This is a genomic window from Mesobacillus persicus (assembly GCF_900109925.1).
Taxonomy (GTDB): Bacteria; Bacillota; Bacilli; order Bacillales; family Cytobacillaceae; genus Mesobacillus_B; species Mesobacillus_B persicus.
The window spans coordinates 57,672-115,342 of sequence record NZ_FOBW01000013.1 but is presented as its reverse complement, the minus strand read 5'-3'; the positions used below and the strand labels follow the sequence as shown (position 1 = coordinate 115,342).

Here is a 57,671-nt window from a genome sequence, read left to right as displayed (position 1 = left end):
CAAGCCCTCTCATTAACTTTGCAAGAAGATAAGTCTCTTCATTATCTAATGCTGCCCCACCTAGGCTAGCAATTGTCTCTGTTTTATTAACAGTAATCCCATTTTCTTTATGGACAAATGTTTTATCACGGGTTTCCTTAACTCGCTTAGCGATTGTATCGTACATCCAATCCCAAGACTTTTCTTCCCACTTTTCACTACCCGGGGCACGGTATAGTGGCTTAGTTAAGCGCTTTTCAGACGTGTATAATTGCCTTAATGTAGTACCTTTACTACAAAGCTTTCCTTCATTTATCGGGTTATCTGGATCCCCTTCCGTATAAACTACGGTTTCATCGTTTGTGTGTACCAAGATGCCGCACCCTACACCGCAGTAGCAACAAATGGTTGGTGTTACAGTTGTTTTAGCAATTTTGAATTCTTTTGTAGAGGCATGAACTTCCTTTTCGTTGAAGCCTAGTTCTACAACGGCTAGTGTCGCTGCAGTTGCCCCAGTCAATTTTAAAAATTGCCGGCGATTGAGGTTAATTTCAACCATCTCTCTCTCTCCTTCCCAAATTTAAAAAATAAACAGCCCTTATCCCTTTTTACTAATTGAAAATAGTGAGTACCTCACCCCTTTCAATTGATTTGCTTGTAACAGTCGTTCCTGTGACGTCATCATAGACTCTTCCTGATGAGGTATAGACTGTTGCCATTTTCCCTCTTAAATAACCCACAACTTCAATATTTAAAAATCTAGCTAATTGAACAGCTTGTTTAGTAGCTGCCGTTCGGGATCCTATCACAGCAAACCCAAACTTAGCTGCTTTAGAGAGCATTTCATATGAAACCCTACCGGTCGTTAGTAACACGAGCCGTTCGGGTTGCAAGCGCTTTCTAAGGGCGTAGCCGATAATTTTATCAACAGCATTATGCCTCCCTATGTCTTCACGAACGGTGATTATTCCATCCTCATGAATGATACAGGCACCATGCATCCCACCCGTTTCCAAATAAAGAGGTGTATTTTGTGCAAACTCACTTCTCTTTTTAAGCAGATAGCTTAGCGAATATTTCTCACGCGAGCTTACCTTCTTGAAATTCTTTACATCTGTCATCGAAAAGAATGTCACACCGCGACCACAACCAGCCGTGTAGTGCTTCTTTTTAGAAAACATTTGTTCAGGGTCAAAACTATTATTTAAAGAAACTTGTATAGTTCCCGTACCTTCATTGAACTCGACAGCCTCAACATCATTAGCACTGTCAATTAGCCCCTCTGAATAAAGATAACCATATGCCCAATCGACTAAGTCCTGATTTGTTAATTGAAAAACGGCAATTTCAAAACCATTGACAACTAGATTGATTGGATATTCATCTGGACAACCTTTCTTAAGCATTCTCTTCACCCCTTATCAGTTGCCGCCCTACCAAAACCAGCAAACTGTTTTGACTACATTCCCCTATGATTTTAGAAACTTTATAGATTATTTGCTGTTAAAATCATCACAGTTAACAATATTTTCATTCCTCAACAAAACAACAAGCAATAATGGTCAGCATCAATCTATAATTCCAATTTACAGGAAAGTCAGCCTATATCGTTGTCCGAATTGTTACAATCCCTTTTCGAAACTATGTCTATTATGTGTAGGTAAATAATGTAATTAAATAGCAAACGCTTGAAAACCGGGGGTAAAATGCAAAATACATAAATTATCCTAAAGGAATTTCTATGAGTTATCAGTTACATTTATCACCATCATTCGATAGATTTCTACACAATTTAAAATTGTGTTTCATTTTGGACTCCACTCACCTTATAAATGAGCTTCTAACCTCTAGCCCCGATTTCTTTATATCCTAATGTGCGAATGGTATAATCGTAAAAAGACCAAAAGGGCTTATATATATGGAAGAACTCCAAGGAGGAACAAAGAATGACATTGAAAAAAGTTTTAACCATAGCAGGTTCAGACTCCAGTGGTGGCGCTGGTATTCAGGCTGACTTAAAGACCTTCCAGGAGCTTGGTGTCTATGGAATGACCGCTCTAACTACGGTTGTTACAATGGAGCCTAATGGTTGGCATCATGGCGTATTCCCTCAATCCGTTGAGTTAGTCGAAAAGCAACTAGAAACAATCCTTTCTGTCGGGATCGACTCGATGAAAACTGGGATGCTTGGTTCAGTTGACATCATCGAACTGACAGCACTTAAAATAGATGAACATGGTCTCAATCGTGTCGTCATTGACCCAGTCATGGTTTGTAAAGGCGAAGACGAGGTGCTTCAACCAGAAAACACGGATGCAATGAGAGAACTTCTGTTACCACGTGCTACGGTTGTCACACCGAATTTATTCGAAGCATGGCAACTCGCTCAAACGGGTCCAATTAAAACGATTGATGATATGAAGGAAGCAGCAGCTAAAATCCATGATCTTGGCGCCAAAAATGTCATTATCAAGGGCGGCAGCAAGTTCAATCATGAAAAAGCAATTGACCTTGCTTATGATGGGAAAGAATTCAGGATATTTGAATCGGAGAAATTCGGAACAACCTACACACACGGTGCAGGCTGCACATTTGCGGCTGCCATTGCGGCCGAACTTGGCAAAGGAAAGAATGTTGACGAAGCTCTTGCAATTGCAAAGGATTTTGTCACAGAAGCAATTCATCATGGCTTTAAACTAAATGAGTATGTTGGTCCAGTCATGCATGGTGCCTACACACGCTATGGGGCCGGCCGCAAAGCGTAAATCCTAAAGAATTTGACTGGAAGGAGGAGAAAACGATGGATCCAGTTAACGTGAATTATGTACAAGAAGCCCTTGATGCTTTTACAGATAAAGAAGTCTATATTCATCTCGAAACAACAAATGGAGCCTACGCCTCCCATCATAATGAACGGTTTTTCTCAGCAGGTGCATATTTTCGTAATGCCAAGATTACATATGAGCGCGCGAAAATGACTGGTGCCGGGCCCTACCGGGTTGGATTGAAAATCCCGTACGGCTGGGTATATGCTGAAGGGATTACTCACTATGAAATTGATTCTAAGGGAAGAATTTTGTTAGCCGGCCATGATTTTGACGGCAAACTAGCCGTTGCCCTTCAAATAAGCGAAACTCCATTTGAGTAAGGCCCAGAAAGGAGCGTTGAAAGCAATTGGAAAAAGAACGACAAGTTTTAGTTGTGTTTCCCCATCCAGATGATGAAGCCTTCGGCGTTTCAGGCACAATTGCCTCACACGTCAATATGGGGACTCCTGTTACCTATGCCTGCCTAACCTTAGGAGAAATGGGACGGAATATGGGAAATCCACCTTTTGCAAATAGAGAGACCCTTCCAAACATTCGCAAGAAGGAATTAAAAGAGGCAGCCCGTGTTCTCGGAATTTCTGATTTAAGAATGTTAGGTTATCGTGATAAGACAGTAGAGTTTGAGGATCCAAATAAGCTCATCGCAGAAATAACGGCGATGATTGATGAACTCAACCCTTCCTTAGTTATTACTTTCTACCCGGGCTATTCCGTACATCCTGACCATGACGCTACCGGTGCTGCCGTAGTCAGTGCTATTGGAAAACTTCCAGCAGCAAAGCGGCCGAAACTTCATTGCGTTGCCTTCTCGAATAATTGTGTCGATGAACTTGGTGAAGCCGATGTTGTCCATGATGTCAGCGCGGTTGCTGACAAGAAATTCGATGCAATTAAAGCTCATCAGTCCCAAACTCAACTGATGATGGCTGGCATGGCAGAAGGCCTTAAGCAACAAGATCCTGAAGTAATGGCAAGGTTAAATTACGAGCGATTTTGGACGTATAAATATTAAAAAAACCTGACCCTTAGCGACTAAAGGGTCAGGTTTTTTTGTTTTCCCAAAATTTTCTTCTTCACAAACCTTTCACAAAACCCCCAAAAAAGTGTGAGCCTCGTCACACTTTTTCCACCTCCTGAAAGCGTACGATGAAATTGTAAAATAACAAAAAGGGGGAAAACGGTAATGCCAAATTCTGTAGCAAGCTTCATTATCTGTACCATCCTTGGCTTTGGAATTGGTTTTGCCGGTTTTGAGTTGGCTAATAAAAATGATGAAGCTTCCACTGAAACACCAACTGAAACCGCTACCAATACGAACACGCCTACCGACGACCATGAACCGGAAGAAACGGAACAACCAGCTCCCGAAACAGTGTCCGCAAGTAGTGAGATTTTAAATGCAAAAGGCTGTCTTTCCTGCCATGCTGTTTCTTCACTAGATTTAGACGGAGGGGCAACAGGACCAGATTTATCACAAGCCTTTACCGGTGTTGAAGATAAGCACGGTAAACCACTTGATGAATTTTTAAAGGAACCAACATCTGCTGTTATGTCGAGTGTCATCAGTGGAAGCCCACTTTCTGACGACGAAGTCCAGCAAATTGTCGATGCACTTCAAGAAGCTTCTGAAAAATAACATTTAATTCAGGGGCACACATCATCCGATAGATATCTTTCTCTTACAATTTAAAATTAAGGTGGTGCAAGGTAAATGAAAAAATGGATACCTCCCGTAGCCGGGATCGCAACTGGTTTACTCGCGGCGACCGTCTTTTTTGCAGACTTCTCGCCTGAGAAACAAACACAGGTAACCGCGGACAATAGTAACAGTGCAACCAAAACAAATGCAGAAAAGGTGTATGTGCCATTTGGGGAAAAAGATGAGTACTACTTAATGGCCTCAGGTGGACATTCAGGCCAAATGTTTATTTACGGAGTTCCTTCGATGCGTCATATTCGAACGGTTCCTGTCTTCTCACCTGACTCTGCAACCGGATATGGTTTTGACAACCATACAAAAGAGTTAATGGGTGATTTTACTTGGGGTGACCTCCATCACCCGGCCCTATCAGAAACAAATGGTGATTATGATGGCAAATATTTATTTGCTACCGATGTCGCAAACAGCCGTGCGGCGGTTATGAATCTTGAGACGTTTACAACTAGAGACATCATTAACGTCCCTAATACAAGTGGCCCACACTGTGCAGCCTTTGTCACTGAGAATACGGAGTACATGTTCCTCCCTACTCGTTTTGCCGTACCAATTGGTAGTGAGTATGCATCCCTTGACGATTATAGTGAACAGTACCGCGGGGTCATGTCCGCCGTTACTTTTAATGAAGAAAAAGAAGAATTAAACGTTGCCTACCAGGTCGCCCTGCCACCGTGGTCTTACGACTTATCCGATGCAGGTAAAGGAATGTCGAGCGACTGGGCCGTTATCACTACTTACAATACGGAAGAAGCAACAACCAATTTAGAAATCAATGCATCACAGGCAGACCGTGACTACATCGTTCTAATCAACTGGAAAGAGCTTGAGCAAAAGGTTGCTGAAGGTGATTATGATGAAGTAACTGGTCAAAAAATGATCTTCCCTGAAAAGCATAAAGGCGGAATCTATCTCGTCCCTGTTGCCAAGTCTCCACACGGTGTAGACGTTACTCCAGATGGCGAGCACTTTATCGCTTCAGGTAAATTGGCACCTGCGATGACTGTATTCTCATTCGAAAAAGCATTTGCAGCAATTGAAAATCAAGATTTTGCTGGCGAGCGCAACGGAATTCCAATCATCAACTACGAATCAATCATGGAAAGAGAAGTTAACCCAGAAAATGCTTTAGGACCACTACACACTCAATTTGATGACAAAGGCATGGCTTACACTACCATGTTCATCTCTTCAGAAATCGTAAAATGGGACCCTACTACTGGTGAAACATTAGACCGTGTCCCTGTTCAATACTCTCCAGGTCATGCTGTTGCAGCTGAGGGAGATACCGTTGCACCTGATGGAAAGTACATCATCGCTTTGAACAAAATTGCAAAAGATAGCTATCTATCTGTTGGGCCATCTCACCCAGAGTCAATGCAATTAATCGATTTACGTGGGGACAAGATGGAAGTGATTCAATCAGCGCCGGTGAACCCTGAGCCGCACTACGCCCAGTTGATTAAAGCGGATAAAATTAAGACCATCTCTGTTTATGACAAAGATGAAAGCAACAAATATGCCGTTTATAAGCAAGAAGATGCAAGAATTGAGCGAAAAGGCAATGAGGTCCATGTGTACGGGATTGCGATGCGTTCTAAGTTCATCTTTGACGCGAAAGCAGAGCGTCCAGACGTCATTGAAGTCAACAAAGGTGACAAAGTCTATATCCACTTAACAAACACAGACTTTGACCAGGATATCACTCACGGCTTCGCGATTAACCAGTATGACTTAAACATGGAAGTCCAGCCAGGCCAAACGAATACAATTGAATTTACAGCCGATAAAGCTGGAACCTTCCCACTTTATTGCACAAACTTCTGCTCGGCGTTGCACCAAGAAATGTCAGGTTATTTCTTAGTTAAGCCATAAGTCGAATTTTAAAAAATGGGATTGGGTATCAACAACTAGTTTGATGCCCTCTTCCTTTTAAAAAAGCTTTGTTAAAGGACGTTGTTGATTTTGTGCTAACCGTTGATTGGAGCTCCAGGCGCTTGACTCCTCGAAAATGAACTGCACATTTTCTCGTGCGTGGGCATATTCGAGGATGTGTTTCAGAGTCCTGCGGGAGCAGCGGGACAGGTGAGACCCCGCAGGAGCGAAAGCGACGAGGAGGCTCACCGCACGCCCCGCGGAAAGCAAGCGCCTGGAGCGGAAATCAACATATTTTTAAACATAGCCCTAAAACAGAAAGGCGTGTAGCAATTATGAATGGAAAACGACTTTCTCTTGTTTCATCGGTTTTAATTGTCGCTTCGGCTCTTCTGATTTTTGCCTCCTTGTTCTTTCCTTGGTGGCGAATGGAGTTTTTTGCTCCCCAATACCCAGAAGGCCTAAATATCATCGTCTACCCTGACAAACTCGAAGGTGATATCGATAATATCAATGCACTGAATCATTATATTGGGATGAAAAACTTTAGCGAAGAAAACTTCCCAGAACTGCAGTATCTAAAATATTTAATTATTGGTTTAGCCGTAATTGTTTTATCAGTAGCGCTAATCAGGAGAAAAGCGTATTTATATACGGTTATCGCCCTCTTTGCAGCTGGTGGGACCCTGGGCGTATGGGACTTAAGACGCTGGCTTAAAGATTTCGGAACAAACCTAGATCCCATGGCACCAATCGAGATGGAACCCTTTATCCCCCCGATCATCGGTGAGAATATCGTTGCAAATTTCACCACTTATAGCATTTTGGGAACAGGCTCCTATCTTGTCATGGCCGCATTTTTATTACTCTTAATTCCACTATGGAAGGACCGAAAAAGATGAAAAAAATCCTGAGCCTGCTCGTTCTGTTCGCCTTAATCCTCGGCCCCTGCAGGCCAGGAGCAACTGAAAATCTCCAATCGATTATCGATGAGGCAGAAGAAGGCGCAACCATCGAGTTAGAAAATAAGACGTACGAAGGAAACATTGTCATTGACAAGCCCCTAAAGCTAATTGGAGCAGATAAAACAGTTATCAGAGGAGATGCGACTGGGAATGTCATCTCGGTCCGGGCAGAAGGTGTGACTCTTTCGAACTTTGAAGTTGAAAATGGAAGTATGAATCGCAACAGCTCTGAGGAGTATGCAGCCATTAAGGTTTATACAAATGGAAACACATTGGAGCATTTATTGATTCAAAACTCGTTTCACGGAATCTATTTAAGCCAGGCGCATGAAAACACGATTGACCATGTTCAGGTCATTGGTAGTGGCGATGGTGAAATTGCCGGACAAGGAAATGGACTACACATTTATTATTCGAATAAAAACACTTTAAGTAATAACGAAATTGAAGGCACCCGTGATGGCATGTTCTTCGATTATGCAGATGGAAATGTTGTCTTAAATAACCAAATTTCAAAAACTAGGTATGGTCTCCATTTCATGTATTCGAATGAAAATGAGTTTAAAAACAACATATTCACGTTTAATACAGGCGGAGCTGCAATCATGCATTCCAATGGATTAAAGCTTGAAGAGAATGAATTTATTTTTAATTATGGTCACCGTTCATTTGGGATTTTGCTGTTATCGGCAAATGATAATTCTATTGAAAATAATACTTTCCGCATGAATCAGCGAGGTATCTATATAGATCAATCCACGAGAAACCTTATTCGTGGAAATCATATTTTCCAAAATCAAATCGGTGTAGAACTTTGGGCTAGCTCGAACGACCAGGTTTTCACTGAGAATCTAATAGATGAAAACACATTGCCTGCAGTTACGCTCGGGGGAACAGGAAATCATTTTTGGAGTAAAGACGGAAAAGGAAACAACTGGGGCAATGACTTCGCCTTACTTGATCTCGACCAAAACGGAATAGGCGACACTCCTGCAACCTACCAATCCTCCCTTTACGAGTTGATTGAGGACCAAGAATTAACCTATTTATTTTTAAAAAGTCCCGCCATTACTGTTTATGAAAAAATGAACGAACTCTTGAACAATAGCAAAATCATGTTTGAGGATGAGCATCCTTTAACAAGCAACACAGGAAAACAAAGCCTTCTATGGCCAGCGCTTCTCCTGGCAGGAGGACTATTATTCTTTTATAAAATTAAATCCCTCAGGAAATAAATTGATCCTAGAATTGAAAACAAGGGGAAATGGACTATGAACTACATTTGGAAGGAATGGAAGGAGAGTTTAAGAAGCAAGGGGCTCTGGCTTTCATTAGGAATCATCATCATTGTATCCTTACTGATGCTCTCCAGGTCTTCAGGACTTGGTGTTGATCAAGGCTTTTATATTCTCGTTGTCAATTTATTTGAGAGTCTAATTTACTTTATTCCAATCCTCTGCCTTTTCCTCGGTGCCTTTTCAATCTTCCAGGAGAAGGAGCAGAAAACACTTGTTATGCTATTAACCCGGCAGGAGAGCACGTTAAGCTTTTTATTTAAAAAAAGCCTTGCCATTCAATCTGTACTAATCGCACCAGTCTTCATCTGGTTTTTCATTTACTTGATTCCGCTGAAGTTTTTCTTTGCGATTCCATTTAGCCACTACTTTCTTTTCCTGGCGGCCCTTATAGGATTCATGCTTGTATTCACCCAACTTGGCGTGTTCATCGGCAGCATTAGTCGTTCAAGAATGCAGATTACTGGCATCGCGATTGTGATTTGGTTTTACTTCTTTTTCTTACATGACTTTGCCTTATTGTCGGTGCTTTCAAATGTAACCCATGACAATGTCCAGCTATTTTCGATTGCCTATTTCTTAAATCCGATTCAGGCGATCAGGATGTTTTTAGAATCAAGTCTCGGACTTTACTCCTTTGGAAACATGTCGAGATTGCTAGAGTCCTTTATGTGGCTCTCACCAACAATGTTTTTTACCTTGAATCTCATATTCTGGTTAGGGCTCTCTTTTGCCGGGGCCGTCATGTTGCATCGTAAGGAGGGCTTTGAATGATTGAAGTAACAACATTAACCCAATCCTTTGGTAAAAAAACCGTGCTCGATAATATCTCTTTGAAACTTGAAAAAAATGAAGTCTGTGCATTGGTTGGAAGAAACGGAGCCGGGAAATCAACTTTCATCAGTTGCCTCCTTGGTCTTTTACCAAGCAAAACTGGAAGTATTAAAATAAACGGCAAGGAACGTAGTAAAAAAACAACTTGGAAAAATGAGATTGCTTATCTACCTGAAAAGTTCATGCTCTATCCGTCATTAACTGGCTATGAAAACATGTTGTTTTTCGCTAAAGCTAGTAAAGGGATTGTAGACGAGCAGAGGGTAAAGGAAATCTTAACTTCCGTCAGGCTCTGGGAGGATAAAGACTCACATGTAAAAGGGTATTCCAAAGGAATGCTGCAACGGCTTGGTCTAGCGGTTACATTGTATCAGGACTCCGACATCATCATTCTCGACGAACCGACGAGTGGCATTGACCCGATTGGCCGTAGGGAAATTTTAGAGATCCTGCGAGATTTAAAAGGCAAGACCATCCTGTTATCCTCCCATCACCTTGATGAAATTAGGCAGCTTTGTACGCATGTCGCCTATTTGGAGGACGGGAAAATAACAAAATATCCTGTTGATGAATTTGTTGAGCTTCAACATTTGGGAGGAATTTAATTATGAAAAAATGGTCAATCGGGACACTTCTTTTACTAGTAGCACTTCTTTCCGCTTGCAGCGGGACACCAAATTGGAATCTTGACGTAACAAAAGAACCTACTTTTATTAAAGGGAAAGAGTCGACAATAGAAATAGAAATAAAAGATGGCACTGAACCAGTGTCTGATTTATCGGTAACAGCCGAGTTAGCTATGGTCGAAATGGACCACGGTACAGTCGAAGTCACATTGGAAGAAGTAGCAGATGGCATATATACAGGGCCAGCGGTGATGACTATGGCCGGCAAGTGGGAAGTTGTCTTCTCCCTTGAAAAAGATGGCGAAGAGCTAGAAAAAGTTGTTGAAATCACTGTCGATGAAGCCGGCGGCGTCGCCTCCATTAATGGGGAATGGGTCACGCAGGAAGACGTTGAGTTTTACCGTTTTATCAATACCCTCCACATCGAAATGGCTCGTGAAACAGATCAACAAAAATATACGGGCGCTGATTTAGAAGAAGCGATGAACTACTGGGATACACAGGAGCAGCTGAATGATAACCAAAACATGCTTGTCGCTCAAATTATTCGCCTGCGGGCAATGGCGATGTTGGGTGAAGAGAAGGGGCATCAAGTTAGTGAATCAGAGGTGAATGTGGAAGTTGAAAAAGTCCGCAGTCAGTACAATGAATCTGAAGTTGCGCAGCAACTAATCTCTGAATATGGCGAAGAGAAATTCTGGAGTTTTCAACAATCACAATATGAAAAAATTGTCTTAACACAGAAAGTACAGGCTGACGTGGTTGAATTAGTGAAAAAGGATAATCCAAAAGCCAGTGACCAGGAAGTTCAATTCACAGCCGAAAAGAAGTATGAAGAGCTACTTGTTTCACAGGTGGATTCACTGGAGATTGAGCTGCTATAACTATTAAAAGATGGCCATCGCTTTATACGTGAGCGAGGGCCATCTTTTTGCTTTTGTAGGCACGTAGCCCTTTTATAAGGTGACCACACACAATCAACATTCTGCTCCCTATGCAACCTTAAAAGAACGGACCCTGATGAGCGAATCAGCATGGATTGATAAATAAGCGGAGAAATTCCGCTTAATTTGTAAATAGCATTGAAAATAGCTTATATAACCGGAGAAATTCCGGCTATTCATTCGAAAAACGTGAAAATGGAGGGTTTTTTATTGTATAAGCGGAAAATCTCCCCTTATTTCCCCCAAAACGAGCTCCATTCCGCAATTAACCGGAAAATCTCCGCTTAGTATTATAAATTGAATATCAAATTGGAGGTAGAATTGTGGGGATACAACAGCCATTGTACCCCTACAATTTAGGGTGCATGTCCTTATACTTTTTTCTACAAATATCGCTTTACGTGTCTATGTTTGTGACCCGTTACAAAAACAGCTAATCTTCCTGCCTTCAATCCAAAGCCGATAATGAAAGCCTATAAAGCTGATCATCATTCTCCTGCGGCGTACCCCGCCCGTCCGTATTATTGCTTATAAAATAAAGCTGGTCACCTTCCACCCGGACATCCCGGATGCGGCCTAACCCACTAACAACTTCCTTGGTCTCTTTCGTTTCCAGGTTAAACTCGCGAACAGCATTCCCTCTTAATGTCGCCACATAGAGTTTGCCATCGTAAACAGCCACTCCTGATGGTGCCCATGTTTCGTCACCAGACTGAAAAAGCGGCGTCACCAACCCTTCTTGTGAGTCTTCACCAATGATCTTCGGCCAGCCGTAATTGCGGCCGGCTTCGATTATATTGATCTCATCATGGGCATTTGGTCCATGCTCACTTGCATACATCGTCCCGTCCTCAGCCCAAGTCAAGCCTTGAGGATTCCGATGTCCATAGCTATACACATAAGAACCGTCAAACGGGTTGTCCTCTGGTACAGACCCATCCAAGTTTAATCTTAAAATCTTTCCACCAAGTGATTCAAGATCTTGGGCGAGTTCTGGTTCGGACGCGTCTCCTGCTGTTGCATACAGTTTGCCGTCAAGTCCAATCGCCAATCGACCACCATGGTGAAAATTCCCGCTTGGAATGTGATCAAGCAAGACTTTCGTTTCTCGCCATTCATCATCAGCAAGCTTTAGCTCAATAATCCTGTTATATTGTCCACTATCTTCATAAGTGTAATAGCCAAAAGCCCGGCCAGTTTCCTCGAAATCAAGCGCCAACACAAGCCCAAGTAACCCAGCCTCAGAAGCTAGCGAAAGCGGCTTTTCAAGCACAACCTTTTGTCTCGTCTGCTCGCCATTATCCACCTTGGTAATGCTACCTCTCCGCTCGCTCATATAAAAGATGTCCCCAAGCTTATTGATGGACCATGGTACTTCAAGTTTATTTGCAAGAACCTCTACCTCAATTGGGCGGGCAGCAGCTTCCTGTTCATCGACCGTATCCTCACCCGTCTGCCCGCCGTTATTGGAACACCCGAATAAAAGCACGCCGACAATGGGAATAATCGTCCAAAGTTTCTTCATCGTAACCTTCCTCTCTGCTCTAAAAGTGAGGCAAAATGGAAGGGGGTTTACTTTTAGTCCCTATAATACCTCCAAGATTGCCTGAGCCACGCCACTCTCGTCATTTGTCGCAGTCACAACGTCACACTCCATTTGGATTTCAAATGAAGCATTCCCCATCGCAACCGCTCTTCCAGCACGATTCAGCATGGATAAGTCATTTTCATTGTCGCCAATCGCCATTGTTTCAGACATTTCAATGCCTCGTTCCCTAACAAATCGTTCAAGAGCAACACCTTTCTGGGCGTCTTCACTAGTAACCTCAATATTAAGAAAACCAGACGAACTAATGGCTAGGCCAGCAATCCCTTCAAGCGCTCGGCGTCCTGCCGTTTGCTTTTCTGCATCCATGGAGAAAGCTAGAAACTTATAGATTTGGTGCTCGTCATCATCGAAAAGTGATTCATAATTGTCTACAACATGAACAAGCCCTTGCTTGAAGCGCTCCTTGGCTCCTTCGACTATCATCTCCATCGGAGCCTCAGGGTTTGCACTTGAAAAGATATCAATGATCGCTGTAATTCCCTTATCCTCATTATCTGTGAACGTACCCTTGTTGGTGTAAACCTCAAAATAGATTCCTTGCTCTCTTAAAAGAGTAGCAGCTTCTTTCGCTAATGCCTTTGCTATCGGATTGGCGACAACAACCTCTCCGTCCACATTACGCACCTCTGCGCCGTTTACAGAAATCACTGGGCATTTTAACCCAGCTTCCTCCAATACAAACATAGCCTCTTGATAAGAACGCCCTGTCGCTACGACAAACTCGACTCCTTGTGCCTGTGCTTTTAAAATAGCTGCTTTATTCTCTTCGGTAATCTTCTGATAAGCGTTTAATAATGTTCCATCCATATCCGACGCGATGCATTTAATCATAGTTTTTTCACCTTCACTATCATATTTAATACTTAATATTTGCCATTCTATCATGGATTGGAAGTTTCATCCTAGAATTAGCTATTTTTTTGGTAAATGCTTTCCACCCTCACGCACGCTTAAGGGGGCTAGTTTATTCGTTTCGATAAAATTCCTAACAGATTCAGGATTTGTTTTTGAGTATTCCCGCAGTGCCCAACCAATTGCTTTTTGGATAAAAAATTCCTTGCTATCAGCATTTATTTTTATGTAGCGATAAAGCAAATTCTCATCTGTTTCTGCCTTATATTTTAGCTGAAAAATAATTGAGGTTCTGCGGAGCCACATATTTTCTGATACGGCCCACCTATCAAGTCGCTCAGTGATCAGCTCAGGGTGGTCGGCAACAATCTTACCAACCGGTTTCGATGCTAACGTATCGACTGAATCCCACCATGTCTTTGTTGTGATTAGTTGTTCCATTAAATCTATGTGCTGCTTCTTGAGGTTCTTCAAGTTATGTACGATATAATCGGCAGCAACCATTTGAAATTCTCTTTCAGGTTCCGCCCATAATGAGAGCACAAACTCTTCGCTAAAAGGCTTCTTTAATAGCTCCGTCTCATGAAAATAACCCTTAACTATTTCCCGTCTTAATGGTGTTTTTATCCCAAAGAACGTGAAATGATTTTTCAAATATTTGCTCATTTGCTCTGCATTTTCTTTATTTGCCTTTTCAGCAAATCTTTCTCGTATTTCACCAACAAGTTCTTTCATCGCTAACCTCCCTGTTGCTATTTTAGCATTGCTCCCCGCTTTATAATTCACCCCATTAAGATTAAACTAGAATTAGATGATTTTAGACAGGAGTACGTTTTATGAAAAAAGAAAAAGGTTTTGATTGGAAATCCCTCATTGGAATGATAAAAGACGCAAAAGTACCTAAATGGCTACTGATTATTGGCATTACCTTAAGTGTAATTGAAACAGCCGCTGGACTCATTGTTCCGTGGTTTACGAAGTCACTGGTTGATCAACTTTCGGTTGCCTCCCTCGAGCCTTCGGTGATTGCATTTTTGGCTGTTACATTTATTTTACAAACAGCGGCTGGTGCCTTTTCTTATTACTTCTTGGCCTATATGGGCGAAGCGGTGGTTGCATCGATCCGCCGCAAGCTATGGAACCAAGTATTGAATCTACCTATTCCCTATTTCGACCAGCATGAATCGGGCGAAACGATGAGTCGAATCACCCAAGATACGAATATTGTTAAAAATTTAATTACCCAACATTTGATTGCGTTTATTACTGGAATCATTTCAATCATTGGTTCGGTGATTATTCTCCTCGTCATTGATTGGAAAATGACGTTGATTATGATCACTTCCGTCCCGCTCGCCCTTTTAATCATCATGCCATTAGGTCGGAAAATGTATAAAATTTCAAAGGCAGCCCAGGATGAAATGGCTGGGTTTTCTGGCAATCTTGGTCGCGTGCTATCTGATATTCGTTTAGTCAAGGCGTACCATGCTGAGAAGGCGGAAGAAGAAAAAGGCGACAAAGGAATCACCCATCTTTTTCAATTTGGATTAAAAGAGGCACGCATCCAAGCGGTGATTTCCCCGTTTATGACCTTTATTATGATGCTAGTGTTGGTCATTCTAATTGGGTATGGTGGGGTCCGCGTTGCTTCAGGTACCTTGACCGCAGGGTCGCTAGTTGCGATTATAATTTACATGTTTCAAATTGTCGTTCCATTTAGCCGGATGGCTTCGTTTTTCACGGCCTTTCAAAAGGCCGCCGGTGCGACCGAGCGCATTCAGGAAATTCTTTTAATCAACCGAGAGGAGAATGGCCGAAACCTGGCTGTGCAGAACCCTTCTCAAGACTTGTTTTTTGATGGCTTATCATTTGAATACCAAAATCAAACCAATGTCCTAAGAAACCTCCATTTTCTGATCCCAACTGGTAAAACAACGGCGTTTGTCGGCCCTAGTGGAAGCGGAAAAACGACGATGTTCGCTTTACTAGAACGATTTTATCAACCTACTGGCGGGGCAATCAAACTTGGTGCCACGGACATTCGTGATTTTAACCTTCAATCCTGGCGAAGCCAAATCGGTTACGTATCACAGGAAAGCCCAATCATGTCTGGGACGATTCGTGATAATATTGCTTACGGACTGGAAAGGCATGTTACCGCTGAAGAGATTCAAAATGCTGCTGAACTAGCCAATGCGGCCGAGTTCATTGAGCGTTTATCAGAAGGATATAAAACAGAGGTTGGTGAACGTGGCATTAAGCTTTCCGGAGGGCAACGCCAGCGAATTGCCATCGCCCGTGCCTTAATTCGCAACCCAAAGATACTTTTACTAGATGAGGCCACCTCTAACCTAGACAGTGCCTCAGAGGTTCTCGTCCAAAAAGCACTAAATCGATTAATGGAGGGGCGAACAACGCTCGTGATTGCCCACCGACTCTCAACCGTCGTCGATGCGGACCAGATTGTTGTGCTAGAAAAAGGGGAAGTCACAGGGATTGGCCGCCACCGCGAATTGTTCACGACCCACAGCTTGTATCGGAAACTTGCTGAACAGCAATTGCGAAGTGACCAAATGGAGTGAATTAATAAAAAACACAGTCAAAAAAGCCCCATTTCACAGGAAATGAGGCTCTTTTGCTCCAACCAGCGGGGTATTTTTATCTTAGAAGACCAACTGGGGGACTTTTTTTCTGCTTTGAGGCATTATATACCCCTTTGGGAACGATATATTCCCGCTCAGAGACGTTTTATTCCCTCTCAGAGACGTTTTATTCCGGTTTGGGGAATATATATTCCCTGTCCAGGAATAAATACCCCAACCAGTATGGAAAAATACTTGTTTTACAGTTTCTAAAACACCCTAATCTTGAGGTCTAACATTATGGTTATGTCTAAACATATTCTCCGGGTCATATTTAGCCTTAATTTTAGCAAGCTTTCCATAATTCTTGCCTAATGTATTCATTGCCGCAACCTCATTCGCCCCAATACCGTTTAAATAGGACGTACCTTTATTAGATAAAGGCAACAAACCATCATAAACAGAATCAACCCATTGCTGACAAACTTCTGGACCAGCGCCCATATACATAAAATCTAGTAAAAGCACAAAGGATGAGTCCCGGTTCGAAAAGGCTGTTGCTTCTGGCGAAATACGATTCATTTGCCCACTTAGAGCCCATAGTTGAGCTAGATAGGTCGGCATCGGTGCATTGTCTAGCTTCGCCAACAACACATCAACGGCCTCTTCAGTAACTTCGGTAAAATACAAAGAAGTGCCATGCACAGCGACATGATCAGGAACCATTGCATCGAGATTTTTCTGTAAAGCGACATACGGTAGGACCCCCGTTTTGTCCACAATTGGCGTCGCCAGTTCTTGCAAAGGCTTTACCACGTTAACTCCCATTTGGGGATCACCTGCATACATTCCTCCAACCATGACGACTTTCCGATTGTGAAGGAATTCTGGTAAAAATGGAGCAGGCGGAAGCGCTGTAACGGTAACATTAAACGAGACCTCATCAGGAGCCTGGTTAACATACTCTTGTGCCTTTAAAATGATTTGCTTTGCATCTTGATAATCATACATGACATCAACAGCCAAAACCTCTGGGCCAATAGGATAAAGCTTGAATTCAAAATTCGTGACGATCCCGAAGTTTCCGCCGCCCCCACGAATGGCCCAGTAAAGGTCTGGATGCTGTTCTTCATTTACATATAAAAGTTGCCCATCAGCCGTCACAAGGTTTGCCCCAACAAGGTTGTCGCAGGTTAACCCATATTTCCCTCGTAAATAGCCTAGACCTCCGCTTAATGCTAAACCAGCTACTCCCGTTTTCGATACGGTACCTGTTGGCGTTGCGAGCCCAAACTTCTGTGTTTCTTCATCAATATCCCCTAATGTTGCCCCACCTTCAACAACAGCGACTAGCTGCTCTTCATTAACCGTTACCTTGCGCATGCCAGAAAGATCAATCACCATTCCCTCATCACAAGTACCAAATCCGCCTACATGATGGCCGCCGCCTCGTGGAGTAACCGACAAACCCTTTTCTTTCGCATACCGTACGGCCTTAACTACATCCTCTTCAGACTCACATACGACTATGACTCCTGGATGCTTATCAATCGTTGCATTCCAGACTTTTCGTTTCTTATCATATAACTCATTTCCCGGTAAAATGATGGATTCCATCTTTAAGCTTTGATCCAAACCAAATTCCCCCTTGGTAAATTTCTCCCATACCTATTATAAGACAATTTACCTATAAAACAAGATTATTTTTTTAATATTTTGACAAGTTAAAAACCAGTTGTTTTACTAGCATAATTCCTCCAATCAGCTGGTTAATTTAAAATCCAAAGGAAATAATATACGGAATTATCAGTTTGGGAAAACATGTTGGCAAAATCATTATTGTGAATTAAAATAAACAAGGTTTTATAAATATGTATTAAAGGATGAGTTAGATTTGGAACAAGCCCTACAAAATAAACGATCGAAAAAGAACTTTTTAATCTTTTTCCTGCCATCTCTTCTCGGGATCTTTTTATTTATGGTTCCGATTTCTTATAATGACCAAATTACCATTCCTATCGCTGTCTTAGCTGGTTGGGTACAAGATTTACTTGGCAGCTATTTGCCACAAATAATGACCGTGATTATCGTCGTAACCTTGTTGGGGACGGTCCTAGCAAAAACGATTCGCCCTGATATTATGAACCGAAACCAATTTTTAAAGACACTGTTCGATGTACCACTTATCTGGTTTATCGCGCGCATTCTGGGTGCCATTTTTGCGATATTGGTTTTATTTCAATGGGGACCAGAAGCCATTTGGTCTGAATATACAGGTGGCTTGCTTTTAAATGACCTACTCCCTGTTTTATTTGCCGTTTTTTTATTTGCCGGCTTATTTTTACCGCTTTTATTGAACTTCGGACTTCTAGAACTATTCGGTACCTTGCTTACGAAAGTGATGCGCCCGGTATTCAAGCTCCCGGGGCGTTCATCGATTGACTGCATCGCATCTTGGCTTGGCGATGGAACAATCGGAGTATTGTTAACGAGCAAACAATATGAAGAAGGCTTTTATACAAAACGCGAAGCAGCAGTGATTGGTACCTCCTTTTCCGTTGTCTCAATCACTTTCAGCTTAGTGGTAATTTCACAGGTGGGACTTGGCCATATGTTTGTCCCGTTTTATCTAACGGTTACGGTAGCTGGGTTCCTTGCCGCTATCGTCATTCCAAGGATTCCACCACTGTCGCGCAAGCCAGATACGTATTATATTGAAAAGTCTGATCAGTATACAGAAGATAAACTTCCACCAGGGTATTCTTCTTTTTCTTGGGGAATGACCCAAGCGCTCGAAAAAGCAGGAAAGAGTCGTGGCCTTCGTGATTTCTTCACTTCTGGTGTTAAAAACATTCTCGATATGTGGATGGGCGTTGCCCCAATCGTTATGGCGCTTGGTACGCTCGCACTCATTGTCGCTGAATATACCCCGCTGTTTCAGTGGCTTGGAATGCCGTTCATCCCGCTTCTCGAGCTCATGCAGGTTCCTGAAGCAAGAGCTGCTTCTGAAACACTTGTGGTCGGCTTTGCGGATATGTTCCTTCCCTCTGTCATCGGGGCCGGAATTGAAAGCGAAATGACGAGATTTATCGTTGCCTCTGTATCTGTCACACAGTTGATTTATATGTCCGAAGTGGGTGGCTTGCTATTAGGTTCGAAAATTCCAGTTTCCTTTTTGGAGTTGTTCATTATTTTCCTGCAACGGACACTGGTTACATTGCCAATTGTGGTTTTAGCTGCGCATATGATTTTTTAAAAACAAGGCTGTGTCAACCAAATATGTTGATTTGCGCTCCAGGCGCTTGCTTTCCGCGGGCGTGCCGGGGAGCCTCCTCGGCGCTTTCAGCGCCTGTGGGGTCTCCCCTGCCCCGTACTCCCGCAGGAGTCGAGTGCCTTCCTCTACAATCAACTATTTAGTAAAACCAACAATGTCCTTTTACAAACCCAAAACAAACAGAGCACTCAAAACGAGTGCTCTGTTTGTTTGCTTATTTTTCTGCAAGTTTATGAATTTCTTCATTCAACTCCGCAGTGATCTCATCAATTTTTTTATAATCCATTGCATCTATATAAATTTGCTCCAGGTCATCATGGAGGCTTTTGGCTGTGGCTAACGACGCGATGGCGTGATTCATATAGTCCTTATATCTTGCCGAAACGTCTTTAATTTCCGTTGCATATCTGTCATCTGTATCAGGTGCAATAATCGTCCCATACAAGTCAACCACTCGATCATTGACTCTCTCTGGAAAGTATTCATGTGGGGCTGTGCTATCAAAAATAGCGAACCCTAACTCCCTGACAATGATCATATCAAGACTATGTGGATCAAAACCACAATGATATACTTCCGTGTCGAAGCCTCTTCTTTCTGCTTCAGCTGCAATTTTTTTAAGCATAGTAGATTTCCCTGAACCTGGGCGCCCCTTAATTAAATACCGAACTGCTAAGCCTTGGGTTAAATTAGGAACAAAATCAACAGCGCCTTTAGGCGTAGCTGCGCCAAGATAGCGATGGCGAACATCTGCCTCTTTATTCACCCTTTTATCGCCAAAGAGATCTCCAAGCAACTTCTCTGTTAACTCATTGGCTTTATCAAAGTCCATATTCTCAATATAAATTTTTTCCCACTCATCATGAACATGGAGTGCTTCACCGAAAAGAGCGTATGCTCCTGAGAAAGCAGCCTTCATTTCAGTTGATATTTTTTCAATTTCAGCTTTTTTTGCTTGCAGCTTTGCCGAATCCCATGCTACACCTAGATTGATATACTCCTCCACCGCTCCTGGTAAGGAAGGCTCAATGACATGCGGTGCGGTACCATCCACAATCCCAAACCCTAAGGATCGAATGATTAAGCCATCAATCGAATCATTATCCGACGAACAGTGTAAATATTCGATATCATAGCCTTTCTCATTCCATTCCTTGCCAAGCTTTTTCATCAAGGAAGACTTTCCCGTTCCAGGCCCACCTTTTAAAATAAACAATCGAGATAGTCCTTCTAAATTTGATTCATATAAGCTATAAAAACCGCGGGCTGTATTCCCTCCGGCATAATAATTAAGTACTTTTCCCATGCAAATGCTCCTTTCGGCTGCGTTTATTTTTGCTTCTGCTGTAGCCTATGCAGATAAGGAGCTATGGGTGAATGCCTATTACCAAAAGGATTTCATGCTTTTAAAAGATCAACAAACTGTGCATTGACAGCCTGTTGTAAGTCTTGTGGCGCCAACTCTACTTGTAAACCTATTTTCCCGGCACTGACGACGATTGCCTCGAGACCTTCCGCTTTTTGATCAATAAAGGTGGGATAAATCTTTTTCATTCCTAGAGGTGAACAACCGCCGCGGATATAGCCTGTATAATTCTGAATATCCTTAACAGGGAGCATTTCGACCTTCTTTTCCCCTGCCGCTTTAGCGGCTTTCTTCAAATCCAACTCAGCCTCTACTTCAATAATAAAAACATACAATTCCCTTGGTCCCTGTGCCACTAGTGTTTTGTAGACTTCCTTCGGCTCTTTATTGATTTTGGCTGCTACGGAAACGCCGTCTATTTTGCCATCTTTATTGTCATAAGTATGTATGGTATAAGCTATCTCTTTTTGATCCAAAAGCCGCATTGCATTCGTTTTGATTCCAGCCATATTTGGTTCCTCCAATTGATATTTCCTTCATTTTACCGACAAGACTTCCCCTTGAGCAACAAATGACTAGTTATAAAAGTCAGGATTATTTTTAATTTTAAGGGAAAAATACGGCTATTCATGTACTTTTAGGAGGATTTACATATGACAAGTAATTCAATGCCGCAATTTCCAGAAGCTTATTGGACACAGAGTGCCGACCTTCCAACTTTTCCAAAGCTACAGGAAGACATCCAAACGGAAGTGGCAATCATCGGCGGTGGTATGACTGGTATCACTGCCGCGTACCTACTTGCGAAAGAAGGAAAAAAGGTTGCCTTGATTGAGGCTGGCCGCATCCTAAATGGTACCACTGGTCATACGACCGCAAAGGTGACCGCACAGCACGGGATGATCTACGATGAGCTACTTAATCATTTTGGGAGAGAACAGACACAGCTTTATTATCAAGCAAATGATGAGGCGCTCCAATTTATAAGAAACCTAGTGAATGAGCAGCAAATTGATTGTGACTTTTCAGATCAAGATGCTTATATTTATACCAATTCTCAACAAGAAATGCAGAAGCTCATTAAAGAATATGATGCCTATGAAAAGTTGGACATTAAAGGACGTGAATATCTCACTTCGATTCCACTTCCTGTCGAACATAAGGCAGCCATCGTGATGAAAAACCAAGCCCAATTCCATCCGTTAAAATACTTAAAACATCTTGTCGAGGAATTTACGAAAATGGGTGGCCAACTCTATGAGAATACGACCGCTGTTGATATTGAAGAAGGAACTGAGCCAAAAGTGACAACGAGGGATGGTCATAAGGTCAGCTGTCAGCACATGATTGTTAGCTCTCACTACCCTTTTTATGACGTAAAAGGATTTTACTTTTCAAGATTATCAATTTCAAGGTCGTACATCCTGGCAGTGAAAACAGAGAAGGATTTTCCTGGTGGCATGTATATCACCGCCGAGCAACCTACCCGTTCTTTACGTTATACCGAAATGAACGGTGACAAGCTTGTTCTTTTCGGAGGAGATCGTCATAAAACCGGTCACGATAAAAACACACATCAGCATTATGAAGCACTTGAAGCATTTGCCGCTGAAACCTTTGGGATAAAAGAAATCCCTTATCGCTGGTCAGCCCAAGACCCTGCAACCTTGGACAAGGTTCCGTACGTTGGCAACTATTCCGCCACGCTATCAAACATCTATGTGGCCACCGGTTACCGTAAATGGGGAATGACTAATAGCACGAATGCGGCACGGTTAATGACAGACTTGATTCTAGAAAAAGAGAACCCTTATAAGGAATTGTTTGATCCAAGTCGATTTAAAGCAGATCCGGACGTGAAGAAATTTTTATCTGTGAATGCATCGGTAGCAAAAGAGCTTATTAAAGGGAAGCTAGACCAACCAACAACGAAGCCTGAAGACTTAGCCAACAACGAAGGAGCTGCCGTCATGGTCAACGGCGAGCGTGCAGGAGCTTACCGTGATGAAGACGGTAAACTTCACCTTGTCGATACAACCTGCACGCATATGGGCTGTGAGCTCGAGTGGAATGATGGCGAACGTTCTTGGGATTGCCCTTGTCATGCCTCACGCTTTTCTTATACAGGGGAAGTTATGGAGGGGCCAGCTGAAACTCCGTTAAAAAGACTTTCAGAGAATGGATAAAAGAGAAAGCCCGCTGACTTTATTAGTTACAGCGGGCTTCTTTTTCTATTCTTCTAGCAACGTCTTATGAATCCAAATCGCAGCCTGTGAGCCGTCCCCCATCGCAATCGTCACTTGTTCCGAATGGGCAACAACATCCCCAGCGGCCCATACATGCTCAACATTCGTCTTTTTCGTTCTTGGGTCAACTAAAATATGTTTGTTTTCATGAAGTTCAACCCCTAGCTGTTTAGCAAGTTGTGACTTCACTTCATTGCCACCAAAGGCCACAAAGCCTCGCTCTCCCTTGACTTGTTCGCCGGTTTTAAGCTCGACTCCATTGAAATCGGGTCCATTGGCGATTACCCTTTCGATTGGCGTATTTATATACTTGATGTTTTTATCATGTAATTTCGTTAGAAGTTTCTCGTCCACTTCTGTCTGCTCATGATTGATGTAGATAATGTGTGGGGTCCAATAATGAAGCGTTAATGCCATATTTGCGCCTGGGTTCCCTGACCCCATCACGATTGTCTGACGGTTTGTGACCTCATATCCGTCACAGTCTGGGCAAACATAGACGCTAATTCCAAGGCATGGGCTAAGCTCCTTGAATGGTGGAATTCGATCAACAATTCCTGTTGAAAGGAGCAATCGCTTCGCTTGATAGGTCTTATTAGATTCAGTAGTTATAGTAAAAAGTCCCTCAGCCGTCGTTTCTGCTGCCACCGCACGGTCAACCGCAAACCCTACTCCCAGACTTTTCGCATGCTTCTGTCCAATACTCCGCAGCTCCGGTCCGCTGACTCCATCCGGATATCCTAAAACATTATGATAGCTCTGACAAAGAGTCGACCGCCCATCATTCGCATCAATCACCAAAACCTGATGTTTGTACCGACCTAATTGGATCGCCCCCTGCAAACCAGCAATTCCACCGCCAATAATGACGCAATCATATAGCAAAACCGTCACCTTCCTATTAAAATTGCTTAGTTTTTCGTTTCAAGTGATGTATTTCGGTTATCTTACGCTTTTGGGAGGGATTTATACAGGGATTTTGCTGTTGTTTTGGGGTCGCAGTGAGACGCGTGGAGGGTTATGCATCGATTTTCGTGAGAAATGGATTGATTATTTGGAGTTATGCATTGATTATTGAAAGTTATGCATTCATTATCCGAAGTTATTGAAAAAATGGTGAACAACTTGTGACAAAGAACTATTTATCATAAAAAAACTGCGCCCCACGGAATGGGACGCAGCATGTTGATTATTTTTTCTTACCGTTATTAGTTTTTAATTCTACCTCATAAGTGAAGTCGACCGGTTTTAATTGGTCAGCTGGTGCAGCATAAGATGTAATCATATAATTCTTCCCGTCTTTGAAGAGCTGACGCAATTGCAATGCATCTTCATCAGTGACATTAAACGGATCAACTGTGATTACTTTGTAATTTGTTTTTGCACCTTTCTTTTTACCTACTTCTTTTTCGTTAATGAAGGTAACTGTATACTCAACATATTCGCCTAGCAACTCACTCATTGATATAAAATCCTCAGTTGAACTACCATCATTGGTATAACCAATTTCAGGAATCTCGATATTATCAATGAACCAACCACTATCATTATAGCCCCAATCCGTTAAATAGCGGAAAGAAACTAAAACCTTTTGGCCAGCATATTCACTTAAATCAAAGGTTTCTGTCTGCCAATCTTCATAGTGACCTGTGAAACCTGGTACATTATCTTTAATTTTTGGATAGCCTTCTTCTACAACTTCAGAAGTAGTGTTTTCATTTTCTAAACTAGTCCAAGTTTGCCCATTATCTGTTGACACTTGAACAACACCGAAATCCCAATGTTCTTCAATATCAATGAAGTTATCGAATGTAAGCGTCGCTTCACTCAATCCTGATAAATCTGCTTCAAAAATAAGGGCATGGTCCGCTTCATGACCTTCTCCACCCCACAGAACTTTATTTCCTTCATCTAATGGATCGGAAACTGAAGTCCACGGAAGAGCTAAGAAATCGACTCCATCAAATTCAATTCCAGTAATCTTTTCTTCAAAATCTAACTCTTTAAAGTCACCGCCCCATGCTGGAACGCCTTCCTTTTCAAAGGTTACTGCTTTTTCATAGTCAACCGTTTTTCCACGTTTAGTACCCTCGCCGTCAACAATTAACTCCCGCAAGTCAATGCTATCAAAATTGTATACCCCATTGCCAGGCTTGTCGCTGTCTAAAGCTAGTGCCGTAATAAAGTTCTGATAGAGCTGAGTAAAATCTAAGCTTTCGCCATGAGCTTCAAGTATGTCATTCACACTATCGATACCGGTCGTTGTACTTGTAGCTAGATCACGTATGAACTCTTGTCCAAATTTATCATTCATGTAAAGCGTAAATAAATATACTTGTCCATAGTCAGCAATCGTTTCAGGACCAGTAGTAGCTCCTTGGTGCTCATCCCAATTAGTTATAGAGTTTTCCGGGTGATCAAGGTAAAAGTTAATAGAACCTTCTCCATGACCATAACCTCCTAGGTATTCAGAGAAAGTGGACATTCCTTCATTCAACCATGTTTCTTCTGCACCGTCATTATCAGCATGAATTAAATGCTGAAGCTCATGGATGGTTGTTGCAAAGAAAGTATCCTCTAATCTATCTTCCCAATTATTTGTATCAATTGTAATGATGTTACGGTCCATATAATTTTCTAATGTTTGCCAGAAGAAACCTGCAACAAAGAATGGATAACTTGGATCATAATAACCCTCGTCTTTAACATTATCTACGAGCATGATTACTTTATCGCTACCTTCGTAATAACCTTCTGGTAATCCTACCATTCCTGGAAGGGGTGAATTAGAACCGTCTAGTACATCTGGTGTTCCAAAAAATTCAGTCGCTACTGGATACATATTACTATCAAACTCAGCACGAAGCTTGTCCACTTGTTCTTGTGTAACAACCTGTGCAGGACGTGTATCACCTTCTGGGAAACTAAGGTCATTAGCTACCCAAATTTCAACGTTTTCACCAACACTGCGTAATGTAAACTCTTTAAAGGCCAAATCACGATCTAAGAATAATTTCGTCCCACCATCATATGTAAAAGTACTATCAGCTGATGAAGATTCAGCACTTTCACTTTCATCAAAATTAATTCCTCTAGCCTGCTTTTTCAGCTCAGCCTCAGCCTTCTTCAAAAATTCCTCATCCTGAGCAAGTCTGTTTAACTGCCCATCAATATCAACCCGATCGCCATAACGCTCAACATCCCATTTGGCTGTTGTGGCGGCCTCTGCTTTTTGTCCTGGTACCATTGTCGGAGCGAGTAATGATAATGCCAATGCTCCAGTAGAAAGTATCGATAATAGCTTGTTTTTCTTCATCGGTGTTCTCCTTTCGGGTTACGAATTAATTAGTGGATAAATCGTAACATATACAATATTCAGAAAACAGTGTAAATATGACTATACCAATATCATAAAATTCAGCAAAATTAGCCTCATTCCCTCATAGATAGCAGGATAATATACCTATCCATTATCAATAATTTACCAATAGTCTGTTATATCACACTAATAAAATAGGCCGAAGAAACTAGGCGCTCGACAAAAAAATCATTAGGAAATCGAAATATTTTTTCAATGCGCATGTAATCTTAACCAAGAATATGCTTTTAATACCAACACAGCCTTTGTGATAAACTATTGCTATCAAATATTTGGGAGTTGGATAAAAAGTGAAAGATCAAATCATTAAACGATTTACTTCCTATGTAAAAGTCGATACGCAATCAAATGAAAGTAGCGAAACGTGTCCATCAACACCAGGTCAAATAACACTCGCTAATCAACTAGTCGAAGAATTAATAGCAATCGGCATGGAAGACGTGACAATCGATGAAAATGGGTATGTCATGGCGACTCTGCCGGCAAACACAACCAAAGATGTTCCAACGATTGGCTTCTTAGCCCATGTCGATACCGCGACTGATTTTACAGGAAAGAACGTCAATCCTCAGATTATCGAAAACTACGATGGAAATGACATTACTTTAAACGAAAGCCAGCAGATCTTTCTATCAACCAAGGAGTTTCCTGAGCTCTCTCAATACAAAGGTCACACCCTAATCACGACAGACGGAACCACGCTTCTTGGTGCTGACAATAAAGCTGGGATTGCGGAAATCATGACGGCAATGGACCACCTGATCAAGCATCCTGAAATCAAGCATGGACGAATTCGGGTGGCTTTTACCCCTGATGAGGAAATTGGTAGAGGACCCCACCGTTTTGATGTCAAAGCTTTTGACGCTACATACGCTTATACAATGGATGGCGGCCCACTGGGCGAGCTTGAATATGAGAGCTTTAATGCGGCTGCCGCTAAAATTACAATCAAAGGAAAGAATGTTCATCCTGGTACCGCAAAAGGCAAAATGGTCAACTCCGCCAAGATTGCGATGGAATTAAACAGCCGCCTACCTGTAGAGGAAGCACCAGAACACACGGAAGGCTATGAAGGTTTCTATCATCTTATCTCTTTCCACGGAGACGTTGAAGAAACGAAGCTCGCTTATATCATTCGTGACCATGACCGTGAAAAGTTTGAAGATAGGAAAGCAACGATAACATCCATCGTGGATGACCTCCAAAAGAAATATGGACAAGACCGAATCACCCTTGAAATGAACGACCAGTATTATAATATGAAGGATAAAATTGAACCTGTGAAGCATATTGTCGACCTTGCTCATCAAGCCATGGTCAACCTTGGCATCCAACCTATCGTTAAACCAATTCGCGGTGGCACCGACGGCTCACAGCTCAGCTATATGGGATTGCCAACCCCGAACGTTTTTACCGGTGGAGAGAACTACCACGGACGTTATGAATATATTTCCGTTGATAATATGGAAAAAGCCGTGAACGTCATCATAGAAATCGCCAAATTATTCGAAGAAAAAGCATAAGAAAAAGGCTGACTCAAATGGAACAGAACCATTCGAGTCAGCCTTTTTATTTTTAGAAATATAAAAGATAAATAACTAGCGCCAGTACAATTCGATAAATCGCAAACGGTATAAGTTTTATTCTATTGATTAGTTTCAAAAAGAACCGAATCGAAATCATTGCAAAAACAAATGCGGTAATAAACCCAGTGATAAAGAACGGCAAGGCATCAATCGTAAAATACTGCCAATTCTTAACCAATGAGATGAAGCTTGCCCCGGCCATAATTGGTACAGCCATGATAAAGGTAAAATCAGCGGCTGCCCGGTGGCTCATCCCTAGCAAAACTCCTCCGGAAATCGTTGCACCTGACCGTGAAAACCCTGGCCACAGGGAAAAACACTGAATGAGGCCAACCGTAAACGCTTGTTTATAGCTAATTTGATCCACACTTTCAACCGATGGACCCTTTTTACGAGAAAGGTCTGCGATTATCATAAAAATAGCCCCAACTACTAAGCCGACCAAAACGGTATTAAGAGAAAATAAGTGCTCATCGATATAATCCTCAAATAACAAACCTAGAATCCCAGCTGGTAGGAGCCCGACAATTACTTGAGATAGCTTTAAGCGGCCTTTAGAGTTTTCTTCTCCTCGCGCCCCTAGGCCTAGCATTTCAATAAATCTATTTCTAAAAATAATGACAACGGCCAAAATTGAGCCGAGCTGGATAACAACCTTAAACGTGTTGGCAGCATATTTCCCAAGGAATTCTTTTGATTGGAGCCACATATCATCGACGATAATCATGTGCCCAGTTGAAGAAACTGGGGCGAACTCTGTCAGCCCCTCAACAATACCAAGAATAATCGCTTTTATTAAATCAAAGATCTCAATTGTCATCGTTCTACCTCTTTATGATCAAAATTATTCTTGGCTGCAAAAGTTATTAAACCGTATCTAGTGTAATCGTCACTTTAAATAAATCTCCATCGACCTCAATATCTAATTTCCCTTCATGAAGGTCAACAATCGATTTAGCAATAGCTAATCCCAATCCAGAGCCCTCTGTATGCCTCGACTCATCCCCCCGCTTAAACCGCTCGAACAGCTCATCTACGCTTTCGGCCAATTCATACTTCGTAATATTTTTAAACGTAATCATCGCTTTATCATCCACTTTTTGCAAGGCGATAAAAACTCTCGTATTTTCCAAAGAATACTTTAGAATATTGTTAATCAAATTATCAAAGACACGCCATAACTTTTGACCATCTACAATTGAGTATACTGGTGTTTCCGGGTTTGTCACGCGAAATTTTAGCGTAGTCTGATCTATATCTTCATTATGCTCCGCTAACGCCTGTTGAAGAAGCTGAACTAGATCCACTCGTTCCTTTATGAGCTCGACGCTACCACTGGCCATTTTGGAGGCTTCAAATAAGTCATCGATTAATACCTTCAACCGTTTCGACTTACGATCAATCACTTCAATATAGGCCGCACGGTCAGCCTCACTTAAATCTGGCGTTTTTAAAAGCTCGCTGTAGGTAATGATCGACGTTAACGGTGTACGCAAGTCGTGGCTGACATTTGTAATCAGTTCTGTCTTCATTCGCTCACTTTTAGCCTGTTCATTTTGGGAATTTTTCACTCCATGCTTGAGGACATTGATGTTTCCCGCAAGTCTTCCAAGCACCGACTTCCCCTTTATAGGTAGGTCTGCTCCCATTCTCCCTGCCGCTAACTCATCAGTATTCTCAACAATTTTATTAAAATAACCCGTAAATTTCAGCAAAACAACTAGCGATAATATTCCTACTATCACAAGGATGAAAAGGACCAATACAAAGGCTGGTTGAATCATAACGACAACCGTACAGGCCCCTAATAAAAAGACGCCACTTAATAGAATGAGCATTTGCACACCAATGCTACGGTTTAAAAAGAACGCTCTCAACAGTTCAAACAGTCTACTAATTAAGCTATTCTTCCATTCTTGTTGGAGTTGAGCTACCCTTTTCCAATCCGGTTCTGCACCCTTCTCCCAATCTCTTAGTAGCCATTTCCCTTGGAAGAGTAAGGCAAGCATCAGGAACGTAGCCAATACTATGACAACAAACGTTTCCCCTATTTCAAAGTATAGGATCGTGTCACTGATTAAAAAGAAACTAATCACCACAAAAATTGCTGTTAATCCTGCTAAAACCGCTCTGACGTCAATTGGAATTCGTCCATAATAATGGGTCAATTTCCTTTCTAGTTGTACTGGCATGCTTGCCCATCTTCTTAAAAAGAAACTCAGTATAAGTGCAGCTAGGCTAGCAATAGCAAAGATAATCATCCCAGCTTGCCTTTTTTCATAGTCACTGGACCAGCCTTTTACCACGCTGTTTGCTGCCTTTGACTTTGGTACCGCAATCACGCCTTCAAAGGTCTGTCCTCCATAGACCTCTAAAATGACATCATTATAGTAACCATACACATGGTGCTCTTCCCCAGTTAGATAACCAGTGTCTTTACTAGGGTAATATTGAATAAAATTAGAGTTTTGCTTAGTAATGAGTGCTTCAACAGGCTTATCCTCTATACCGGCTAAATTGGTAACCACTTTTCCTGTCTCTGTATTTTTCAAATAATAACTAAAAGAACCTTTGTATTGATTGTACAGACTACGATAGTCTTTAATATTGTGAAAATATTCATCTACTTGTTCTTCCTTCTCTTTCACAATCTTTTTACGTACGTGGTCGTCATTCTTGAAGTTTTCTGTAATGTCGGCAATTTTTGCATCGCGTTCTGCTCTGTAGATATCGGCTAATTCTTCATTTGCACCTTCTGCGTCTTCAATCTTAAAACGATACTGTTCTTCTATATTGGCTATTTGACTAGCTAAATCACCATATCGTATCCGGTGCTCCTCAACCTCTTCCGCACTTACCGTTATCGCCTTTTTTACTTCTTCCTTTGTCAATCTCTTTAATTCAAAAAGGGATAATAGATCGACAAACTGATAATATTCCTGACGAAACTCATCGGTATGATAGTAATTTTTAAAATACTTTCCACCGGATTTAACGGTTGTAAAAACCCCACTGATTCCAATTGTAAATAGACAGACCACTGCAACTAGTTTTAAAAGTTTATTTCTCGATTTTGTATCCAATTCCCCATACCACCTTTAAATACCTTGGATTTTTCGGGTTGATTTCAATCTTTTCGCGAATTTTACGAATGTGGACGGCAACCGTGTTTTCAGCATTAATGCCAGGTTCTTTCCAGACTCGTTCATAGATTTCGTCAATAGAAAACACACGGCCGGCGTTTTTCATTAATAGTTCAACGATGCGATACTCAATTGGCGTTAGCTTCACGATGTCCCCATTAACGGTGACTTCCTTGGCAATAGGGTCAATGGTTAGTCCGTTTAAATCAATGAGCTTGTTGGCCCCTTCAAACGTCCCTAGCGTTACATACCGCCTTAGTTGTGACTTTACTCGAGCGATTAATTCAAGTGGATTAAAGGGCTTGGTCACATAATCATCCGCACCAACTTGGAGGCCGAGGATTTTATCGGTATCTTCACTTTTGGCGCTGAGCATGATGATGGGGATATTCTTTTCCTCACGAATTTTAAAAGCCGTCGATATGCCATCTTGCCGAGGCATCATTATGTCAAGCACGATTAAATGAATCGTTTGTTCATTTAAAACTTCGATTGCCTCGATACCATCTTGCGCCTTAATCACTGTGATCCCCTCATTCTTAAGATAAATCTCAATGGCATCTCGAATTTCCTTATCATCATCAACAACCAAAACCTTATATGTAGACATGTTCCACTCTCCTGTCCTCAACCTTGTCTTTATTTTAAACAGTAAATCTTAATGAAAGGCGACCATTTTTCTTAAGAGTTTCTTAAGATTGGGGAGGCTAAAGGCTGTTTTCATAAACATTGTTGCTATTGAACAAGGAAAGGTTGATTTCCGCTTCAGGCGCTTGCTTTCCGCGGGGCGGGCGCCTTCCGCTCCAATCAACCGGTTTCATCCAAAGTTCTCATTCACAAAGACTATGTAAAACAACAATCTTTTAGAAAACAGCTTTCTTAAGAGTCAGTTGACTTTTAGTTCGTACATGTTGAGCTTTGCACCTATTTTCCAACCGACTTTGGGCAACAAGACCACCCATTGGTGACCTTTCTCCCTCTTCTTCAACCGACTTAGGGCATCAACACGACTCATTGGTGACCTTTCTCCCTCTTCTTCAACCGACTTAGGGCAACAAGACACCTCATTGGTGACCTTTCTCCCTCTTCTTCAACCCACTTAGGGCACCAAGACACCTCGTTGGTGACCTTTCTCCCCCTTCTTCAACCGACTTAGGGCACCAACCGCGGCTATATGTAAAAAGCAAATCTCAAAAGGTATTCTCAATCACTAACCATTTATTTCATATTAAAATTCACCTCGTGGAGTGATTTTTTGTACAAGTCTTTAATAGGATAGGTTATACATTCTAATGTAAAGGATTTGGAGCGTAATGGGGTTATTAATTATTTTAGTCATGGTGTTATTTTTGCCGTTTACTGTGCAAAAGGTTGAGCGCAATTTAGAGGTTTTTTTATTTGTTATGGGGATTGCTGCTGCAACAGTAAGTGGAATTATGAGCGAAGATTTAATGAAGAAGGCTCTGATTGATCCCATTAGGATTACCATTGCCGTTTTAGTAGCTGGTCTGCTCACAAAATGGTTACATGTCCAGCTTGAAAAATCGATTCAAGCATTAAGTAGAACATTGTCACCGCGCATATTTGCTGGGTTAACAGTCATGGTCTTAGGGCTTGTTTCAAGTTTGATCACGGCCATTATTGCGGCAATTATTCTGGTGATTATTGTGAATGTCCTGCCACTTAATCGTCAATCACGCGTACGTCTTACAATCATTGCTTGTTTTTCCATCGGTCTCGGGGCAGCGTTAACACCCATTGGCGAACCATTATCCACCATCACCGTTGGAAAATTAAATCAAGATTTCTTTTACTTATTTAAACTAATCGGTCCAGAGGTTGTCCTTGCAATTGTAGTATTTGGATTTTTAACAATGATTCTTGTGAATCCACGTAAAAATGCAAAAGGGTTGGACCTAGATCAACAGCCGGAGGGCTACGCCCAAATCCTATTACGGTCCCTTAAAATCTACTTATTTGTCATGGGCCTAACCTTTCTCGGCAACGGCTTCGAACCATTAATCACAACCTATATCCTTGATTTACATCCAACTATTCTCTATTGGGTGAATATGCTTTCAGCCGTTTTAGACAATGCAACGCTCGCTGCAGCTGAAATTAGCCCAGCAATGGATTCTGACACGATTCAAGCAATTTTACTCGGGCTGCTTATTAGCGGTGGAATGCTCATTCCTGGAAACATCCCAAATATCATTGCAGCCGGTAAATTGAATATTACAAGTAAGGAATGGGCCCAGTTTGCTGTACCACTTGGATTAAATACAATGGCCATCTATTTTCTCATATTATTTATTTTATATTAACCCTGTATTCTTTGGGATTCTTGTTAAAATCCTGAAGCTGATATTACTAATCAAAAAAGGTCATTTTGAAACTGGTTTAACTTCGAAAACAGTTCTTGGATAAATTCATAAAATACCACTTCTGTTGGAAGAAGCTTTCGCTCACTTGGTATAATAATGCCCACTGTACGGCTAATTTCAGGCTTAACCAATCGCTTCTTTACCGTTAGCCGTGGAAGGCTATCTACTAATGTGATTTCAGGGATAAGCGCGATTCCAAGGCCTGCAGAAACCAAACCCTTAATCGCGTCGATGTCCTTGCCCACAAAGCTTACTGTCGGTTGAAAACCCTGTTGCTCACAAGCATCAACAATCATGTCATGCAAAATGAACCCCTTTGGAAACAAAATAAATGAATCATTTCGAAGCTGGTCTAATTCAATATAGGGGAGTTCTGCTAAAGGATGATTTACTGGCAGCAAGGCTACAATTTTTTCTGTAAATAAGGTCTTCCCAGTGATTTTTTTTCCGTGTTTTGGAACTGGACCTATTAAGGCCAAGTCAAAATCTCCCTTTATCACACCTTCAGTTAACTCATGATAGGAACCTTGATTTAGCTGAAATTTTACATTCGGATATCGTTCCCTAAAGGCAGATATGGTTGTTGGTAGTGTATATGCAGCCAAACTACTTGGAAACCCTATCCGGATGGTCCCGCGTTCAGGGTCAAGATAGTCACTAATTTCTCCTTTGGCATTTTCAATGACTTTTTTTACCTGTTCCATATGCTCTAAAAAGTTCCTCCCGATTGGAGTTAACCGCACATTTCTTCCTTCCCTAATGAATAGCTCAACCCCTAGTTCTGATTCAAGGTTAAAGATTTGTCTACTCACTGCTGACTGTGCAACATGTAAATTTAAAGCCGCCTCCGTCACATGCTCCCGCTTTGCTACTTCAATAAAATACTCAATTTGTCTTAGCTCCAATTTACTCACCTCTCTATTAATCATCTCACATCGGCATCATTTTCATCTACTATTTATATTGATTAGATCAATAAATAGTTTTATAATTCTGCATATTAAAAACTAATTTTTTCCTTATCAGGTCACATATATACTTTTCATAAAACAAGGGAGGAACCTAAAAATGACAATGATGGTAAACAATACCCCAACATCCGAATTACAGGCAGCAAAGAAATATGTAGAAGAAGTATATGAAGCAGTAAAAAAGCGGAATCCCCATGAGCAGGAGTTTCTCCAAGCAGCAAAAGAGGTTTTTGATTCACTTATCCCAATCTTCGCCAAATACCCACAATATATCGAACACAATATTTTAGAAAGAATTTCCGAGCCAGAGCGTATGATTACATTCCGAGTTCCTTGGGTTGATGATCAAGGAAATGTACAAGTAAACCGTGGTTTTCGTGTGCAATTTAGTAGTTCCATCGGACCTTATAAAGGCGGCCTACGCTTCCACCCTTCTGTTAATGCCAGTATTATTAAGTTTTTAGGATTCGAACAAGTCTTTAAAAACTCTTTAACAGGCTTACCAATCGGCGGTGGTAAAGGTGGCTCTGACTTTGATCCGAAGGGCAAATCAGACGGAGAAGTGATGCGTTTTACGCAAAGCTTTATGAGTGAGCTTTATCGCCACATCGGCCAAGATACTGATGTTCCAGCTGGAGATATCGGTGTCGGTGCACGTGAAATTGGTTATTTGTTTGGTCAGTATAAAAAAATCCGCGGCGGCTATGAGGCTGGAATCCTAACAGGGAAAGCCCCTATTTATGGCGGTAGTCCAGCACGCCCTGAAGCAACAGGTTATGGAACCGTTTATTTCGTTGAAGAGATGCTTGCTGACAAAGGATTAGGCTTCAAGGACCATACAGTCGTCGTTTCAGGTTCCGGAAACGTCTCTATCTATGCGATCGAAAAAGCCTATCAGCTAGGTGCAAAGGTTATCGCTTGTAGTGACTCAAATGGCTATATATATGATCCTAGTGGCATCAAACTTGATACCGTTAAGCGCTTAAAAGAAATTGAAAGAAGACGCATTAGCGATTATGTACTAGAGCACCCAGAGGCAGAGTATTATGAAGGTTGCACAGGAATCTGGTCCATCCCTTGTGATATTGCCTTACCATGTGCGACGCAAAATGAAATTGACGAAGTTGCAGCTAAGACATTAGTTGAAAATGGCGTGAAGGCAATTGGTGAGGGCGCTAATATGCCATCTACCCTAGAAGCTATCGATGTATTCTTAGAAAACAAGGTACTGTTTGGACCAGCTAAAGCTGCAAATGCTGGTGGTGTAGCAGTATCGGCACTTGAGATGTCACAGAATAGCATGAGAATGTCTTGGACTTTTGAAGAGGTCGATGAAAAGCTACAGACCATCATGAAAAATATCTACCAAAACAGCAAGGTTGCAGCTGAAGAGTTTGGCCAACCAGATAATCTTGTGATGGGCGCCAATATCGCTGGCTTTATCAAGGTTGCTGACGCTATGATTGCTCAGGGAGTTATTTAAATTCAAATTCAAAAGGGTGGATATCCAATTCGGATTCCACCCTTTTTATATGCATTATGATTGCTTTCGAATAAAACAAACCTTCAAATAATCCCCTTCTGGAAAGGCTTTAATGGTTCTAAAGTCTTCTGGCAAAGAAAACTCCTCCATGAGGCTATATTGTTCATTGCTTTCCTTAAAGGCTGTTTTGATAAATCCTTTAAATTTATTCATGTCAAAATTGCTAGCGTTGGTTGAAGCGACAATGACACCGTTTTTCTCCGTAATCGCAATCGCTTCTTTTAACAAGTCCTTATAATCCTTCTCCGCACTAAAGACAAATTTCTTCGATCGTGCAAAGCTTGGTGGATCAAGAATAACCATATCAAACTTTAGGTTTTTCTTTACTGCGTATTTGAAGTACTTGAAAACATCCATGACAAGAATATCTTGCTCCTCGGCATCAATGCCGTTGATGCTAAACTGTTCTTGTGTCTTCGGAAGGCTACGGTTAGCTAGATCCACACTGGTCGTTTTTGAAGCCCCTCCTAAGGCCGCTGCGACAGAAAAGGCGCCTGTATAAGAGAAGGTATTAAGAACCGTCTTCCCGTTGGCATATCGGTCGCGTATCGTCCTTCTAACGTCCCTCTGGTCCAGGAAGACACCCACCATCGCACTTTCATTAAGGTAAACAGCATAATTGACCCCATTTTCCTTAACAATTACCGGGAATTCGCCTCGCTCACCCGTAACAAAGTCATCTTCTTCAATGTACTGGCCCTTCGTATCAAAACGCTTTTTCTGATAAATTGCTTTAAACTCTACTAATTCTTTTAAAGCACCAATAATTAACTCCTTAAAAGTATAAATCCCTTCGCTGTACCAATTAAATAAGTAATAGCCAGCAAAGTATTCAATGGTTACACCGCCAATGCCATCGCCTTCTCCGTTAAAAACACGAAAAGCAGTTGTATCTAGCTGATCGTAAAAATGCTGTCTCCGTTTAATCGCTTCCTGGAGCTTTTGCTTAAAGAAGTCCTGATTAAACTGCTCTTGTTCATTTCTAGTCAATACCCAACCATAGCCTTTATTTTGTTTTCCATAATAGCCTTTAGCAAGAAACTGCATCCGTTCATCAACAAGCTTGACGATTGAACCTTCTTCATTCACATCTTTCAAATTGACGATTGCTTCCTTAAAAATAAGCGGATAGCCACTTTTGTACTTATTTGCATACTTTGACTTCACTGTTAAACGATATTCCATTTGTTCCGTCCAATCTTATAGATTTTACTTGCCATTATACCGTTTTATAAGGATATCTCCAACTTCCACATTTGTTCAATAAAGACCACCTATTTTAAAATTAACGGGCTCGGATTTCGAATACAAAAACTAAATTACGAGTCCCATTAGCAACGGAATTAGACTGCTACCTTTTATTGATGATATATATTATGGGGATTAATTGTATAAATAAGGGGAGCTTTTCCCGTTATCCTGCAGAATAGGGCTAGGTTCGGGGGAAATAAGGGGAGTTTTTCCCGCTAAGGCAAAGGAAAGTGGTCCATTTTGATGTTTTTCAAGTAAATAGGGGGAATTCTTCCCTCTATTTACTCTATTTTTCGTGCTATTTCATAAATAAGAGGAATTTCTCCCCTTATTTTTGTAGTTTATTTGCTGACAATTCTTGAAGGTTTGTAAACCGCTAACCGGTGTTTTCTTGGGATGAAAAAAGCTTGGAGAATGTCTCCAAGCTTTTCCCTTTCCTAATTTTCTAGCCAGATTGCTTTTCAATTTTGGTGCGATTTACTATACGAAAAATCAAAAATCCTACTTATTCATATTCGCCAAAAACCCGCCGAGGAGGTCATCTGCGTCTTCTTCATTTTCATTCTCATCGGGTTCATCCTTTGATGACGCTTGCTCTTGTAGCGCTGTTTCCCAATCAAAGTCCATAAGGTCGTCTTCAAAGGTATCAGATTCAGCTACAACCTGTTCAAGCTCTTCTTCTGGTTTAAAAGGAGCTGAATTCTCCTGAAATTCCTCTTGAAGGTATAAGGCCTCATTGATGTCGAGGGATTTGCTATTCAAGGTAGCAAGGATTGCGGCTGCCCTTACTGGGTCGGCGAGCAACTGATAAACAATCGTTCCCAACATCGCTTCAGAATGAGAATGTTTCAGCCAGTTTCGTTGTTCCTTCGTTAATTGCTTCGGAAGTGGAATCGTAACGGACTCTTTTTCTTTAGCAAAGCTATTTCCGACGCCTTCAATAGCAAACTCGGCGATTTTACTAGAAAAGTTACGTTTCTCCGTTTCCTTAAGCCGCTGAAACTGCTTTAAGATATGGTCAGGGGTATCGGAAGGGAGGCGGAAGGTAATCGCCTGCCCCCTCTGGATGCCAGTTATTCCCTTGTTATCCATGAAATCACCTTAATCTTACTTATTTGCAGATTGTTTTACAGGTTCTTTGGCTACTTTGCTTGCTGCTTTCTCTGTTTTACGTACAAAGTCAGAGATCAATTTATAATAAGCATTAGCCATCATCCAGATGCTTTCCTTCTCATCTTCAAAGAACTCGATGTTGTAGCCATCTAGATTATTGTTAAGCGTCTTAAGGTACTCTTTCAAAACCATAGAACCACCACCAACAAAGTAGCAGATCTCAGTTTGGGAGTTTTTCTGCCAAACATTACGCAAATGACGATATTGCTTCTTCGCCAAATCTACTAAAATACGATCTGTAATATCATGTACACTTGTCCGGCTACCCCTAACCATAATATGGTTGCGGTCATTTTTTCTTGTGATGATGTCGACAACATCACGACGGCTGTCGAGTTCAATTCCATGCTTAGATCTAATTTCTTCTCTGATTGCCTCTAAAGCCTCAGCTACACCAAGGTTAAAACCCTGTGCTTTATCATCATCTACATTACGGTTTTTAATCACAGCGATATCTGTAGATAATCCACCAATATCTTGGATTAAAATATTTTTATCAATTAAATCACGGTTAATGATGTTTAAATCATTGTCCATTACTAGATTGATATACGCAGCAAAGCCCTCCGGGTAAACTTTCACTTGATCAAACTTAATATTTACTTTTAATCCTTGATATTTAGGTGTAACTAAGAACTCTACTTGGTGGACAGATCCTAGAAGCTGTGAGCGATATCCCACGTCTTTTCCTTCTTTTACTTCACGTAATGGAAGACCTGTTCCTAATGTATAGTTCGCATCAACCACATTATTATTTCTTTTGAAAATAGAAGCATTTTCTTCTCTAACAGCATCTAATGCTAACGAAGCAAAGAGCATAACAAGTGTTTGGTCTTCTTCAGACTTGCTGCTTCCTGGATCTAGTTCACTAGCATTATCACTTTTCGTAGCCAAGTCACCCACACGATAAATCGCATTATTATCCATTAGGGCAGGGGAGTGTACTCTAATATGAATTCCATCGATTGGATTCTTTTCATTTAAATCTTCAATTCCAATGACAGGACGATCTGCGGTATCCCTTGCAATCACATTCGGTATGTAAAGCTCATAGTCTAATTTTCCAAAGACTGCTTTCACAGCATCATTTCCAACGTCAACAGCACAAATTCTACTAATACTCATTCTATCAATCCTCTCAATAAAAATAATTCTATTATTTACAGATTATAGTAAGATACCCAATTGGTCAATCCTACTTTAGTTGTATTCATTTTTGTATACAAAACAAACAAAAACGTACACAAGTATACAAACGTGTACACATCCCTATAAATCAACATGTGTACACGTTTGTATACTTGTAAACACTATTGTAAACATAAAGATTACATTTTGTGTACATGTATACATATATGTACACATTGGTTTTATACCCACTTACTTCCATTTTATCTCTCTAAAGTCCCCTCCCCTACCTACGAAAGGTAGACACACCTCTGCTCCATATAGTTGGAGCAAACCAGAATAAAAGAGAACTAGACAAGCTAATTGGTTACCTTATCAAGCTATATTGATCCTTTAAGGAACAGTCGTATAACTTAAAGCCCCCTGCCCTCTTTAAATTAGATGGGTATTTTTATCGAAATTTTTGATATGATGTCTATATTAGTCGTTTTATAGGGGGGACCAACATGAGAAAGAAAAACGAGTCTAAGAGAACCACACATGAAGTTCACTCAGGTCTTCATGAAACAGCTGCAACAATAGCTTTAGAGAATACTAGAAGGCGCCCTACCCTTTTCCCATTCTTAAAGTTTAAATTGACCCTTCGTATCCTAAGCATTGTCACGATTCTTTTGCTTATAAGCAGCTTAGGTTTATTTACTTACACAAAATTATTTGCAGGCACCAGCTATAAATCTGAAACTTTCAGTATGGTAGAAAGCGTACAGGATCTAGCCACGCTCGCAACTGCCGAGGCGTATGTCACAACAGTTCTTAAAGAGGAAGATAATAAATTATTTAACAAGGATATCTCTGTTAATTTACCAGGGACAAAACGCACCTTGCTGTTGATAGTTCCCGCTACAGTATTAGCTGGAGTTGATTTACAACTAGTTTCAGTTGAGAACATGACTGTGAATGAAGAGACCAAGGAAATCTCACTGACGATTCCCCGTGCCCAGTTAGTACAGGAGCCATCCATTCAGATGGACAAGATTCAAACCTATTCGGAAGAAGGCTTGTTTAGAAGTGAAGTCCAGTGGGATGAGGGCTTTGACCTTGCAGCTAAAGCCAAACAACAAATAGAGCTAGAGGCAATTGAGTTAGGAGTATTAACTAAGGCGGAGGAAAGTGCGGTTCAAGTACTCCAATCCTTTTTCGAGCAGCTAGGTTATAGCTCTCAGATAGAGTTTGAGTAGAAATTAAAAAGGCTGTTTTCGTAAAGATTGTTGTAGAAAAGAGCCCTAAAAAAAGACAAGTAGAACCCGATTCACCTGGGGACCACTTGTCTTTTTCCTTTCACTCTATATATTCAATTAACGAACGCTCATCTTTAACTAATATTTTCTTATTCCCTACTAACGAGATTAGGCCTAAATCTTCGAATTTACCTAGCTTGCGGCTAATCGTTTCTCTCGTAACACCTACATAACTAGCAATTTCCTCGCGAGTAATCGGTAGTGAAATCAGGATCCCTTCTTTCACCTCAGTACCGAATTTATCACAATACTCCACAATCATTTGTGCAATCCGAACCTCTGGATCCTTTGTTGCGAGGCTTTGTGCTAAGTTTTCTGTATGTGCTAATCTTCTAGTTACTTCCTTTAATAACTTTATCGCAATATCCGGATGTGCGGACATAATAACGTCGATATCATCCTTTGTTAAAACACAAATCTCTGTATCATCAATCGCATATGCTGTAAAATTATTTACCTCTTCAGTATTAAAGAGGTTCATTTCGCCAAAGAAGTCCCCACAAGTCATGATATCAAGGATCTGCTCTTTCCCATTCACAGTAAATTTAGAGCGTTTTACTTGGCCCTTATTTATGATGAAGAGTTTATCCGATTTTTCCCCTTCATGAATGAGTGCTTGACCTTTTTTAAACTGCTTCTGGCTAACCATTCTTGTTATTTTTAAGATTTCTTTATCAGATAAAGAGATAAATATAGGTACTTTCCGGGGACATGGTCCACTATCACTATATTGGTCACACCGTGTACAGCTATGCTCTTTCATTTTTATCACCTAATAAAAGATATATTTTTTAAAAATGTCACCATTAACCAAAATATAGCATGCTACAAGGGTCGTTGGAGTGACCTATATCACCTTAATAGGTAACACAATCAGGGGTTTGTAGAATATTGTTCGATTCTCGGAGTTTATGCATTAATTTTTAGCAGGTTTGCATCGATTATTGAAAGTTATCGATCGATTCTCAGGAGTTATGGAAAAAATCGTGACCATCCTGTGACAACCCCAACATTACCTCCCCCCCCTGCCTCTTTCGTCCACCAAAAAAGGTATACTAGATAATAACTATCCATCACTTCCTCAAAATGCGTTCTATCTACAGCATACATCTAGCAAATAAGAACATCTGATAAAAAAAAACCAAAACAACCGAATGAGTTTTTCAAGATATTGCTCGGTATTCCTCATCTTAGTTGTGTATAATGAAACTCATAAAGTTAATCATTTAATAGACATGTTTTAGAAAAACTGGAGTGAACTTACATATGAAAACAAATAAGGCATTACCTATCCTATTTGCGGTTATGTTCCTTGTGATGGTTGGGTTTGGCATCATTATCCCGGTCTTGCCCTTTTATGCTGAGGAAATTGGTGCATCACCGACACAATTGGGATTATTAATGGCTGTTTATTCGTTCATGCAACTTCTTTTTGCACCTGTTTGGGGTAGGATTTCGGATAAAATTGGTCGAAAACCTGTCATTATGATTGGAATTTTAGGTCTTTCCTTATCTTTCTTAATGATGGCTTGGTCTACAGAATTATGGATGCTCTTTGCGGCTAGAATCGTTGGTGGAATTCTTTCCTCCGCAAATATGCCGACAGTCATGGCCTATGTAGCAGACATTACCTCCCCTGAGGACCGGGGGAAAGGAATGGGAATCATTGGGGCAGCCACAGGACTTGGCTTTATCTTTGGACCAGCTATTGGAGGGGTTTTCTCAGAGCAGAGTTTAAATCTTCCTTTTTATCTTGCTGCAGCCTCTTCTTTGCTAACGTTTTTCTTTGTGATGGTGGTTTTAAAAGAATCCTTAACGCCAGAACAAAGGAAAGTTCAGGAAACAGGAAAAAAGCCATCCTTAATCGAAGCATTAAAGGGGCCAAACTCCATTCTATTTATCCTGCAACTGTTTGTGTCCCTGTCGCTTGCAGGATTAGAAGCTACATACGCCTATTTTGCAGCGGCAACTGCGGGACTAGAAGCCGTGCAGCTTGGCTATATTTTCATGATTATGGGATTAGCTCAGGCCTTTGTTCAAGGGGGCTTGGTAGGAAAACTAACGAAGAGGTTTGGAGAAGGCTTTGTTATACAGCTTGGGATTGTGATTTCAGCCATTGGGTTTAGTCTGATTCTATTTACAGAGAACTTCTTTACAGCTGCTCTATTTTTAACGATTTTTGGGATTGGAAATGGCTTCATTCGCCCTGGTGTATCTTCGTTATTAACGAAAACATCGTCCGCGGGACATGGGAGTGTAACAGGGCTTTTATCTTCTTTCGATTCCCTTGGAAGAATTATTGGTCCACCACTTGGGGGATTGCTCTTCTCAATCACAATCGGATTACCTTATCTATCTGGAATGTTTTTATCTATTATTGCGTTAATGTTCTATCAGATTTACAGGGTGCGGATGAGAAAACTACAGTTTTAGAATTAATGAAAGGGTAGCAGTTTCTGCTACCCTTTTTCATGCTATGAAAGAAATAATCGCAATTCCAATAATCGCTACTATCGATAAATGTAACCCATTCGTACTTAGTCCTAAGCGAAATCCGGATATCCCAGAAAACCGGCTAATCATCAGATTTAACCCGGAAAAGGGACTTAATGCGGTTGAAACGACCCAGGTCAATAATAAGAGCATCGCCAAGCCAATATCGGTCATCCCCAACTCTGCTGCATTCAACTGCATCGCTAACGCTCCAATGGCAGCAATCTGGTGAATTCCAATATAAGTAATTGCCAGGACAATCAGCATCACGGCAATGGCAAATAAGAAAAACGACTGGTTGGCCAGAACGGCTAAATAGGAACTCACTTTATTGGCAAAACTCGTTCCCTGCAAGGCAAATGCCAGCATTCCTGCACTCATAAATAGCATAATCTCATTGTTCATCATCGGTACGGTTCGATCCCGGAAGTCTACCAATAGAGGCCGCATTGCTTCACGATTGGCTGGTTTAATGGCAAAAAAGATTGGAATAATAGAAGAAAGCAAACAAACAATGACAATCATTGACCAATTTGTCAGTTGCTCTATGAAAAGACAAGTACTCATAAGCAGAACAACAAAGAAACCTAATTTCATCAAGTTCGCCCGGTGCTTACGTTCCAAATTAACGACGGCATTGGCTTCGATCTTGAGAGGGTGACGCTTTTCCCAAAAGGCAAATAAAACATTTCCAACGATTAAGGATAACAAGGATAAACCTAGACCATATAAAATATATTCACTGAACGGAACATTTAAGTAATGAAGCACCAATGAGACAGAAGCAAAGTAAGGCGACCACGTCAGTGCCGTCGTAAAACCGACTAAGTAACCCTTTGCAGAGATTGCTGAAGGCAGCTTTAAATCCTCAATAAACTCATTAAGGATTCGTACAGAAGCTAAGCTTAAAATCGGTGTTAAAAAAAATAATGTCCCGGTAATCCCTGCATATAATTTCTTAGGTTGGTTTAATAATTTACGTAGTAAAATCGAAACAGACTCAAAGTATCCGCTGATTTTAAGCGGGATTGATAGTAATGGGGCCAGTGTAATCAAACAGATGAGCGGAAGGATTAAGAATATTCCTTGATTGATTCCTTCAATTCCGGTGCCTTTATTCCATTCTATCACCATTCCCGTTGTCATCATGATGGCACCTAACAGACGTGGGAAGCGATCCGCCCTCCCAGCACTACCAGCAAATGCAAGCAATGCCATGATGACCACCAAATATTGAAGCCAATGTAGTTGAGCAAAGTATTGAGTAATAAATACAGCACACATGCCTAAAACAAGGTAACTCCTCATGACCATTCTCCCCCATGTATCCAACGAACCTTTATCTTTTTATCGTAATTCCAAACGATATACTTTACAATCCATTTCTTTCCTTATTAGTAAAAATACCAATTTTACCTATACCCACACTTTATAAGGAAAAATCAGCAGAATGACTTAGCTTTGAAACTTTTTATGTTATAAATAAAGGAACTATCTTGTACTTTTTAACTATAGGAGGGCGATTATGAGCATCGAACAAAAGCCTGGAAAAGCCATGATGAAATTTCTCATAACGATGATTCGGACCTATCTTAATCGTCGTTCTAAAATTATCATTGAACACAACGACACGGTAGATTTAAAACCTCCATATATCATTCTTGCTAATCACGTCACCAACTGGGATCCGCTTTACATCAATCTCTTTGTCAAAGAACCGATCTCCTTTGTTGCCGGTGACTCTCTGTTTCGTAACCCCTTGTTAAAAAGGTTATTAGACTACACAGGGGCAATCCCAAAGACAAAGTTTAAAAGTGATACACGAACGATTCGTAGTGTGTTAAAGGCGAAAAAACATCATCGGGTCATCGGGCTTTTCCCTGAAGGGAATCGAAATTGGGACGGAAATACAGAACCCCTCACTTACGGGACAGCAAAGCTTATTAAAATGCTTGATATTCCCGTTGTAATTGCAACGATTTCCGGCGGACACCTTAGCCACCCTAGATGGGCTGTAAACCCTCGCAAAGGCTTAATCTCTATTTCTCTGCAAAAGAAATGGGCTAAAGGCGAATTATCCAAGGAATCAGCTGAAACCATCCATAAACTGCTTACAGAAGCATTAGCACACGATGAAATGAATTGGCAGAAGAAAGCTCAAGTTCCCTATTACGGTAAAAATCTTGCTCATTATTTGGAACGATTTTTATTTATTTGTCCTCATTGTCAGGAGTTAGGCCAACTTCGATCAGATGATAACCTGTTTCGCTGTAAAAACTGTGATTATACGGTCCGCTATACACCTTATGGGGTCTTCGAGGAAGTAATGCATCCATTAAGCATCACGACAACGCACGAGTGGAATCTCTGGCAGCTTGGAGTATTAGAAGGAATAGTAAAGGAGCCTAACTGGGGAAAAGCTTTAAAAGACCATGTAAAGCTATTTTCTGCTGAGGCTGAGCAACCCTTTACCCTTGTTGCCCAAGGTTATCTCGTTTGGAGGAATCATGGGATTGCCCTAGAATCGGATGATGGCCAGATTTACCCTTTTTTATTTAACGAACTTGAAGGCATCAATATTCACCTCCACCATCATCTTGAATTTTATATAAAAGAAAAACAATATCAAATCGAATTCTACCAACCGAGAACTTCAGCCTATAAGTGGCTGCAAGCTATTAAATTATTTGAGAAACTCAATTAAGTAGGTGTTTGAACAGTGACTGAATCTTGGGCTATTATTCTGGATTTTTCCCTTTTATCCTTGCTAATGGTTATTGCAGCCATTTTAAAAGCTAGAATCCCTTTTTTAAGAAGGCTAATTATTCCCACCTCAATGGTAGCTGGGTTCCTTGGGTTAATCATGGGTTCCGAATTACTTGGTTGGATTCTCTTTGATGCCGACCTATTAGGTAACCTTGTTTATCACTTAATGGGAATTGGCTTTATCGCCTTATCTTTGAAGGAACGTGACGTTCATACCAGCCCTGGAATTATTAACTCCGGGATGTTGATTGTTTCGACCTACTTGATTCAGGGTTTGGTTGGATTTGGTCTCCTTTTGCTACTAGGGGCCACGCTTTTTCTAAATATATTTCCTGGTGTCGGCCTGTTGCTTCCTCTAGGATTCGGCCAAGGCCCTGGACAGGCTTACTCGATTGGTACTCAGTGGGAAAAGCTTGGTCTTGAAGGCGGAGGAAATCTTGGGCTAACCATCGCTGGAGTCGGGTTCATCTGGGCTACGGTTGTTGGCATTATTTTAATGAATTTCTTAGTTAAAAATAAAAGATATCAGCAATTAACCGCTAATATAAAAGAGAACCAACCTTTGTTAGAAAAAATGGAACCTGATGAAATTCCTTTGAGTGATGCAATTGATAAACTTACTTATCAAATCGCTCTAATTGGGACGATTTATCTGGTTACTTATATTACCCTCTACGGGCTAGAAACGGTGCTAACCCCCCTAGGGACATATGGTGCGACCTTGGCACAGCTTTTAATTGGCTTTCATTTCTTAATCGGAAGTATGTATGCAATGGTGTTTAGACTACTTTTAAATAAATGGCGAGATGCTGGCTTTAAATTAGAGCACTCACCAAATAATTATTTATTACAACGTATTTCTGGGTTTTCTTTCGACTATATGATTGCTGCTTCCATTTCTGCAATTTCAATTTACGCGTTGGGCGAATACCTAATCCCTATATTGACGTTAACTACAGCTGGTGGCATTGTTACCATCGCCTTTTTACTCTGGATTGTTCCGCGCGTTTTCCCTGATGATCAGATGACGAACATACTAGGTTTCTACGGAATGCTAACAGGGACCATCTCTACAGGGCTAGCGCTTGTGAAGGCGGTTGACCCAAAGTTCCAATCGAACACCACTGAAAATTTAGTAATGGGCAGCGCCTCCGCAATCCTGTTTGGATTTGTCCTTTTGCTGATTTTAAATATACCCGTTGTTGGCTATATTCAGAATCAGCCGGTTATGTATATCTATACGTTTCTAATCCTATTGGTTTACTTTTTGTTACTGCTTTTTTTGTTGCTTTATCGGACAAGAAAAAGTACAGATTAATGAGTATAAAAAAAAGCTGTCCATGTACCTCTTATCTGTTTTTCCGGCTTAACTCAGTCTGTTGATTTCCGCTCCAGGCGCTTGCTTTCCGCGGGGCGGGCGCTGAGCCTCCTCGGCGCTTTGGCGCCTGTGGGGTCTCACCTGTTCCGCTGCTCCCGCAGGAGTCAAGCGCCTTCCGCTCCAATCAACAGTGGGCCTAAACATAGTCAGTAAAAAAAGCATATCCATCTTGTGGATATGCTTTTTTCTATAAGTTTTGAATAAATAAGCGGATTACGTCCGCTCCACCGATAAATGTCCCTAGTGAGCTTCCTAGGTTTGCTAGAACCACCACTAGTAGCACCCTCGTGACTTTGTTATGCCAGAATCCCTTAACGCTAAATACGTCGTCTGTAAGGGTCTCAAAGTCCCTTACGTTCGGTCGGCGCATATAGGCTTGTACAAATCCAGCAAACCAGCCTGCTGCGAGCAGAGGGTTCAGAGACGTAATTGGAGCCGCTATAAAGGCTGTTAAAATCGCCAGTGGATGTCCAAAGGCTAGCGCAGTGCCAATGGCTGACAGAGAGCCATTCCAGATTAACCAGCTAATTGCTTGTTGAGTTCCCGCTGATGGGTTGGCAATAAAGGTATAGGCAATAATTAAAAGAATCGCAATCGGGATCGACCAACCAATAATTTTAGGAGCCTTAGATTTAGGTGGAAGCTTTGTTAACTGTGCTAAATCATGGTCTTTTTTAATTTCCTCTTTGATACCAGGAACATGCGCTGCACCTAGAACAGCGACAATCTTTTCCCCTGGCGCTTTCTTAATTTTATGCGCTAAATATTGATCACGCTCATCAATTAACGGTGTTTTTAGCCTAGGAAAGCTTTCCGTAAATTCCTGTAGCATGGAGTCCAACATATCTTGTGATTTCATCTTCTCTAACTCTTCTTCAGATATGCTTTCTTTATTAAAAATACTATATATGATTTGGCTAAGCAGCATCGCTTTTCCCTTTAGACCAAGATTGCCCCAGATCCGGGAGAAGGTCACCTGAATATTACGGTCAGCAAGGATGAGCTTGGCACCATTCTCTTTAGCAGACTCAATTCCTTGAATCATTTCCTGACCAGCGCTTACGCCTAACTCCTTTGCCATTCGTTTTTGAAAAGAAGAAATTGCAAGGTTCATTAACAGCAAAGATGCTTTCCTTTCCTTAATCACCTTGAAAATATCCATCTCTTTCCACTTATTGCCTTCCATAATCGAATTGTATCTTTGTTCATCTAGCTCTACACAAACTGAGTCTGGCTTCTCAGCATCAATGACTTCCTTTACTAGCTCTGCACTTCTTTTTGAAATATGAGCGGTGCCAATTAAAATATATTCTTTTCCATCTAGGTGAATTCGTGTAATATTTCCATGTTCCTCAGGCATAATCTACCTTCCTTTTATCATTCATCAGATTATTATCATGATTCTATAAAATTTATAGATACCTTCCATTATACAATGATAATCTAAAATACCTGAAAAGAAAAATTATTTTACGGGCGAAGATTTTGGAATCTGGCGCTTAATAAATATATTGATTATTGACAATATTAAAATATTAGGCTAATATGTATACCAATACTTTAAAGCGTTGGTGCATTAACTAGTTACTCCGACCTGCATTTAGCTAAAAAAAATCCTCGCTGCAATAGCAACAAGGATTTTTTCATCTTACTTTATATTTAAATCTTTTTTATACTGCTCATATTCCTTCGTCGTCGCACGTACCCAGTGACCAGGCTTAATTTCTCTGAACTCAGCCTGTTCACTCATATCATGAGCACTAGGGTCATAGGTAATCCGTTGACGTTCGCGCTCATAGCGAGGATCTGGAAGTGGAATTGCAGATAATAATGACTTTGTATATGGGTGAACAGGATTGTCGTAAAGTTCATCACTGTCTGCTAGTTCAACTAGATTTCCCATATACATAACACCGATACGATCACTAATGTACTTAACCATTGATAGATCATGGGCAATGAATAAATACGTTAATCCACGGTCTTTTTGTAATTTCTTTAGAAGGTTAACTACTTGAGCCTGGATGGACACGTCTAAGGCAGAGATTGGCTCATCCGCAATAATGAAGTCAGGTTCAACGGCAAGGGCACGGGCAATTCCAATCCTTTGTCGTTGACCACCACTGAATTCATGAGGGAATCGGGTTGCATGCTCTTTATTTAGACCAACGACCTCTAGTAACTCTTCTACTCTTTTCTTTCGTTCGGTATCATTTTTCGCAAGGTTGTGAACATCAATACCCTCAGCGATGATATCGAGTACCGTCATTCGAGGGTTTAGTGATGAAGATGGATCTTGGAAAATCATTTGCATTTTACGATTGAATTTACGAAGCTGGTCTTTGGACTTCTTGCCATGTACATCTTCGCCATTAAACGTAACCTGACCACTTGTTGCATCGTATAAACGAATAATTGTTCTTCCAGCAGTAGATTTACCACTACCAGATTCACCAACTAGTCCAAATGTTTCCCCTTTGAAAATATCAAAGCTAATGCCATCAACAGCCTTAATTAATTTATCCTTACCTGCTGAAAAGTGCTTTTTTAAGTCTTTTACTTCAAGTACTTTTTCTTTCGACATTACTTGTCACCGTCCTTGCGACCCGTGTTAGCAAACCCCTGCATCCTCTGCATAACAGATTCAGGAGGATTGATTTTCGGAGCATCTTCATGCAGTAACCATGTCGCAGCATAATGTGTATCAGACACTTTAAACATCGGCGGCTCCATTTGAGTATCAATTTCTAATGCGAACTCATTACGAGGTGCAAATGCATCTCCTACAGGTGGCTTAAGCATATCTGGTGGGCTTCCTGGGATCGCATATAACTCTTCATCCGTGCTATCTAGGGTTGGCATGGAACCTAGTAATCCCCAAGTATATGGATGCTTAGGATTATAGAAGATATCATCAACTGTACCGATTTCGACGATTTTTCCAGCATACATTACAGCCACACGATCGGCCACATTGGCAACAACACCGAGGTCATGGGTAATAAAGATAATCGCACTATCGATTTCTTTTTGGATATCTTTCATGAGCTCGAGAATTTGTGCCTGAATCGTTACATCCAAGGCAGTTGTTGGTTCATCGGCAATTAACACTTTTGGATTACATGCAAGAGCAATTGCGATAACAACACGCTGTCTCATCCCACCAGAGAATTGGTGTGGATACTGATTGATTCGCACTTCAGGCTGTGGAATTCCTACTTGATGCAAAAGCTCAAGTGCTCGTTTTTTCGCCTGATCACGTGACATATTTTGATGCTTAATCAGACCTTCCATAATCTGATTGCCGATTTTCATCGTTGGGTTAAGAGAAGACATCGGATCCTGGAAAACCATTGAAATGTCTTTTCCACGAATCTTCTGCATTTCCTTATTTGACTTTTTTACCAAGTCCTCGCCTTCTAAGAGGATTTGGCCATCTTTAATAAATCCAGCACTAGCAAGGAGCTGCATTAATGCCATCGATGTCACAGATTTACCTGAACCTGATTCACCAACAATCGCAAGAGTCTCCCCTTTATTCAGATCAAAGCTAACACCTCGAACAGCTTGCACTTCACCATTGTAGGTGTTAAATGAAACTTTCAAATCTTTAACTTCTAATAATTTACTCATTATTTAAACACCTACCTTTTATTTATGCATTTTAGGGTCAAATGCATCACGCAGACCATCACCAACAATATTAAATGCAATCATGATAACCGAAATGAGGATTGCAGGGAATATTAGTAAATGTGGGTAAAGTGTCATGTTATCAAACCCAATGTCAATCAATGAACCTAGTGAAGCATCTGGTGGAACAATCCCTAAACCAATAAAGCTCAAGAATGCTTCAAAGAATATTGCTCCTGGGATTGTGAACATCGTATTGATAATAATGATTCCACTGATGTTTGGAACCAAGTGTTTTCGGATAATAGTACCGTTAGGAGTACCTAGTGTCCGTGCTGCCAAAACAAACTCTTGGCTTTTTACCTTTAAAACTTCACCCCGGACAATTCGGGCCATCCCTGTCCATCCGGTTATCGTTAACGCTATTACGATAGATACTATACCTGGCTGCAGGACAAGCATCATTAAAAGAATGATAACTAAGTTCGGAATACCAACAAGAATCTCAACAATACGTTGTAGGATATTATCGACTCTTCCGCCATAGAATCCAGATACTCCACCATAGGCAACCCCGACCACAAGGTCAATAGCGGCTGCAACAAAAGCAATGATTAGGGAAACTCTTGTCCCTTCCCATAGACGAGTCCACTGGTCACGGCCTAGCGTATCTGTTCCGATCCAAAAGTAGGTATCTTGTAGTTCTTTTGCTTCATAGATATGATAGGTAGCTTTTACTTCTGCAGAGTTTCTACTTCCGTCACCTTCATTAAGAACTTTGATGTCAATAAAGTCTTCCTGATTGTCATATCTCGCAATTGCTTTTGCAGTTGCTTGTTCAACATCTTTACCATTGTAGGTGCTGCTTAACGTTCCATCAAATCCTAACCAAGAAATATTCTCTAAGACAGGAACACGCGGAGGCATTTTTGCTCGAGATAAGTCCTGATCATCGGTTTCGTATTTATTGAACATCGGTCCAAAGATACTCATTAAAATAATAGCTATGAGAAGGAAAATACAAACCATAGCCATTTTGTTCGCAAAGAGGGTTCTTCTAGCATCCTGTCCAAATGTACGACTTGGACTTGAAATTTTTTCACTTGTATCTTCTTCTCGGACTAGTGGCTTAAATAGGTCTTTTGGAATTTTGTTTTGATTTTTGTTATCCATGTTATTTATTTCCTCCTGCTAGTCTAATTCTAGGATCAATTAATCCATAAAGGAGGTCGATTACCAAGATAATTCCAACAAATAGAAACGCAAACATCAAAGTTGTTCCCATAATCGTTGGATAATCATTAACCATAACAGACTTGACAAATTGCTCCCCGATTCCAGGAATAGCAAAGATTTGTTCGATAACCAATGAACCAGTCATTAAACTTACAGCCATCGGACCCGTTACCGTTACTAATGGGATTAAAGCGTTACGCAGTCCGTGTTTCCAGATAATTCCGGATTCATTGACACCCTTAGCACGGGCTGTCGTAATATAATTCGAATGAAGGACTTCTACCATTTCCGTTCTTGTAAAACGAGCAGCTGTAGCCATTGGATGGATTGCTAAAGCAATTGTTGGTAGAATGGTATGCTTGAACTCACCCCATAATGCTACTGGCAATAAACCCCATTTAACAGCTAAAAGATATTGTAATAATCCTGCAAAGACAAAGGACGGAATGGAAGTTCCTAATACAGCAATGATTGTCGATGAATAATCTAGAGGACCGTTACGGAAGATTGAGGCAGTTAAACCTAAGAGGATTCCGAGTAGTGTCCCTACTATGAGTGCCTGGAAGCCTATGATTGCAGATGGCCCAATCCGATCCGCCAAGATATCTGTTACTGGTGTATTATCAAAGGCAAAAGAAATACCTAAGTCACCTTGAACTAAACCACCAAGATATTTTACATACTGAACTGGAACGGGATCATTCAATCCATACTTCTCTAAGATAATTGTCTTTTGTTGTTCGCTCAACTTATCCTCAGCGTTCAACGGGCTACCTGGCAGCAATTTCATAAGGAAAAAGGATACCGAGGCAATGATGAATAACGTGATGAACATATACCATAAACGACGCAGAATATAGCGAGTCATTCCTGCACCCCCTAATTTACTTCAATATTTTTTTATCATGTCCAAAGCAATTTTTATTATTATCTGATATTTCTCTCCTAAAAAGGAGAAAAGAGAGTATATGCCTTTTAGAGCACACACTCTCTTGTTCTTATTACTAGATGGAATAATCTTTAGAAAAACCTCTAATGAATTATTCTACAGATACTGCCTTAGACCATTTGTACTCATAAGTTGCACCGAATGGGTTAACGAAAACACCCTCAACTTTAGGAGCAACTAACTGTGCCATTGCACGTTGGTAAATTGGTGCGATTGCTGCATCTTCAAATAGAATTTTTTCCGCTTCTAGGAAGTTTTCATAACGAGCATCGTTATCTCTTGCTAGAGTAGTTGCTGATTCATTTAATAACTCATCATACTTAGCATTTGAGTAGCCCATTTTGTTGTTTCCACCATCAGTAATCCAAAGGCTTAAGAAGGTGTATGGATCAAGGTAGTCAGGACCCCATCCAGCAAACTGGATATCATAATCCATAGCAGTATCTAAATCTAAGCGTTGTTCGAATGGTACTTGCTTTAATGTAACTTTAAGACCTGGTAGGTTTGTTTGTAACTGATTTGCGAGGTATTCGTTCATTACTTTAGAAGTTTCAGTGTCTCCACCAAGGAACTCAATTTCAACTGAATCTGTTCCAAGTTCTTCTAAACCTTTTTCCCAGAATGCTTGTGCTTCTTCTACATTATGAGCAGAAAGAGCGCCGCTTGTCTCACGGAAATCATTTTCTGTTCCAGGGATATTAACGAAGTCTGCTGGTACAAGACCATCAGCAACGATTGAACCGTTGTTTAAGATTTCATCAACTAAATCTTGCTTATTAAATGCACGAGCAATAGCAGAACGGATATTTACGTTTGCAAGAGCTTCGTTTCTAGTTTGGTTAAACTTCAAGTAGAATACAGAAGTTTCTGGAGTGATTACATAATCATCATGTGTTGAATATTGGTCAACTAAGTCAGAAGATAAACCAACACGGTCAACTGTTCCTTCTTCATATAGACGTACAGCTGTAGTTGGGTCTTTACTTACTTGGTATGTCATTTTTTCTAATTCTACAGTTGCTGCATCCCAGTAAGTTTCATTCTTTACAAGATTCCACTGACTTGCAGTACTTGTCCAGTTTTCTAACTTGAATGGTCCGTTAGCTAGTAGAGTTTCTGTGCTAGTAGCGAAATTATCGCCTTGTGATTCAACAAACTTCTGGTTCAACGGTAAGAAAGTACCGAAAGTTGTTAAAGAGTGGAAGTAAGGAGTTGGGTTCTCAAGCTCAACAACTAATTTGTAGTCGCCATCTGCTTTAACTCCAAGATCTTCAAGAGCTGCTTCACCTGTGTTAACTTGTGTAGCGTTTTTAATAACGCCACCCATCATGTATGGACCATACTCAGATCCTGTGTCAGGGTTTACTGCACGCTGCCAAGCATAAACAAAGTCATGCGCAGTTACAGGGTCACCATTTTCCCATTTTGCATCTTCACGTAGTTCAAATGTCCAAGTAAGGCCATCTTCACTAACTGAGTGAGTTTTTGCAATACCTTCAGCAGGTTCTGCATTAGCATCTAGACGGTATAAACCTTCCATTGTTGCACCCAAGAATTGGAAACCGTATTCATCAGTCGCCATTGATGGGTCCATTGATGGAATAGTATCTCCGTTAAGTAGGTTGAAAACCTGTTCTACGTTTTCTTCAGCAGCTTGATCTTTTCCTTCATCTGCTGGTTGTTCTGCATCATCTCCGCCGCCGGAGCATGCTGCTAAGAACATGCTTAGCACTAGGCCAAGTGTTAATAGCCAAGATAACTTACGCTTCATATTTGAGACCCCCTGTTTTTTTTATTTTCTGGCAATTCTCTCTTCGAAAGAAGCTAATGAAAGTATACTCTGTTTTAAATAGAGTTGTAAAGCGTAAATAAATAAAAAAATCTAAAAATACTATTTTTGTAATGGGTTAAATTATCAGAAACCCTTTATTGTCAGGGTTTCTAACAGGATTTTAATATTTCTAAATAGTAGAAATTGGATGGTTTACATATTAGTAGAATACTATTTTTATGCAGAAATTGCTTTTAAAAGCTGACTTATTTACCGGTAACTCGACATCCTTTGCTAGATTCTGTTTGCCTTCCCTAAAATAGGTCATACAGGGATGGGCAAATTTATAGTATAATTTGCAGGTAGACTGGACATCTATTGAAATGTACATTATTATCACAATAACTTTTTAAAAGGTGATTAGGATGCTTAACAAGAAATCTACCGTGTTAATGGGGAACCTTTTACTTATCTCCATTCTTTTTTTAATCTTTGCTCCCGAATATACCCTTCTTCATTATATAAACGCATTATTTTATATAACGATTTTTTATCTCATACTGTTTCTAGTTATGTATACGATAAAAGGCGGTTTTTTCGACGGTGTCACCTTTGGATTTAGGAGATTCAATCATGTTATGTTTAACAGGAATGATCATCTTGAGGAATGGCGTGATAAGCCGCTCCCATCAGAGAGGATTGGAGTAGGCTTATATCCAATCATAAAGGTTCAGACGATTGGTTTAATCCTTCTTCTTTCTATATTGTTGATTGTTTGGTTTATATAATTAAATCCTTTTTCACAAAAGAAAGTGCTCCCTCGCCGGAGCACTTTCTTCTATTATATACACAATTATTTAATAACAACTTTTAGGACTAGCTATTAATTATAAATTTGCTTCCTCTTTTGGAAGTGCATATGCGCCTTCTTCATCATGTGTTTCTTTACCAGTACATGGAGGGTTAAATACACAAACCATCCTCATATCGGATTTCGTTGCACGAAGAAGATGTTTCTCATGTCCCACGAGTGCATACATAGTACCTGGTCTTATTGGATGAATTTTACCTGTTGTTAGATCTTCAATTTCACCCTCACCCTCAACACAATAGACCGCTTCTTGATGATATTTGTACCAGAACATAGATTCAGTTCCTTTATAAATAATCGTATCGTGAACGGAGAAACCCATTCCTGCGTCTTTTAGAATGATTCTTCTACTTTCCCAAGTTTCACCTTTTACATGGTCTTCTGTTCCAATTACGTCGTCTAAGTTTTTTACAATCACGATGATTCCTCCTTTAGTTGATTTACACTAATACTTGCTAGCAACTGCTTGATTTCTATTCTCTTTTAAACAAGAGTGTTGATTACCGCTCCAATCAACGATTTACAAAATCAACAATGTTCTATATAAGAGCACTATTTCAAGCAAGCTTTTATACTAGCTTCTACTATTGCAAAGCCTTTGTTTAAAGCTTCACGATCAATGTTTAATGGTGGCATGATTTTAAATACTTCACTGCTCGGTCCTGATGTTTCCATAATAAGGCCTTTTTCAAATGCTTGAGCACAGATTTTATCTGCTAAGCCTTCGACACCACATGCAATTCCTCTGAAGAGACCTTTCCCACGTACTTCCCCTTCTAGTTCAGGATATTGCGAAACGATTCTTTTTAAGAACTCGTCAACTAGCAGACCCTTTTCAATGATATCTTTTGAGAACTCATCGTCTTTCCAGAAGTTTAAAGCCTCTGTTGCAGTAATGAACGCAAGATTATGTCCGCGGAATGTTCCATTATGTTCACCTGGTCCCCAAATATCATATTCAGGCTTAATAAGGGTTAACGCCATAGGAGTTCCATAACCGCTAATCGATTTAGATAGACAAACAATATCCGGGTTAATATCCGCTGATTCAAAGCTAAAGAATGTTCCCGTACGACCACAGCCTGCTTGAACATCATCAATAATCAGTAAGATGTCCCATCTGCGGCATAATTCCTCGACTCGTTTTAACCATTCTGGATTGGCAACATTTAAGCCACCCTCACCTTGAACCGTTTCAAGAATAATCGCTGCAGGTAATGCGACACCGCTTCCACTGTCCTCAAGGAACTTTTCAAGATAATCTACCGTATCTACTTCATCGCCTAAATATTGATCAAATGGCATTGCTACACTGTTATTTAGAGAAACCCCTGCTCCGTGACGCTTAAAGGAATTCCCTGTGATCGAAAGTGCACCGATTGTCATACCATGAAAAGCATTCGTAAAACTAATCACTAATTCTCGTCCGGTCACTTTTCGTGCCAATTTGAGCGCGCTCTCTACCGTATTCGTTCCCGTTGGCCCTGGAAACATGACCTTGTATTCGAGATTACGAGGCTTGAGAATGATTTCATTAAAATTGGTTAGAAAGTTCGCTTTTGCCTTCGTTCCCATATCTAGACTATGTGTAATTCCATCTTCAGCAATATAGCTTAATAGTGCTTCTTTCATCTTAGGATGATTATGCCCGTAATTTAACGCTCCCGCACCAGCAAAAAAGTCAATATATGCTTTTCCGTTCGTATCCCACATCGTTGAACCTTTTGCT

Annotated in this window: 48 protein-coding genes (2 of these 48 cut by a window edge); 21 read left to right on the top strand and 27 right to left on the bottom strand. The window is 40.8% G+C overall.

Annotated features, from left to right (window positions below; genetic code table 11):
* On the bottom strand, positions 1-538 hold the 5' end (the start) of the coding sequence (gene fdnG / locus BMX30_RS17130) for a formate dehydrogenase-N subunit alpha (RefSeq protein WP_244532646.1). The gene continues 2,447 nt to the left of window position 1, outside the view; only the first 538 of its 2,985 coding nucleotides appear in the window; its start codon is at positions 536-538; the stop codon falls past the left edge of the window.
* A 52-nt stretch (positions 539-590) separates the two neighbouring features.
* On the bottom strand, positions 591-1,385 hold the full coding sequence (gene fdhD / locus BMX30_RS17120) for a formate dehydrogenase accessory sulfurtransferase FdhD (RefSeq protein WP_090748557.1): 795 nt from the start codon (positions 1,383-1,385) through the stop codon (positions 591-593).
* Positions 1,386-1,925: 540 nt separating this feature from the next.
* On the opposite strand from fdhD, the gene pdxK reads away from it, so the two are divergent.
* The 10 genes from pdxK (at position 1,926) to BMX30_RS17070 (ending at position 11,000) form a co-directional block, all read left to right on the top strand.
* On the top strand, positions 1,926-2,744 hold the full coding sequence (pdxK, locus tag BMX30_RS17115; protein ID WP_090748555.1) for a pyridoxine/pyridoxal/pyridoxamine kinase: 819 nt from the start codon (positions 1,926-1,928) through the stop codon (positions 2,742-2,744).
* Between the two features lie 35 nt (positions 2,745-2,779).
* Complete coding sequence (locus BMX30_RS17110) at positions 2,780-3,127, top strand: YojF family protein (RefSeq protein ID WP_090748553.1); 348 nt, start codon at positions 2,780-2,782, stop codon at positions 3,125-3,127.
* 26 nt (positions 3,128-3,153) lie between these two features.
* Entirely contained in the window at positions 3,154-3,819 is a 666-nt protein-coding gene (bshB2, locus tag BMX30_RS17105) for a bacillithiol biosynthesis deacetylase BshB2 (protein WP_090748551.1), read from the top strand.
* 171 nt (positions 3,820-3,990) lie between these two features.
* Complete coding sequence (locus BMX30_RS17100) at positions 3,991-4,443, top strand: c-type cytochrome (RefSeq protein ID WP_090748549.1); 453 nt, start codon at positions 3,991-3,993, stop codon at positions 4,441-4,443.
* A 75-nt stretch (positions 4,444-4,518) separates the two neighbouring features.
* Positions 4,519-6,396 (top strand): Sec-dependent nitrous-oxide reductase, encoded by a 1,878-nt coding sequence (gene nosZ, locus BMX30_RS17095; RefSeq protein ID WP_090748547.1) that lies wholly within the window; start codon positions 4,519-4,521, stop codon positions 6,394-6,396.
* A gap of 335 nt (positions 6,397-6,731) precedes the next feature.
* Positions 6,732-7,298, top strand: a complete 567-nt coding sequence (locus BMX30_RS17090; protein WP_090748543.1) for a hypothetical protein — start codon at positions 6,732-6,734, stop codon at positions 7,296-7,298.
* Entirely contained in the window at positions 7,295-8,596 is a 1,302-nt protein-coding gene (gene nosD, locus BMX30_RS17085; protein WP_170843922.1) for a nitrous oxide reductase family maturation protein NosD, read from the top strand. The genes BMX30_RS17090 and nosD overlap by 4 nt, the downstream gene beginning before the upstream one ends.
* A 36-nt stretch (positions 8,597-8,632) precedes the next feature.
* Complete coding sequence (locus BMX30_RS17080) at positions 8,633-9,430, top strand: ABC transporter permease (protein WP_090748537.1); 798 nt, start codon at positions 8,633-8,635, stop codon at positions 9,428-9,430.
* Positions 9,427-10,095: an ABC transporter ATP-binding protein gene (locus BMX30_RS17075; protein WP_090748534.1), complete on the top strand. Its 669-nt coding sequence runs from the start codon at positions 9,427-9,429 to the stop codon at positions 10,093-10,095. The genes BMX30_RS17080 and BMX30_RS17075 overlap by 4 nt, the downstream gene beginning before the upstream one ends.
* A gap of 2 nt (positions 10,096-10,097) precedes the next feature.
* A complete protein-coding gene (locus BMX30_RS17070) occupies positions 10,098-11,000 on the top strand; it encodes a FixH family protein (protein ID WP_090748531.1) in 903 nt (300 codons plus the stop codon).
* A gap of 508 nt (positions 11,001-11,508) precedes the next feature.
* On the opposite strand, the gene BMX30_RS17065 is transcribed toward BMX30_RS17070, so the two are convergent.
* The 3 genes from BMX30_RS17065 to BMX30_RS17055 form a co-directional block, all read right to left on the bottom strand.
* A complete protein-coding gene (locus tag BMX30_RS17065) occupies positions 11,509-12,585 on the bottom strand; it encodes a PQQ-dependent sugar dehydrogenase (protein ID WP_090748529.1) in 1,077 nt (358 codons plus the stop codon).
* A 60-nt stretch (positions 12,586-12,645) separates the two neighbouring features.
* Positions 12,646-13,500, bottom strand: a complete 855-nt coding sequence (locus BMX30_RS17060; RefSeq protein ID WP_090748633.1) for a Cof-type HAD-IIB family hydrolase — start codon at positions 13,498-13,500, stop codon at positions 12,646-12,648.
* 81 nt (positions 13,501-13,581) lie between these two features.
* Positions 13,582-14,256 carry a DNA alkylation repair protein gene (locus BMX30_RS17055; RefSeq protein ID WP_090748526.1) on the bottom strand — a complete coding sequence of 225 codons (675 nt, stop codon included), beginning with the start codon at positions 14,254-14,256 and terminating at the stop codon, positions 13,582-13,584.
* A 101-nt stretch (positions 14,257-14,357) separates the two neighbouring features.
* Between BMX30_RS17055 and BMX30_RS17050 the strand changes: the two genes are divergently transcribed.
* A complete protein-coding gene (locus BMX30_RS17050) occupies positions 14,358-16,103 on the top strand; it encodes an ABC transporter ATP-binding protein (RefSeq protein WP_090748525.1) in 1,746 nt (581 codons plus the stop codon).
* A 279-nt stretch (positions 16,104-16,382) separates the two neighbouring features.
* Here BMX30_RS17050 and BMX30_RS17045 read toward each other — a convergent pair whose 3' ends face one another.
* Positions 16,383-17,738 (bottom strand): FAD-binding oxidoreductase, encoded by a 1,356-nt coding sequence (locus BMX30_RS17045; protein WP_244532639.1) that lies wholly within the window; start codon positions 17,736-17,738, stop codon positions 16,383-16,385.
* A 259-nt stretch (positions 17,739-17,997) separates the two neighbouring features.
* On the opposite strand from BMX30_RS17045, the gene BMX30_RS17040 reads away from it, so the two are divergent.
* Positions 17,998-19,359: a YjiH family protein gene (locus tag BMX30_RS17040; RefSeq protein WP_090748522.1), complete on the top strand. Its 1,362-nt coding sequence runs from the start codon at positions 17,998-18,000 to the stop codon at positions 19,357-19,359.
* A gap of 232 nt (positions 19,360-19,591) precedes the next feature.
* Here the strand turns inward: BMX30_RS17040 and BMX30_RS17035 are convergent, their stop codons facing one another.
* Together BMX30_RS17035 and ybaK are read right to left on the bottom strand one after the other, a co-directional pair.
* Entirely contained in the window at positions 19,592-20,683 is a 1,092-nt protein-coding gene (locus BMX30_RS17035) for a PRK06851 family protein (RefSeq protein ID WP_090748519.1), read from the bottom strand.
* 92 nt (positions 20,684-20,775) lie between these two features.
* The gene (ybaK, locus tag BMX30_RS17030) at positions 20,776-21,252 is read right to left on the bottom strand and encodes a Cys-tRNA(Pro) deacylase (protein WP_090748516.1); all 477 of its coding nucleotides are present in this window, start codon (positions 21,250-21,252) and stop codon (positions 20,776-20,778) included.
* A gap of 144 nt (positions 21,253-21,396) precedes the next feature.
* On the opposite strand from ybaK, the gene BMX30_RS17025 reads away from it, so the two are divergent.
* Positions 21,397-22,929, top strand: a complete 1,533-nt coding sequence (locus tag BMX30_RS17025; protein WP_090748512.1) for an FAD-dependent oxidoreductase — start codon at positions 21,397-21,399, stop codon at positions 22,927-22,929.
* Positions 22,930-22,974: 45 nt separating this feature from the next.
* Here the strand turns inward: BMX30_RS17025 and BMX30_RS17020 are convergent, their stop codons facing one another.
* Together BMX30_RS17020 and BMX30_RS17015 are read right to left on the bottom strand one after the other, a co-directional pair.
* Complete coding sequence (locus tag BMX30_RS17020; RefSeq protein ID WP_090748509.1) at positions 22,975-23,874, bottom strand: NAD(P)/FAD-dependent oxidoreductase; 900 nt, start codon at positions 23,872-23,874, stop codon at positions 22,975-22,977.
* A 304-nt stretch (positions 23,875-24,178) separates the two neighbouring features.
* On the bottom strand, positions 24,179-26,305 hold the full coding sequence (locus tag BMX30_RS17015) for an immune inhibitor A domain-containing protein (protein WP_090748507.1): 2,127 nt from the start codon (positions 26,303-26,305) through the stop codon (positions 24,179-24,181).
* Between the two features lie 353 nt (positions 26,306-26,658).
* Between BMX30_RS17015 and pepT the strand changes: the two genes are divergently transcribed.
* Positions 26,659-27,891 (top strand): peptidase T, encoded by a 1,233-nt coding sequence (gene pepT, locus BMX30_RS17010; RefSeq protein WP_090748504.1) that lies wholly within the window; start codon positions 26,659-26,661, stop codon positions 27,889-27,891.
* 52 nt (positions 27,892-27,943) lie between these two features.
* Here the strand turns inward: pepT and BMX30_RS17005 are convergent, their stop codons facing one another.
* From BMX30_RS17005 to BMX30_RS16995, 3 genes are read right to left on the bottom strand one after another with little or no spacing between them, the layout of a single operon-like run.
* Entirely contained in the window at positions 27,944-28,774 is an 831-nt protein-coding gene (locus BMX30_RS17005; RefSeq protein ID WP_170843921.1) for an undecaprenyl-diphosphate phosphatase, read from the bottom strand.
* Positions 28,775-28,820: 46 nt separating this feature from the next.
* The gene (locus tag BMX30_RS17000) at positions 28,821-31,037 is read right to left on the bottom strand and encodes a sensor histidine kinase (protein WP_090748501.1); all 2,217 of its coding nucleotides are present in this window, start codon (positions 31,035-31,037) and stop codon (positions 28,821-28,823) included.
* A complete protein-coding gene (locus BMX30_RS16995; RefSeq protein WP_090748498.1) occupies positions 31,015-31,707 on the bottom strand; it encodes a response regulator transcription factor in 693 nt (230 codons plus the stop codon). The genes BMX30_RS17000 and BMX30_RS16995 overlap by 23 nt, the downstream gene beginning before the upstream one ends.
* Positions 31,708-32,410: 703 nt before the next feature.
* Here BMX30_RS16995 and BMX30_RS16990 point away from each other — a divergent pair.
* Complete coding sequence (locus tag BMX30_RS16990) at positions 32,411-33,421, top strand: DUF1646 family protein (RefSeq protein WP_090748495.1); 1,011 nt, start codon at positions 32,411-32,413, stop codon at positions 33,419-33,421.
* 50 nt (positions 33,422-33,471) lie between these two features.
* Here BMX30_RS16990 and gltC read toward each other — a convergent pair whose 3' ends face one another.
* Positions 33,472-34,386 (bottom strand): glutamate biosynthesis transcriptional regulator GltC, encoded by a 915-nt coding sequence (gene gltC / locus BMX30_RS16985; protein ID WP_090748492.1) that lies wholly within the window; start codon positions 34,384-34,386, stop codon positions 33,472-33,474.
* Between the two features lie 169 nt (positions 34,387-34,555).
* Here gltC and gdhA point away from each other — a divergent pair, with 169 nt between their 5' ends.
* Positions 34,556-35,935 (top strand): NADP-specific glutamate dehydrogenase, encoded by a 1,380-nt coding sequence (gene gdhA / locus BMX30_RS16980; RefSeq protein WP_090748627.1) that lies wholly within the window; start codon positions 34,556-34,558, stop codon positions 35,933-35,935.
* A 54-nt stretch (positions 35,936-35,989) separates the two neighbouring features.
* Here gdhA and BMX30_RS16975 read toward each other — a convergent pair whose 3' ends face one another.
* The 3 genes from BMX30_RS16975 to BMX30_RS16965 form a co-directional block, all read right to left on the bottom strand.
* Complete coding sequence (locus BMX30_RS16975; protein ID WP_090748489.1) at positions 35,990-37,180, bottom strand: class I SAM-dependent rRNA methyltransferase; 1,191 nt, start codon at positions 37,178-37,180, stop codon at positions 35,990-35,992.
* 567 nt (positions 37,181-37,747) lie between these two features.
* Positions 37,748-38,338, bottom strand: coding sequence for a hypothetical protein (locus BMX30_RS16970; protein ID WP_090748486.1), 591 nt, complete (start codon positions 38,336-38,338; stop codon positions 37,748-37,750).
* Between the two features lie 15 nt (positions 38,339-38,353).
* Positions 38,354-39,544: a ParM/StbA family protein gene (locus BMX30_RS16965; RefSeq protein ID WP_090748483.1), complete on the bottom strand. Its 1,191-nt coding sequence runs from the start codon at positions 39,542-39,544 to the stop codon at positions 38,354-38,356.
* A 509-nt stretch (positions 39,545-40,053) separates the two neighbouring features.
* Here BMX30_RS16965 and BMX30_RS16960 point away from each other — a divergent pair.
* Positions 40,054-40,785, top strand: coding sequence for a DUF4230 domain-containing protein (locus BMX30_RS16960; protein WP_090748480.1), 732 nt, complete (start codon positions 40,054-40,056; stop codon positions 40,783-40,785).
* 100 nt (positions 40,786-40,885) lie between these two features.
* Here the strand turns inward: BMX30_RS16960 and BMX30_RS16955 are convergent, their stop codons facing one another.
* The gene (locus tag BMX30_RS16955) at positions 40,886-41,608 is read right to left on the bottom strand and encodes a Crp/Fnr family transcriptional regulator (RefSeq protein ID WP_090748477.1); all 723 of its coding nucleotides are present in this window, start codon (positions 41,606-41,608) and stop codon (positions 40,886-40,888) included.
* A 503-nt stretch (positions 41,609-42,111) separates the two neighbouring features.
* Between BMX30_RS16955 and BMX30_RS16950 the strand changes: the two genes are divergently transcribed.
* Positions 42,112-43,278, top strand: coding sequence for an MFS transporter (locus tag BMX30_RS16950; RefSeq protein ID WP_090748475.1), 1,167 nt, complete (start codon positions 42,112-42,114; stop codon positions 43,276-43,278).
* A 36-nt stretch (positions 43,279-43,314) separates the two neighbouring features.
* On the opposite strand, the gene BMX30_RS16945 is transcribed toward BMX30_RS16950, so the two are convergent.
* Positions 43,315-44,646, bottom strand: a complete 1,332-nt coding sequence (locus tag BMX30_RS16945) for a hypothetical protein (protein WP_090748472.1) — start codon at positions 44,644-44,646, stop codon at positions 43,315-43,317.
* Between the two features lie 217 nt (positions 44,647-44,863).
* On the opposite strand from BMX30_RS16945, the gene BMX30_RS16940 reads away from it, so the two are divergent.
* Positions 44,864-46,042, top strand: coding sequence for a lysophospholipid acyltransferase family protein (locus tag BMX30_RS16940; protein WP_090748469.1), 1,179 nt, complete (start codon positions 44,864-44,866; stop codon positions 46,040-46,042).
* Between the two features lie 15 nt (positions 46,043-46,057).
* Positions 46,058-47,422 (top strand): sodium/glutamate symporter family protein, encoded by a 1,365-nt coding sequence (locus tag BMX30_RS16935; protein ID WP_090748466.1) that lies wholly within the window; start codon positions 46,058-46,060, stop codon positions 47,420-47,422.
* Positions 47,423-47,669: 247 nt separating this feature from the next.
* Here BMX30_RS16935 and BMX30_RS16930 read toward each other — a convergent pair whose 3' ends face one another.
* The 6 genes from BMX30_RS16930 to BMX30_RS16905 form a co-directional block, all read right to left on the bottom strand.
* Positions 47,670-48,842: a TraB/GumN family protein gene (locus BMX30_RS16930; RefSeq protein WP_090748463.1), complete on the bottom strand. Its 1,173-nt coding sequence runs from the start codon at positions 48,840-48,842 to the stop codon at positions 47,670-47,672.
* A gap of 288 nt (positions 48,843-49,130) precedes the next feature.
* On the bottom strand, positions 49,131-50,066 hold the full coding sequence (locus BMX30_RS16925) for an ABC transporter ATP-binding protein (RefSeq protein ID WP_090748460.1): 936 nt from the start codon (positions 50,064-50,066) through the stop codon (positions 49,131-49,133).
* Positions 50,066-51,115, bottom strand: coding sequence for an ABC transporter ATP-binding protein (locus BMX30_RS16920; protein WP_090748457.1), 1,050 nt, complete (start codon positions 51,113-51,115; stop codon positions 50,066-50,068). The genes BMX30_RS16925 and BMX30_RS16920 overlap by 1 nt, the downstream gene beginning before the upstream one ends.
* A gap of 18 nt (positions 51,116-51,133) precedes the next feature.
* Positions 51,134-52,288 carry an oligopeptide ABC transporter permease gene (opp3C, locus tag BMX30_RS16915; RefSeq protein WP_090748454.1) on the bottom strand — a complete coding sequence of 385 codons (1,155 nt, stop codon included), beginning with the start codon at positions 52,286-52,288 and terminating at the stop codon, positions 51,134-51,136.
* Position 52,289: 1 nt separating this feature from the next.
* Positions 52,290-53,219, bottom strand: a complete 930-nt coding sequence (gene opp3b / locus BMX30_RS16910; protein ID WP_090748451.1) for an oligopeptide ABC transporter permease — start codon at positions 53,217-53,219, stop codon at positions 52,290-52,292.
* Between the two features lie 172 nt (positions 53,220-53,391).
* Complete coding sequence (locus tag BMX30_RS16905; protein WP_090748447.1) at positions 53,392-55,071, bottom strand: peptide ABC transporter substrate-binding protein; 1,680 nt, start codon at positions 55,069-55,071, stop codon at positions 53,392-53,394.
* A 425-nt stretch (positions 55,072-55,496) separates the two neighbouring features.
* Between BMX30_RS16905 and BMX30_RS16900 the strand changes: the two genes are divergently transcribed.
* On the top strand, positions 55,497-55,859 hold the full coding sequence (locus BMX30_RS16900; protein WP_090748444.1) for a DUF3899 domain-containing protein: 363 nt from the start codon (positions 55,497-55,499) through the stop codon (positions 55,857-55,859).
* A 99-nt stretch (positions 55,860-55,958) separates the two neighbouring features.
* On the opposite strand, the gene BMX30_RS16895 is transcribed toward BMX30_RS16900, so the two are convergent.
* Positions 55,959-56,360, bottom strand: a complete 402-nt coding sequence (locus BMX30_RS16895; protein ID WP_090748442.1) for an ectoine synthase — start codon at positions 56,358-56,360, stop codon at positions 55,959-55,961.
* 134 nt (positions 56,361-56,494) lie between these two features.
* Positions 56,495-57,671, bottom strand: the 3' portion of a protein-coding gene (gene ectB / locus BMX30_RS16890) for a diaminobutyrate--2-oxoglutarate transaminase (protein ID WP_090748439.1). 101 nt of this gene lie beyond the right edge of the window; 1,177 of the gene's 1,278 nt are visible here — the last part of the coding sequence; its start codon lies off the right edge, out of view; it ends in the stop codon at positions 56,495-56,497.

What these genes read in the sequence shown, in the direction of transcription:
- pdxK (WP_090748555.1), top strand. Translation starts at nt 1,926, where the DNA reads ATGACATTGAAAAAAGTTTTAACCATAGCAGGTTCAGACTCCAGTGGT.
- BMX30_RS16975 (WP_090748489.1), bottom strand. Translation starts at nt 37,180, where the DNA reads ATGGAATATCGTTTAACAGTGAAGTCAAAGTATGCAAATAAGTACAAA.
- BMX30_RS17100 (WP_090748549.1), top strand. Translation starts at nt 3,991, where the DNA reads ATGCCAAATTCTGTAGCAAGCTTCATTATCTGTACCATCCTTGGCTTT.
- BMX30_RS17065 (WP_090748529.1), bottom strand. Translation starts at nt 12,585, where the DNA reads ATGAAGAAACTTTGGACGATTATTCCCATTGTCGGCGTGCTTTTATTC.
- BMX30_RS17060 (WP_090748633.1), bottom strand. Translation starts at nt 13,500, where the DNA reads ATGATTAAATGCATCGCGTCGGATATGGATGGAACATTATTAAACGCT.
- BMX30_RS16900 (WP_090748444.1), top strand. Translation starts at nt 55,497, where the DNA reads ATGCTTAACAAGAAATCTACCGTGTTAATGGGGAACCTTTTACTTATC.
- BMX30_RS17070 (WP_090748531.1), top strand. Translation starts at nt 10,098, where the DNA reads ATGAAAAAATGGTCAATCGGGACACTTCTTTTACTAGTAGCACTTCTT.
- BMX30_RS17090 (WP_090748543.1), top strand. Translation starts at nt 6,732, where the DNA reads ATGAATGGAAAACGACTTTCTCTTGTTTCATCGGTTTTAATTGTCGCT.
- BMX30_RS17035 (WP_090748519.1), bottom strand. Translation starts at nt 20,683, where the DNA reads ATGGGAAAAGTACTTAATTATTATGCCGGAGGGAATACAGCCCGCGGT.
- BMX30_RS17055 (WP_090748526.1), bottom strand. Translation starts at nt 14,256, where the DNA reads ATGAAAGAACTTGTTGGTGAAATACGAGAAAGATTTGCTGAAAAGGCA.
- BMX30_RS17015 (WP_090748507.1), bottom strand. Translation starts at nt 26,305, where the DNA reads ATGAAGAAAAACAAGCTATTATCGATACTTTCTACTGGAGCATTGGCA.
- BMX30_RS16995 (WP_090748498.1), bottom strand. Translation starts at nt 31,707, where the DNA reads ATGTCTACATATAAGGTTTTGGTTGTTGATGATGATAAGGAAATTCGA.
- BMX30_RS17025 (WP_090748512.1), top strand. Translation starts at nt 21,397, where the DNA reads ATGACAAGTAATTCAATGCCGCAATTTCCAGAAGCTTATTGGACACAG.
- BMX30_RS17075 (WP_090748534.1), top strand. Translation starts at nt 9,427, where the DNA reads ATGATTGAAGTAACAACATTAACCCAATCCTTTGGTAAAAAAACCGTG.
- gdhA (WP_090748627.1), top strand. Translation starts at nt 34,556, where the DNA reads ATGATGGTAAACAATACCCCAACATCCGAATTACAGGCAGCAAAGAAA.
- ybaK (WP_090748516.1), bottom strand. Translation starts at nt 21,252, where the DNA reads ATGGCTGGAATCAAAACGAATGCAATGCGGCTTTTGGATCAAAAAGAG.
- BMX30_RS16970 (WP_090748486.1), bottom strand. Translation starts at nt 38,338, where the DNA reads ATGGATAACAAGGGAATAACTGGCATCCAGAGGGGGCAGGCGATTACC.
- nosZ (WP_090748547.1), top strand. Translation starts at nt 4,519, where the DNA reads ATGAAAAAATGGATACCTCCCGTAGCCGGGATCGCAACTGGTTTACTC.
- BMX30_RS16930 (WP_090748463.1), bottom strand. Translation starts at nt 48,842, where the DNA reads ATGCCTGAGGAACATGGAAATATTACACGAATTCACCTAGATGGAAAA.
- BMX30_RS17050 (WP_090748525.1), top strand. Translation starts at nt 14,358, where the DNA reads ATGAAAAAAGAAAAAGGTTTTGATTGGAAATCCCTCATTGGAATGATA.
- BMX30_RS16945 (WP_090748472.1), bottom strand. Translation starts at nt 44,646, where the DNA reads ATGAGGAGTTACCTTGTTTTAGGCATGTGTGCTGTATTTATTACTCAA.
- BMX30_RS16990 (WP_090748495.1), top strand. Translation starts at nt 32,411, where the DNA reads ATGGGGTTATTAATTATTTTAGTCATGGTGTTATTTTTGCCGTTTACT.
- nosD (WP_170843922.1), top strand. Translation starts at nt 7,295, where the DNA reads ATGAAAAAAATCCTGAGCCTGCTCGTTCTGTTCGCCTTAATCCTCGGC.
- BMX30_RS16940 (WP_090748469.1), top strand. Translation starts at nt 44,864, where the DNA reads ATGAGCATCGAACAAAAGCCTGGAAAAGCCATGATGAAATTTCTCATA.
- BMX30_RS16920 (WP_090748457.1), bottom strand. Translation starts at nt 51,115, where the DNA reads ATGAGTAAATTATTAGAAGTTAAAGATTTGAAAGTTTCATTTAACACC.
- opp3b (WP_090748451.1), bottom strand. Translation starts at nt 53,219, where the DNA reads ATGACTCGCTATATTCTGCGTCGTTTATGGTATATGTTCATCACGTTA.
- BMX30_RS16905 (WP_090748447.1), bottom strand. Translation starts at nt 55,071, where the DNA reads ATGAAGCGTAAGTTATCTTGGCTATTAACACTTGGCCTAGTGCTAAGC.
- BMX30_RS17005 (WP_170843921.1), bottom strand. Translation starts at nt 28,774, where the DNA reads ATGACAATTGAGATCTTTGATTTAATAAAAGCGATTATTCTTGGTATT.
- BMX30_RS17080 (WP_090748537.1), top strand. Translation starts at nt 8,633, where the DNA reads ATGAACTACATTTGGAAGGAATGGAAGGAGAGTTTAAGAAGCAAGGGG.
- BMX30_RS16960 (WP_090748480.1), top strand. Translation starts at nt 40,054, where the DNA reads ATGAGAAAGAAAAACGAGTCTAAGAGAACCACACATGAAGTTCACTCA.
- BMX30_RS16950 (WP_090748475.1), top strand. Translation starts at nt 42,112, where the DNA reads ATGAAAACAAATAAGGCATTACCTATCCTATTTGCGGTTATGTTCCTT.
- BMX30_RS16955 (WP_090748477.1), bottom strand. Translation starts at nt 41,608, where the DNA reads ATGAAAGAGCATAGCTGTACACGGTGTGACCAATATAGTGATAGTGGA.
- BMX30_RS16925 (WP_090748460.1), bottom strand. Translation starts at nt 50,066, where the DNA reads ATGTCGAAAGAAAAAGTACTTGAAGTAAAAGACTTAAAAAAGCACTTT.
- BMX30_RS16965 (WP_090748483.1), bottom strand. Translation starts at nt 39,544, where the DNA reads ATGAGTATTAGTAGAATTTGTGCTGTTGACGTTGGAAATGATGCTGTG.
- BMX30_RS17110 (WP_090748553.1), top strand. Translation starts at nt 2,780, where the DNA reads ATGGATCCAGTTAACGTGAATTATGTACAAGAAGCCCTTGATGCTTTT.
- fdhD (WP_090748557.1), bottom strand. Translation starts at nt 1,385, where the DNA reads ATGCTTAAGAAAGGTTGTCCAGATGAATATCCAATCAATCTAGTTGTC.
- opp3C (WP_090748454.1), bottom strand. Translation starts at nt 52,288, where the DNA reads ATGGATAACAAAAATCAAAACAAAATTCCAAAAGACCTATTTAAGCCA.